The organism is Vibrio sp. LB10LO1, from assembly GCF_010092875.1.
Taxonomy (GTDB): domain Bacteria; phylum Pseudomonadota; class Gammaproteobacteria; order Enterobacterales; family Vibrionaceae; genus Vibrio; species Vibrio campbellii.
In genome coordinates, this window is the sequence record NZ_JAADJW010000013.1 from 1 (window position 1) to 57671 (window position 57671).

Below are 57671 nucleotides of genomic sequence, written 5' to 3' on the forward strand. Positions count from 1 at the left end.
TCAGTTAGGATTCTTAAGTGATCAGATCGCACACACGTGAAAGAGTTCAAAAAAATCCCCAAGCTACAAGCTTGGGGATTTGTGTATAAGAGACAGCCTATAGATAAGGGGTATCACCTCAGCGAAGATTTAGCTCAACAAGCCGTTGCTTGGCTTGAGGATCACCGTTCTTTTTCTCCTGATAAACCATTCTTTATGTACTGGGCACCCGGTGGAGCCCATGGCCCTCATCATGTGTTTAAAGAGTGGGCCGACAAGTATAAAGGGCAATTCAATGAAGGCTGGGACGTTTATCGAGAGCAAGCCTTCAAGCGACAAAAAGATCTGGGCATCATCCCTGAAGATACGATATTGACTAAACGTGATACAACGATGGCTAGCTGGGAAAGCATTCCAGAAACGCAGCGCGAGTTCCAGATCCGGTTGATGGAGTTATACGCAGGCTTTGTGGAACATACCGATGTTCAGGTAGGTAAGGTAATACAAGGCCTTAGCGATCTCGGGATGAAGGACAATACACTGATTATTTATATTTTTGGTGATAACGGTTCGAGCTCTGAGGGACAACAAGGCTCAATAAGTGAACTTCTTGCCCAGAACAACATCTCCAATACGATAGAACAGCAAATTAATGCTCTAGAACGCTTAGGTGGATTAGAAGCTTTAGGAACTTCTGCGACCGATAATATGTATCATGCAGGATGGGCTTGGGCTGGCAGTACACCATTCAAAGGGACCAAATTATTAGGTGCATATTTTGGCGGTACTCGAAATCCGATGGCAATCGCATGGCCCAAGTCGATAAAGCCAGACAACAATGTGCGTAACCAATTTCATCATGTCATTGATGTTGCTCCCACCATCTACGAACTACTTGGTATCACGGCACCAGAAGTAGTCAATGGCTACAAACAAATCGCGTTGGATGGTGTGAGCTTTGCATATACGTTCGACGATGCTAATGCTGAGAGTGTTAAAAAAGAGCAATTCTTTGATAACAATGGTAGTCGTGCGCTATATCAAGATGGCTGGATTGCGAGTACATTCGGCCCATTTATTCCTTGGAATACCCCTTTGTCAGCGAAAACCATCCCTAAATGGGACTCCGCTGAAGATGAATGGGAGCTCTACAATTTAAATGCCGATTACAGCCAAGCCACGAATCTTGCTGACAAGCATCCTGAAAAACTGAAATCGATGAAAGCCCGCTTCCTCGAAGTGGCAAAAGAGAATCAAGCCTATCCAATTGGTGCTGGTAATTGGTTGCGAATACACCCAGAAGACCGAGTTAAGACGGACTATTCAGAGTGGGAATTTACTCAACGAACAGAAAGAATGCCGGAATTTACTGCTCCTGGCATTGGACGCGAAAGTACTGTTGTTAATATCGACGTTGATTTACCCGATAAAGCGAACGGTGTGATATATGCCGTCGGCGGCGCGAGTGGTGGCGTAACACTTTATATGGAAGAAGGGAGGCTAAAGTATCTTTACAATATGATGATCATCGAACAGTACCAAGCCACATCGAAAGAGCCTATACCTCAAGGCAAGCACAAGATTACTGTTTTGACGAACATCTCTGGACCAGGGCAATCCGGCAATGTTCAGCTACTTGTAGACGGTGAAACGGTCGCCGAGGTAAAACTAGAGCGCACAGTTCCTGCTGCATTCTCTGCAACGGAAAGCTTTGATGTGGGTAAAGACCTTGGTTCTACTGTTTCTATGGACTATCACCACAGCAGACCTTTTTCATTTGACGGGACAATAAACCGCTTTAATGTCCGGCTCGGGCTTGAGTAGTATTCGCGATATAGTCCCAAATTTAGTCAAATGAGACGTAAAAACATCACACACTAAAAGCAAACAAGGCGAACCATTTGGCTCGCCTTATTGTAATTTACCGATGTGACTTCTTGAGTTTTTTTACTTTAGAGGGTCGTTGTCTGGCAACGCACTGTGTATCCATACTGCCAGTCTGTGTTTGATGCTTGCACCGTCTAGCTTGCTTTCCGGTAGTGGTGTGATCTGTTTTGCATCGACCAAGAATAGATAAATCGCTTTTACTCTTAGAGGTTGTGGTGACTGAGGAAGGTCAAAGCCTTGTAGTTTCGCCATCTTCCCACCTATCTCTAGTGCCTTCTTAACCAGTTTGTCTTCATTGTGAAGCTTGGAGCTTTTTGACATTGATAAATCCTCTTCTTCGCTTCAATTAAGAATACATTAAGTGTCACGCATGGCATGTTAGTAAGCTCGCATATTGATAAGTTTATGCGTTATTGCCAAGTAACTGGTTGAAAAACAACCTGAGCTTACTGATATCCGGTATACATTCCGTTGTTGAGCAATGTTGTTTCACTTGCCCTATTTCAAGTCCTCTATTTCTGCTTTCGAAATACTCGGTTTTTAACTTCTCTAAGAGTTTCCATCGGCTTTTTCTTTGAATCAACCTCTAACAAATAAACATAAATGATAATTATTATCATGTAATTGCTTACTTTATAAAATCCACCTGATAAGCTCAGCCCTGTTGCTCAATGTTGGAATTGAGGACTTTTAGTCAGATGAGTGACATCTCCCATCTGATTGAATAATAACTAAAAAACATAAATAACAGGCTATTAACTATGAACATTAAAAGAAGCTTCGCCAGTCTGGCAATTCTCGCGGCATTTAACGCTACGGCTTACGAACACTATTCTGTGTTTGAAGATTACATTGACCAAGGTCTGGTCACGGCAAACCAATCTCGCCTAACACAAATAGCGAAATCTAGCCAAGGGCAACTGACCGTAGCTGGTGCGTACTCATATGATCACTTAGGGCGAGTAACACAGCGTGATTATGCTGACAGTACGTTCGACTATATCTATAACGCTGAGGGGTGGTTGGAATCTGCCCGTGCTTTAATGAAACACGATTCAATCAACAGTTACGTAAGGCACACCAAAGAAAACTTCATTTCTCAATACATTTACAACGAACAAGGTCAGGTGGAGGTTGAGAACAAGCAAGTTTTTCAGGATGAGGCGACTGACCTTAATGGTACGCCTATCGCGACGTTTCGAATTCAATATACATACGGTGCCGATGGCAAACTTCTTCAACGTCGCCAAGTACCACAAACTGGCGATGATATGTCGGTTCGAGAGTTTCATTATTCCTACCATGACGATGGTAAGTTAAGAAAGATCCGCGAGGTCAAGCTATCTACGCCAAGAGAAAAGAGTACTCTTTTACTTCAATACTATCCGAATGGCGAAATCAAAAAGGCAACTCAGAAGCTGTTCGGAAAAGGCACCAAAACCTTTGAAATGGAATATGTAGATGATGGCTCACTGATTTATGGCGTTTACTATGTAGACCCGGTCAAAGAGTGGAAAGTCGACTTAGATTTCTTTGGCCTCGCCTTCCACCCAATCAAATCAATGAAACAAACCGCTGGAGCATCGGTTAGCACGTACCGCTATCAATATCAAAACAGCGATGGTGATTCCCTGCCAGACGGCGCACTGTTGGATGTTGCACTACCCGGCTTTAACCAGACGATTCAGTACACTATGACCAATAAATAACGTTCAACCGTTACCAAGACATTTCTAATAGAAACGTAATGAAAAAGGCCGAACTCTTCGGCCTTTATTGTTTATGGTGTAGAAAAATGACAGGGTAACAATAATATTTAGGCCAATTAAACTTACCCTTCTTCAGATTGAATTCTATTGTTGGTCAGCTTTGCGATTAACCCACCTATCCTCCTTCGCATCTCACTTCTCTCGACAATCATATCTAATGCGCCATGCTCCAGAAGGAACTCACTTTGTTGGAAACCATCCGGCAGTTTTTCTCGCACGGTTTGCTCGATTACGCGACGCCCAGCAAACCCAATTCTTGCCTCTGGTTCACCGATATTGATGTCCCCCAGCATTGCGATGCTTGCCGATACGCCACCAAACGTTTGATCGGTCAACACCGAAATATAGGGCAAGCCCGCACGGGATAAACGATCCAACGCCGCACTGGTTTTGGCCATTTGCATCAATGCCATCAAAGACTCTTGCATCCTTGCACCGCCACAGGCAGAAAAGCAGACCAAGCCGCGATTTTCTTCGATGGCAATATCGACGGCCTCAACAAACTTTGCCCCTACTACCGAGCCCATTGAGCCGGCCATAAAAGAAAACTCAAATGCGCAAGCAACGATGGGCAACCCTAATAGCTCGCCTTTCATCGCAACCAGTGCATCTTTCTCTCCTGTGCTTTTTTGAGCAAGGGCGATCCGCTCTTTATAGCGTTTCTTATCTTTAAAATTGAGCACATCTTTCGGCTCATACTCGCAGGCAATCTCGCTTCGCTTCCCTTTATCCAAGAAGCTGTCCAATCGATGGCGCGCAGCCATCCGCATGTGATGGTTGCATTTAGGGCACACTTCCAAGTTTTCTTTTAGCGCTATTCGATACAACACTTGTTCACAAGACGGGCACTTAGTCCAAACGCCTTCAGGGATCGATGTTTTACGCGTGTTAATGATGTTGTTTTTATCTAATAACTTTTCTAACCAACTCATAAGGAACCCTTTATCCAGAAACGACGTTGGTGAGCATTGTATAAACCTGATTTCGGTAATAAAGTGGGTTTTACTGGCTTTATAATCCAACAAAATGGGATTAACTGAGATGCTTGATAAGATCGACCCGCAATGGCTTAAGAGTTTCCACTGTGTTTACGAGAACAACAGCTTTAAACGAGCCGCGGAGTTCTTGTGTTTACCGACATCTAATATCAGCCGCCACATTGCTTTACTCGAAGAGCAACTTGATGTGCGATTATTTGATAGAACCACAAGACGTATTTGCGCTACTGAAGCCGGAGAGCAACTTTACCTTCGCACGCAGCCATTGTTCGACAAACTCAATAACGCGCTTGAAGAGGTCACTCAGCACTCGCGCGAAATTATGGGACAACTCAATATCCTGATGCCTGATTCACCAGAACTGGCTAAAGCTGTTGTCTCGTTTTGTACTCAACATCCTTCGATTACATTGAATTGCGAGACCAACCTGAGCCCGAAAGAGGACTTGCTGGACGGGTTTGACGTGATCTTAAGTTTTCATCGAGGGAAGTTAGAAGACAGCAATTGGGTTGCCAAAGAAATTAAGCGCTGGCCAAGTGTTGTTGTGGCATCACCTAAACTACTACAAACTTGCCAAAAGCCGTTTCAGGTTACCGATTTAAAACACGTCCCTTGCATCAGCAGCTTTACCGCCTTGAAAGGTACACCGTGGGTTTTCAAAACAACAGATGGCTCCTTGATAACTCAAAGAGTGGCGTCATCATTTAGGGTCAACAGCGGACAGTTCGCTAAAACGGGGGCGCTGGCTGGACTTGGGTTCGCAATACTGCCCACTGGCTTTTGCCATCAAGAAATCGATTCTGGTGAGCTAGAAATGATCGAGCTGGAATACGAGCCAGAAGATTTGGTGCTATATGCCTTTTACGCGTCGCGAAAACATTTAGCGAAGAAGGTACCCGTATTTATCGAGCACCTTAGAAAGCAAGCAAATGAATAGCAAGGGTGAGACAATACCAACCTTGGCATTTAAAGATATCGAATAATAAAAATAAGAGAAATAAAAGTATCCCAAATATATTAAACAGCCGACACATTGTGCCGGCTTATATTTCTATTTGACAGAAAAAGGCTATTTAGAAAAAGGTGTAATTGAGCGACAAATATGCGGTCATGCTATCTGTTTCTGAAAGGATTGGGCTTTTTTTCAAATCATCTTCAAGGCTCACGTAGCGAACGCTACCTGAAATACTGATTTTTTTGGTTAAGAACATATAGCCATTCAAGCCAATGAAGTAATCACCCTCATAGTCCATGGAATATTCATCAAATCGAGTACGACTCGCCTCTTCACGAGATACACCGTAAAGATGATTATTAAGATCTGCGCTGTTTATTTGATAACCGATTGAAGGCGTGATACCAAACGCACCCATTCTTATCGGATAGGCCGCTTTGATCTCTCCGTAATGACCATTATGAACTCCACTGATATCGGTTGCGATCGTGCTTTCTAGAAACGCGGAGGTTCCAGGAAAGTTGAATCTCACGCCTGCTCCACCCATGAAGGATGTCTTACGCTTGTCTAGCTTCTGCATGTCTGCATCACTCGAATCCGAAGGTCGCATAATCCTAGGATCGAAGCCCACTTTCGCAAAGTACTCAATCGGTGCGCCTCGGCCATTAAAGCTGTAACTTGCTGTCGTACCCTCAACGCTCACGTGCTTATCTCGATAAACAATCGAAGGTAAAGGTGTAAACTGCGTATCCATTCCAATATATGGAGAAGGAGAATAAAGCGCACCAATACCAAGAGACAAAGAGCTATCGGCGTGAGAATAAGCGCTAAATAATAATGTCGGTACAAGTAATAAGGTTTTATTCATGTTGAGCTCCAATTTTTAATTGGCCGAGATTCTACGAATAATTAAAACCGACTCAACAAACTTTATATAATTTTATCTAAATTGTTAGTTTGTTTTATAAATGCATTTTAGGTTGAAAAATGTCGTTATTTATCAGAGCCCTCCCTATAAAATTCAGAAATAAATCACAGAAACAGAGCCAACAAAACTTGAATAAATACACCAGAGATGATCTCAATCTCGTGCTGAAGTTCGGTTATGTACCTATGCTTTTAAAAATAAAAAAGTCCGACATGGTCGTTGCCATATCGGACTTTTTTCCAATGCACTTTGGCTCCTAATGTACTTTTGTAACTAATGTACCTTTCGTTCCCAAAATGCCTTTGTTCTCAATGTGCTACGAAAAGCGCTACAGGATTATTGCCCTGCCGCCAACTGCATCAATAGACCGCTAATGTAAGCACCGTATGTGCCAAGCGCATAACCTAGCACGGCCATTAGAATACCCACAGGCGCAAGTGCTGGGTGGAATGCCGCCGCAACAACCGGAGCAGATGCCGCACCGCCAACGTTCGCTTGGCTACCTACAGCCATAAAGAACAACGGCGCACGAATAAGTTTCGCAACAGCAATCATCAGTACAGCATGGATAGTTAGCCATACGATGCCGATAAAGAAGTAACCTGGGTTGTCGAAGATTGCAGTCACGTCCATTTGCATACCAATGGTTGCAACAAGGATGTAGATAAAGGTTGAACCGATTTTAGATGCACCGCCATGCTCAAGGCTGCGTGTTGATTTAAAACAAGAAGCAATCAGTGCGAACGTCGTTACCAATACGATCAACCAGAAGAAGCCAGACGTTAGGCTGTATTTCGCCAGTTCCGGGGCATTGGTTGAAATCCAAGGTGCAATCATATCGCTGAAATAATGGGCCAGACCCGTTAAACCAAACGCAATCGCGGCAATTTTAACCAAGTCTGTTGTTGTCGTTGGACGGTCGTTTTCTTCTTGATACTTAGAAACGGTTTCTTTCAGTTCTTCAATAGATGATGTATCTGCTTTTAGCCATGCGTCGACTTTCTTTTGACGACCAACCATGATTAACAAGATTGCCATCCAAACGTTGGCGCAGATAACGTCCACAGTGATCATCGCCGAGAATAGCTGGTCGTTCACTTCGAATACTTCTTTCATCGCCGCTTGGTTAGCACCGCCGCCAATCCAAGAGCCTGCGACTGTGGTTAGACCGCGCCAAACATCACCAGACACAAGATCCGGAGAGACTTGGTCGATAATAAGAATCGCCAATGGACCACCGATGATGATACCCGCAGTGCCGGTTAAGAACATGATGACGGCTTTCGGGCCAAGGCCAATGATTTTGCGAAGGTCAGCAGAAATGATCAGAAGTACCAGTGCACTTGGCAACAAGTAACGACTTGCCACGAAGTACAGCTTGGAGTTTGACGCATCAATAATACCGAAACTGTTTAGTAGTGACGGAACAAAGTAGCAAAGCAAAAGACCAGGAATGATCGAATAGAATTTTTTTAGTGCGCTGTTTTGGCTGCTTTCCGTAATGAAGATACCGCCAAGTATCACCGCTAACATGCCCATGATTACTGCATCATTAGAAATCATTATAGTTCTTCCTTTAATTTGAGCGTGAATGTCTACTTTTTGAGAGGGTGAACCATACAGATAACGCATTAATGTTACAATATGTAACAGCAGAAACACTTTGAAATATCCTTGCAACATCACAACAATTGCTCGCAAACCCTTTATTTATAAAGCGATTGCGTTATTTTTATTTAACTCAAAAAAATTTCCTCATCATCGCCTTACTATGTTTCGTAGTTTATAGCCAAGCATTAATATTTATCAGTGGAACATTCACTGAATAAATACTGATAAGTTTTTGTATGGCAAAATTCCGACTCATTTCCGGCCAAAGCTAGCTTAAATAGAGCCGAAAAGCCGCTCACCGAGTTCGCCCTAACTATCAGCAATGTACTAACTCAAAAGCTAAGGGCATGAACTAAAATCAACGCCAATGCGTAATAAAGAAAGGTCTTAACTAGAGGATTTATGGATGTTTTCTTTTTTCAAAAACAATTCGGTTAAAAAGCTCAAAAAGCGTCACTCTATGCTGTGTGAGCAAGCCATGCAGGCTCAAAGGCGCGGTGATATTAAAACGTACTCGTTGTTAACCGCAGAGGCAGAAGAAATCTTCGAGCAAATCAAAACACTGAATACACCACAGAACTAACGCCTTGCTAAACAGTGGAAATAATAAAGCCCAGCGAGCACGCCGGGCTTTGTAGGTTTAACGCTTTAGACCTTTTATAGTTTGTATAGCGTTTATAGTTTGTATCGCTTTCAAACGTTTTGGCTATAAAGCTTCACGTTGTCGCGGTTGCTTAAAGGTTTATCTATCGCTCTTGTGATTTAACGAACGTTTTCGTGCAATCAATCCACCTAAAAGAACGAGCAACCAATGCCATCCGATTGTGCCGCCCGACGACTCTGAATCTTCCGCTTCTTGAGCTGGGGTAAAATTGAGTTCATTTGTAATCAGCTCATCGGTGTACGTCATATTTTCTATGGTTACCTTACCGTTGTCAGCAGCGCCCAGACCACCTTTATTGTACATAATCATAAAGCTGTTATCTGCATCTCTGATCATCGGTAAATCTACTCTTCCCGAAATCTCCCCCGGAACCTGAACCACTTGGAAACCGTTAATATAGATTTCTAAGATGTCGTGGTCCTCTTCTGCAAACACTGAAAGATCCATCGAGACGGTACCAGTGGGAATGCCTTCAACAATCAAAGCCGTTGACCCGTCGTGCTCTATAACTGGCGATGAAATTGAAGCTTCTATGGTTGTCCACTTTTGAGTGCTGTACACACCACTATTCGGGAAATCGACGAGGTCACTCACCCCCTGATGCGCAGCGTTCGCCCCCAAAACATAAGCTCTTGGCGTAAACGTCGTTAACAACGAGTTGGTATGAACTTGCACGCCAAATTCATGCATACCGACTGAATCTAGGTCGTAACTGACACTTACCTCGCAGCTTTCTCCAACTGAGAGTGTCTGACAGTTGTTATTGGTAATGCTCGCACTCATATTATTAATGGTTGGCGAGTTATGAACAAATGATGGCGAAACCTTTGAGATTTCAATTTCTTGATCTGAATTATTTGTAAGTTCAAAAGTGTGTGAGATTAAACCAAGAGAACGGACGCCAAGTACCTCCTTTGCACGATAATTTAGACCCACTGTTTGCTGTTCGATCCAATCCTCAAAATGGCTCACGTTTGTGTAAACCCCATAGGCGTTGGGCTGCGCGCACCCTTCCCCCCAACTCACAATACCTAGTTGTTCATATTTTCCGTTATTAGGGAGTAGTAAAGGTCCGCCGCTATCGCCACTGCAAGCATCTCGCCCACCTTCTTTATAGCCTGCGCAGAAAGCATCATCGCCGATCTCAGCATAACCATCATGAGGGACTTGAGTACATTGGTCCTGGTCAACAAGAGGTACATTGACTTTATGTAACTCACTGGTCTGGGAGATTTCTTCTTCTGACGGGTTCTGATCTCCCCAGCCCATTACCGTGAGTACCTGACCTACTGCCAGATTTCCGCGAGCGTAACCATCAACAAGCGTCACTTTAGACTCAGACGGAGCCTGAGCAAGTTCAATAATCGCGATATCATTGCTGACAGGCTCTTTGCTGTAACTCTCATGGGCATATATATGTTCGACAGCGTAGCGATGTTTCGCTGTATCTGGGGAGGACAGATCCGATACGCCAATCACCACTTCGACGTCTTCATGACTTTTCGCTTCAATACAATGTGCAGCGGTGAGTACATATCGGTCACCAATAAAACTCGCGCCGCAGAAGTGGCCTTTATAAGCGTCCATATTTTTCGAAACCAGAGCCACCATAAATGGCCAATTACCTTGTGTTACCTCTTCACCGTTTATGATTTTAGTTTTAATGTCCGCCAATACAGACGGAGAAGACAGACTTACTGCGCAGATACCAAGCGGTAACCATTTTGTCTGATTTGTGTTCATGATCTAGCCTTTTATACACATCCAAAAAGTCGTGCAGGCTATTTTATAAAATCCACATATGAAACACGATTAACATCAAAGTGTGACAACGCTCTACTTAATTACAGGTAATTGTCTTCCACGTGGTAGAAACTAAACATTTGCGTTTAGTCCCCCATACATAGTTACTTATCGAATCAATGAATAGTCATGATATTGCATTTCAGTTTCGAGCAATATCATGTTCCGCCAACGAGCGAGGTAGAAAAATCGATGGATTGTATATGTTCATATATGCTTATTCTTGTGAACTGCAATCAATAAGACTTCACACATTCTATAAATAACAACAAAGGACTGTGTTATGCCACAAACGTTAGATCAGGCTGTTCAGGTTTTAGACCGAGATTTAGAGGAATTTCTACTTCGCTTCCCACTGTCCATTACGAGCGCGGGCCAATCAAAAGGTGCCATGAGGTTTTACTTGTATAGTCTTGGGGATACCGCTTTCGGAATAAACCAAGGGGTTAAGATGAAGGAGATGCGTTTCCGCCTTGGCCCAAAATCGTTAGCTAAAAACGCGAAAGCACTTCAATGTATTCATATCCCTGTCTCTCCTTTTGAACAACTTAAACCCGACTCCATTTCTAAAGTCACCCACTATGATGCAGCGGACTACTTGGTCACTACTCAATTGACCGGCTGTACCTTTGCTATCCGTAAGGCAAAAGGAGGCGGGCTTGAGTTTTTGCATGTACAACCAAAGGGGGACTTTAACGGCATGGAAGTACAACGTGCTGTCCAAAAAGAATTTCAAGTCTCTTTTGGCAGAGGAACTGGTAAGGACAACACCACTTACGGTCAAAATACTCGAGTTACGGTTATGGGCGCACGAATAAATGGGCTATGGACCGTCTATGCTCAATATCAAGATTCGAGTGGCAACGTGACAAAAGTAGACTGCATTTACAAAGAACCAAGCTCTGTGGCTTACGTTGATTAACGTCCGTTAGGCTCAAGTTCGTATCAGTCGAAAGCGTAGATAACGTGAGTTGGCCTATCTGGCTAGCTCACTCTGATTACCCACTTTTTTGATAAATTTACAATCACACGACCCTGGTTCTTTTCCGCAAGAGATCGTCTGCCCATTGCCATAGACCTCTGGTCTCCCTCTTAAAAGTCGCTTACTATGCCTGTTACCTATAACGCTTTGTGAGCCACTCATGAGCAGAAAAAATAATAAAAATCTCAGCATTCTTCTAAAACTCAACACCTTCATTTCGCCTCATAAATGGCGAGTTGCCGCTGCTTTGGTTGCCCTGTTCGCAACAGCAAGTCTTACGTTATCCGTGGGTTACGGCGTACGTATGCTGATAGACCAAGGCTTCGCCCAACAATCACAACAAGAACTCACTAACGCGATACAGTTCATCATCGGCGTGACACTGTGTATTGCTGCGGGCACGTTCTTCCGTTTCTATCTGGTTTCCTCGGTAGGCGAACGCGTGAGTGCGGATATTCGTCTTGCGGTGTTTAACCATGTAATGACACTGCACCCTAGTTACTTTGAGACTAATAGCAGCGGCGATATTATGTCTCGGCTCACCACAGACACAACGCTGTTGCAAAGCATTATCGGGTCGTCATTTTCGATGGCCATGCGCAGCGCAATCATGTGTGTTGGTGCCATCATCATGCTGTTTGCGACTAACTTTAAGCTCACTTTGATTGTGCTGGCCTCCGTGCCGTTTGTTTTGGTTCCTATTTTGGTTTTCGGGAGACGAGTACGCGCCCTATCTCGGAAAAGCCAAGACACGATGGCAGATGTAGGCAGCTACGCTGGTGAAGCGATTGAGCATATCAAAACCGTGCAGAGCTTTAGCTCAGAGCAACATGAGCGCGCGGCATTTGCAGTAGAAGTAGAGAAAGCTTATGAGGTTGGCAGACAGCGAGTCAAACAACGCGCGATTCTGATTTCCGGCGTTATCGTGATCGTATTCAGTGCTATTGCCGGGATGCTTTGGGTCGGCGGCAGTGACGTTATTCACGGTAAGATGTCGGGCGGCGATCTAGCAGCATTTGTGTTCTATGCCATTATGGTTGCCTCCTCTACAGCGACGATTTCAGAAGTCATGGGCGAGCTGCAAAGGGCTGCAGGTGCTACAGAGAGGTTGATTGAGATTCTGCAAGTGGAAAGTGACATCACGGCACCAACTAACCACATATCGATCACTGATTCTATGCCTGCGGAAGTAACGTTTGATTCAGTGAACTTCAACTACCCTTCCCGCCCAGACCAGCCCGCAGTGAAAGGATTAAACCTAACGGCTGAACGAGGTAAAGTGTTGGCTCTGGTTGGCCCATCAGGTGCCGGTAAAACGACTCTGTTCGAATTACTGCAGCGCTTTTATGACCCGCAACAAGGGCGAGTCTTATTCGGTGGTGAAGACATTCGTCAGTTCGATCCTAACGATCTTCGTAGTCAAATGGCGTTGGTGCCGCAACAACCGGCTTTGTTTAGTCACGATGTTTTCCATAACATCCGCTACGGTAATCCGGATGCTACTGAAGAGCAGGTCATTGAAGCAGCGAAGAAAGCACACGCTCATGAGTTTATCGAAAAGCTACCGGATGGTTACCACAGCTTTTTGGGCGAGCGTGGTGTGAGATTGTCTGGCGGACAAAAACAGCGCATCGCCATTGCTCGTGCCATTTTGAAAGACCCTAAAATCCTATTGCTTGATGAAGCCACCAGCGCACTAGACAGTGAAAGTGAACATCATGTTCAGCAGGCACTTGAGGCTCTGATGAAAGACCGAACGACACTAATCATTGCCCACCGACTGTCGACTATCCAACATGCGGATAAGATAGCCGTGTTAGATGGTGGAGAGTTGATTGATATCGGTAACCACCAATCGTTGATGCAAAGCTGTGAGTTGTACCAGCGCTTAGTGGCGTTACAGTTTAAGCACTTAGAGTAACCATAATACAAAGCCCGCTATCCTTAGCGGGCTTTGTGTTTCTCTGTCGATAACTATATACCTAGTCGCACTTTGCAAGCTTAGATAAAAGCTGCGCGAAGAACCGACCGATGGCGTCTCAACGCAACGATTTTTCCATCGATAAGTGCACAATTCCAGCCGATAGAAACTCATCACCAAAAGGCGTAAAGCCCAGCTTGGCATAGAAATCAATCGCATGCTTTTGCGCACCAAGATAAACACGCGGGTAACCCTTATTTTCTGCTTCCTGAACCAGAGACAACACAATTTTTGCACCTAAGCCCTGACCTCGGAAATCGCTAAGGATGGCGATACGTCCAATGTGGCCGTCAGTTAAAATTCGTCCGGTGCCTACGGGTTTACCATTACACAGAATCAATGAATGCATTGCCACATTATCGAGTCCATCGAATTCAATTTCCGGGGAGATAGCCTGCTCGTTGATAAAAACACGTTCACGAATGGAACGAATATGTTGTTCATTTTCACCTTCAAAAGTGACGTTTACTACTTCAATCATCATTTACCTTTTTATTGTAATAACGCGGGGAATGCTGAGATAAAAGCAGCTTGTAGCTCCCCGCTTGCCGCCACTATACATAGCCTTTAGGTATTTTATAAGTGCCTAAAAACACAATTTTTGTTGAATGCGTTTGAGCCAGTGTCGCAATGAATGAAACACCCAAGGCTTTGGAGAAATTCAACGTATTTACGTCGCTATTTTCTTAAGAATACTTCCATGTTTTATCCGTTTCACTAACTAGAGGTTGTATGACATTTTTAACTTCGATATCACGCCCTGTAAGCGTGCACAAAACAATTCCAGGCTCTCTTATATCGGCACGATCAATGCGTTCGCCTTGTGGATTCCAGATCGTACTCTTACCACACGTCTCCCAACCACCTGTTTTTGAAATGTGATTACTTAAAAGCACTGGTATTCTTTGTTCCACCGCGATTTCGGATAAAATAGTTGAATCTGGTGCGTAGCCGCCTTCAGAAATAAGAGCACTTGCGATATAGATATCAGCCCCCGACTCTCCAACCCGTTTGGCATGATCCTTATGAACAAAATCCGCACAGATGGCTAATGCTGCTTTGTGTCCATTAATATTAAAAAAGTAATCAGAGGAACCAGACGTGCAATACGTTTGTTCACCTTCATGCAGATATTGCTTGGCGTAAAAGGATACACGGCCATCAGGGAAACAAATCACGGCTCCGATTGCTGGCTTTTTTGTATTGGCGTACTTGAGAGGGCAACCCACAATGACAATGATCTTGTTTTCTACAGCGGCTCTGGATAATTGTTGAAAGTTTTCAGGTTCCGGCGCAAGAGCAAGCTCCTCTGCGAGATCGAGTTCATAACCCGTAAGTGATAGCTCAGGAAATACGACGACATCAGCACCATTACACGACGACAACGCGATCATATTGAGATGACTGGTAAGATTGTACTCAACCTCTCCTCTTTCAACAGGAATTTGAGCCAGACTGATTGTTACTGCGGTTTTCACATTCTTTCCTTAATAGTTTAAGCAGCTGTAAAGTATGGTTCGAGAAAAAAACGGCGGATAGAAGAGACGTATACACTCTCTATCCCAGCAGCAACAAACGTTGCAACCATGATCTCTTTACTCAAAATGCTTACCCTATTTGTTTAACCCAAACCACATTTTCGCTGTCCGTTGGAATCTCGAACCAAGACCAAAATAGGTCCAGCATTTCTGGTGTCATATGATAAGACTTACTGTTTAGGTACGCGTTACGCAGAGAGGCTCTTTGCTTACATGTATCAAAAGGTACGTCGAGATAATGAACTTCACTCTCAATACCAACGTCTGATGCCCATTTGATAAAGCTTTCGCGATCTGATCTACGCCAGAAGCCGAAATCAAAAATAACAGGGACTCCGAGAGAAAACAGTTGTTGCGCTGATTCTTTGAAGAGGCATTGCAGTGTCGCCAATCGTTTATCGAAGACTTCACGCTCCATGTGTTCGCCATACAAAGGAATCATCCATTCATCGATAGAGAAACGAAAAGCACCATGCTTTTCTGCAAGGGCTTTAGAATACGTTGTTTTACCAGAACCAATAAAGCCACATACGAAATAGATTTGGGCCATACATTCCCCTTAATGAACCGAAAAACACCATTCGATACCGATTTAACGCAAAACTAAACAGTTGCTTTATACAAAGTTTTCTAGCGTATTATCTTCTTTAAGTAAGTTAATCAACGGTAGAAACAGTGGCTCTGGTAAATCATCTAGCCGACACCATTTCCACTGCTTACATTTATCCGGCTCAGTGACTTGAGGTTCGCCACTGGCACTCGATGCAACGACAAACAAGGTGACGTAGTGCTTACCTTCTTTCTCAAAGATATCATTCGTAAAAGTGAACTTTTCTATTGAATCAACGATTAGGCCGGTTTCTTCAAGCACTTCTCGCTTCGCACAATCTTCTATACTCTCACCGAGTTCAAGGTGCCCGCCGGGTGTAGCCCAAGTATTCGCACCATGAGCTCCAACTCTCTCACCGAGTAATATTGCCCCATCACGAAGGATGATGGTCGCCACTCCAACTCTTACTTGTTTATTCATGTATCGTCCATTTCAACCCGCTACGTCCACTTTATTAGCTTGTCGAGCGTAGCATTTTAATTCGTTTATTATTGCGCTACCGTTTTAGTGTTAGGCTCTGGCTTGGACCATTTTATGATCGCTCTCAAATTCATCGAGAAGAAAATAACGTTAGCGATGACCATAGCGACACTGCCCGTCAAGTAGCCAACAGCCACCCAACTAGTATTGCCGCACATCATCAATATGAATCCAATTTTGTTTTTATTACCGATCTGCCAAATCGCGAGAAAAGTGAGCACCATTGCTACCCAATCGATGCCATAGTATTGAAAGTATTGCATTTTATATTTTCCCTTTCATGGTATTAGAAACGATATAGATCACATCGGGCCCAGGAATCATATTGATACCAAGGCAAGCGACGGCAAACAGTAAAATTGAGCTCAGATCCATTTTTCTCCATGAGGCTTCATACAACATGTGTTATTTATCGGGGCTATAGTGCCGATCAACTTTAATAAATTCAAGCTATGTATACAAAATATAAACCATTAATATCAGACACTTAAATAACAATAAGCACATTAAGAGATATCTTTTTTGTTCGAGAAAAATAGCTGAAAAACATTGAAGTCACGCTTGCAGCATTGAAATATTATGTTACATTCATACTCAACTTGATCACAACCAAGTGCTGGGAAAAGCCGACCTTGCGTAACACTCCTCTCCATTACGCAACATCCCACCAACAAAACCTAACTCATACTCAATGCCCCTTTTTTTCGGAGCATGTATTTCTTGTTATTAGAATAATCACAGCGGATTAACTATGTTTTTCATATCTCATGAGGGAAAATGGTTTCGATTTTTAATGGTGTTTATCTTCCTTGGTGCCGCAATGGAGACGGATATCTATTTACCAACATTTCCCGATATACTCAGCGATTTCAACACCAATGCTGTTATGGTTCAGCGCATTTTGAGCTACAACTTTATTGGTATCTGTCTCGGCTCTTTATTATACGGTCCTCTATCCGATCATTTTGGCCGCAGAAAGGTGTTAATATTTGGTTTTAGCATTTTTCTTACCGCAAGCATTGGCTGTATCTTTTCGACAAGTATTGAACAGCTGCTGGCATTTCGACTATTGCAAGGCTTTGGAAGCTCAGCATGTGTGATAGTGGGTACGGCAATGATCTTCGATTTATTCGAGGAAGAATCAGCAGCAAAACTCATTTCAGACTTAAACACATTGGTGGTTAGTCTCATGGCTTTTGCTCCACTCATTGGTGGATGGATCAGCTTACATATGGGCTATAAAGCAAACTTCGTTTTTATCGCAGTTCTCGTGCTTATTTCCGCACTCAAATGTTTCCTGTTCTTGCCAGAATCTCTCGCTGTGAACAAAAGAAAGAAACTAGCACCAAAGCGTATTCTCAGTGATTATAAGACGGTCTTATCGTCCACTGAGTTTTGGTACAACACATTAGTCACCAGTTTGATCCTTGGTGCCTACATGATTTACGTGTCAAACATGTCCTTGCTGTATATCGATAAGTTGGGGGTTAGCCCAAAGCAGTTCCCGTTTTACCAAATGGCGACACTCGGCACATTTGTCTTGGTAAGTTTGAACAACTCACGCTTGATAGATAAGTTTGGTGTTGAAAAGCTTAAAGCAACTGGCCTTGGACTGATATTCGCTAATACCCTAATATTTTTCATATCACCGTCGAATTTGCTGGATTCACCAGTATTCTTAACGGCAACCATGTGTTTGTTTTCGATTGGTGCAGGCTTATCGATAGGTTTATTTTTTGCAAAATCAATGCAGGTATTTCCAGAACTCACGGGCATTGCGGCATCTCTAGTGACAGCGATAAGACTGTTTATAGTATCTGCCGCTATCGATATTGGCAGTAATGCTTACAAGGGAACATCGCAGTCAGTTGTCCAAATCATGACGCTTGTCGTTCTCGTTTTGGCTATCCTTTGGCTGGCGAATTATGTGCACATGAAAAAAATGTCAGGTTTATCAGACGCCAGCTAATCACTCGTAAAATAAGGAGAGCATGTCAACGCTCTCCTTTTCACTGTAGGGTACTTTTAGATTCTTAATGATCTACTTGGAACGATGTTGGGAATAAACTCGCTCTAGTTTATCCAAAAACGTATGGAGCTTAAAATATGACGCGGTTATCAGTACTCTCTTGAACTGATAATCGGGGTCTTATATAGACAATCAGATAAAACAAAGGCGAGCTAAACCGCTCGCCTTTGTTATGTTGAATTTGGCAACCCAGATTAATCTTGTGGGTTTTCTTTCGCGTTGATCTCTGCGTATGTGTGAAGAAGCTCTGTCAGAGTTTTCACCCAAGCGAAAACATCTGTTGGTGTGTTTTCTAACAGCTTTTCTACTTGTTCACAATGGGTTTCCAGTGTGATTGCTTCTTCAAGACGGAATGAAATTGCGTAGAAGTGCCAAAGGACTAGACGCGTCATTCGCTCGCTGTTTTGCTTCGCGTTATCCGATTCATCAAACGCTTGTTGAATTTCACTTAGCGCGATTGCTGTCATACGTAACATCGCATCTAGGCGCGCCGACAACATGCGGTCTTCACTGTCTACTTCCTCTTGATCAAAGGTAAACAGCTCGTTCATCACGTCTTCTGGTACCATTTTGCCGATCATGCGCGCACTGAACTCTTCCAGTTCATGGCGTGGCATAGTCACTAGACAATCGAATGTGTAATCACGAAGCATAAAATCACTCTACATTAGTTATCACTTTTAGGGTGCGCATTCTAAAGACTGTGGCTTCAATTACCAGCGTTTATTATCTTTGATGTAAATACAAACGCAGATAACAGAGGTTAATCGGAAGATTTGCTCTTCTGAAAATACTGGAAAACTTTCCAAACAAGGAACCCCGCAACGCCAACAATTAATGCTGAACGAAGCAGAATAGGTGCATCGTGTTCTAGCTGGCTAGCATGAGGGACAATACTTGCAAATAAACGACTGGTAAAAAGCAGCCCCATCACCAACATAATAATTTTGTTCATACGATCTACCCATTCCAATACAAGCACAGCAAACAACGATCAATCTACTTGCCAACAAGGGCAAACCTGCCCTGAGTGAACGTAAAAGAATGCGCGTCTTGGGGTTAGCCGTCAATGCGTGGACGAGTAAGCTAATATTGCAAATGTGAGGGTGCGCTTAGCGATTTTGGCTACATAAATCTTAAGTGCCGCACCTTAACTATCCAAAATACTCATCTCGCCGTTCTTCGAGCCACAAGTCATAGTTTTTCATCACTTTGGAGAACTGAGAGCTCTGAATGTAACCGTTCAACCACGCTTTTAAGTTCGGGTATGGACTTTGACGAAACCATTGCTTGTCGATGCGAGCGTATTTTCGAATGAATGGCAGTATGGCGATATCAACTAAGCTCTCTTGGTTTGAAAGTAGAAAAGCGTGCTCCGTTAAACGTGATTCAAGCTTTATGAGTTCGGCTTCACACACTTTGCGCAGTTCTGTGACGTTGTCTTCATGGTAACGCCTGGCACACCCAAATGCGTTCATTGCGGGAACAAACTGAATCTCAAAAAGTTCGATGGTCTCCAGAATACGAGGCAAAGCATCAGGGTTATCACTTCTCATCAAGTTATCCGGATCATTCTTACCCAATGCCCAAATCATGATATCTAAGCTTTCTTCGAGTACTTGATTAGGAGCCAAACCATCCTTTTGCTCTGATTGAGAAATCACTAGTACAGGCACACTTCCCTTCGGTGAAGCTTCTAACATCTCCGATGGTTTGTTATCGAGCTTAATGGAACGCATTAACACGCGTTGCTGGGCTTTGAACAATGCAAGTCGAGCTCGAATCGCGTAGGGGCAATTGTGCAATGAGTAAAGGATCGGCACAGAATCATTGTTGCTCTTGAGCACCATCTTTAAACGTCCTTCTGAATACTATCCCGCCTTTAGAGTAGCAAAACTTCCCAGCCCTATTCCATATAGAGGCCCAAAACCTTCATTTGAAATCATTGAAACTTCAAAAAGAGGAAATAACACTGCGGAAACTTCACCGCGTTTTGTGCTCATTGCTGTGCTTAAAATAGTAACGAAACCAATGCCGTCACCCCCAATAACACGTGAGTGAGAACGACATGAATAGCGATGCGAAACAACTACTTGAACATTTGTGCCACCAATACGACAAACTGTCACAGGACCTAGAATCTCGCCCTTTCCCTGAGTTCTCAGAGACCATTTCTCACCCATTAGGGAACTGCTTCGTTCATTGCTCAGTAGGCAGCCAACGCTTTTCGATTGTTTCAGTTAACTTCGCTCCCAAGATCAGAGGACAAGGTGTTTTTACATCGTTTCTTAGTTACGTTAGAGATCACCCGTACGAGTATCAAGGCGTTGAAGTCGCTATCATTGAAAACCAACATCTGGCTAAGCGGTTACTGTCGCGGGGATGGGAATATAAATCTCTGTTTAGCCGGCTCTTTTTTTCACACAAACCGACTCTGATTAAAGACTTTCAATACACGTCGTAACTTGTGGTGTCGTTCGGTTAATCGCCTTTCAACATCTCGATAAAAGCTTGCCTTGATTGCTGAGAGCTGTCGCGATGTGTGGTGTATTCTACATGCATACCTTTATCGGCTTTCTCAGATAACTCAATCCCCCACAGAGCGTTGAACTCATTTGGTACGATAGAGTAACGCACGTCAATGACTCGCAATCCCTTGTTTGGGTCTCTGGCGATGAAGTCATCAGAAAACCAACGAAATCGTTCAATGTCTTTGGCTTGCTGCGATGCAGGATCCAACCATGGAAAGTCTGCAGCCACATTCAACTTGGCAATGGACTCTCCGGTATACGTTTTTATTGACCTCCCTGCTCTTATGGCATCAACGTGGTAATGGTGTTCGGTTTCGTAGATGACTTTCCAAACCAAGGTATTGGCGAACGTGGGTTTGGCTTCTAATCGTTGGGGTGTATGCCGCCTTGCTTCAGCTAACGCCCAACCTGCATCTTCTGCTCGGTCTCTTTGATACATGCCAAATGTGAGATAAACAAGCGCCCAAACTACAGCAATACGCGGATACCAAGGGTTACGCTTCATCAGGCCAAGTATCAAAGTGAACAAGATTGGTAACGTAAAAAGAGGGTCAATCACGGAAACCGTACTCCAAGAATAACGGGTATCGGTAAACGGCCATAAGAGCAGGGTCCCGTAGCTGGTACATGCGTCCAATAAGCCATGCGTAGCGTATCCTAATGCGCAGTACCACCAGCTTTGTTTGAAGGATAATCCACCTTTTTTAGCAATAAGTGGATGCAATATCAGGGCACAGATAAAGCTTCCAATAGGGATAAAGAAAAGTGAATGAGTGAACTGTCGGTGAAATTCCAAAAACAACAATGGATCATTGGTTGATCGTATCAATATGTCCAAGTCAGGCGCCATGCCAGCAACTAAGCCAAGTGCACCAGCGGCCGCTAGATGCTGCTTTTTACTCGCTGACAGAGACAAGGATGCCCCAACGAATCCTTGAGTTAATGGATCCACGGTTTGTTCACTCTGCTGTGCTTAAAAACGAGAAGTCTTTGCCCCATAAAATCTCCGTATTTAAATAAAGGGATCGGCTTTAATCAGTCACACCGAAAGCGATTGAAAAATAACGCGTTAGTTTTAGTGTAGATGGATTAGGTTTGTTCGCGAGTTTGTCTTAAATACGACTCAGAGGTAAGGTTTGACGTTTCAACTCATGTCAGTCTCTCTATGAGTCTTCTATTCAGGTATAATCCCGTATCCCATATTTGGAGTATAAACGTCCACATCACTCAACCTGTACCATTGTCGAGGCATCTCTTGCAGCTAACCAGCTTTAAATACAAAACGCGTAAAGGCCCTGATTATCGTCACGGTGACCAAGTGTCGTTCATCGATATCAAAGAGACGTTTGGCATCGGCGGTATTCGTATTGGTAAGTGGGTGAACAAGGAAGAAAAAGATCTCGCCGCGAACTTGATCTTCGATTCTTTAGCAGACTTGGCGTTTATATTGGCACTGCCACCTTCTGCTATTGGTCTTCGTGGCAACCTAAATCTTGCTTTCGGAACTGGAGGACGAAAAGGCGTTCAAGCGCATTACGCCCCGAATCAGCGCGAGTTGGCATTAGCGAAAAACGCAGGAGCCGGAGCACTGGCCCATGAGTTTTGGCACGCATTTGACCATTACATTGCTGAAAAGGCGTTTGATATTGGCGACCGTTCCGGCCCTCAACGTAAGACGATTTTCGCCAGCAATTGTTGGCTCCAAAATGCCGATCATTTTCCGCACCCACTCAATGAGCGATTGCTTAAGATATTTGACGCCACATTGCTCACGCCAGACGGCCAAGATAGACACGATTATGTGTCTCGAAGTGTAAAAGCAGACCAAGCAATGGGATCGAGCTACTTTTCACAGCCTACTGAGATGATGGCAAGAGCCTTTGAGGCCGTCGTAGAGTCATGCTCTGGTATAGAGAACGTTTATCTAGTCTCGGGCACAACCAAGCCAGACACCTTGCCCCTCTATCCCGATATAGCGCACAGACATGTCATTAATGACGCACTGCAAGCGTACTTTCGCCCTTTGGGAGATGCCCTAAGTCGTTGATATGTGAATAGCGACTATTCATCATTATCTCGCGCAGTTTGAGCATAAACCTTTCCCATCAATCTCAAAAAGGTTTATACATAACATTATGTTATTCAAGCTGCTGAATATTTCATGACGTCAAAAGAAATTCTAAAAATTCGCAATGTCCGCTGTTTCCTTATGTTCCGAACCAGCTATTTTGCGCGCTTCTATTATCCCGTATTTACCCTGCTCTATTTGGACTACGGGTTAACACTTTCTCAGTTTGCCATGCTCAATGTCGTGTGGGCGGCGACCATTGTTTTAGCTGAAGTACCGTCTGGCGCCTTCGCTGATACGCTAGGTCGTAAAAGACTGGTGGTTTTATCATCGCTCGTCATGTTCATCGAAATCGCAATGATCGCCTTTGTCCCAACCGGGAACCCCACTTTTGTTTTCATTGTGTTTTTGATTAACCGAGTATTGAGCGGCTTAGCGATGGCGTTGGCCAGCGGCGCCGATGAAGCATTGGCGTACGATACGTTAAAAGAACAAGGCAAAGAGGACCTGTGGCCACGTGTGTTGCAGATTCAACTTCGCCTTTCGTCAAGCGTTGGTATTGTTGTCACACTATTGGGGGCAGCCATGTACGACGTTAACTTTATGGCGTCGGTGTATAACTTCCTTGGACTGGCAGAGCCAGAAACGACCCAAGACATCATGCGCCTCCCTGTTTATGCGACATTGCTTGTTGCGTTGATTGCCATCTACGCGGCGCTGGGCATGAGAGAAGCAAAAAGGGTTATTCCTAGCAACGAGAATAAATTAGCTTCGACCATAGCAAGTATGAAACTGACGCTAAACACAGCGAAATGGGTACTGTCTACGCCTTACGTACTGTTTATCTTGCTTTATTACAGTTTGTTCGAACACACTTCGCGTATGTTTTTAACCATGAACAGTCAGTACTATCGCGCAATTGATATTCCAATTATTTACTTCGGTTTTATTGGGGCTGGCATTAGCTTATTGCAGATCATCTTGGCTGGTCAAAGCCGCCGATTGGCAGAAAGCATGGCGCCGAAGACGTTTATCTTAGTCATGGGAATGGCCACAATGGCAACTTACTATTGGATTAGTATGGGCTGGTCGATTTATGGGGTAATTCCTGCGCTGATTCTGATCTTTATTATTATGACGATGAACATCTTCATCAGTTACCACCTGAACAAAAAGACCGAGTCACATAACCGAGCAACGGTATTGAGCTTCAAAGGTTTGATGTTCAACCTAGGCTACGGGTTGATCGGTATGCTCTATGCCTACTACTACAAGTTGCTATCGCAAAACTACACCAAGGAACAGATAGAACAGCACATTGATTTTATCGCGTCCTTGTCTTCGTTCTTCTATTACTTTACGTTTTTATTTGTCGCAATCAGCGTCTTTTTCTATATCAAAGACAAAAAGCAGGCGATCTTTTAGATCGCCTGTTGGTAGGAAGGTTCAAACTACCACGTTCTATCTAAGTCTTTTGCATACAGAGAGATCGCACGCTGATACGCTTTAATGGCTTCACTGTTCGTGGTTGAAACCAATAACTCTAGTAATAACGACGTCGCTTCTTTATGACGACCGAGGTTGTATAAGCACATCGCGTAAAACGGCTGAACTTCTACCGCATTAGGGTATTCGTTGATGGTTTTCTCGAAGTAACTTAGTGCCTCTTGGTACTCTCCAAGACTACGGTAAGTACTCGCGAGACCAAATAAAGCATCAAACCTTTCATCAGCAGAAAGTATCCCTTCAAGAGACGCCGTATAGTGCTTAATGGCTTCTTGTTCTTTACCTTCATTATCGTAAGACCATGCAATATGCAGGTGAGCTTTCGCCGCGTAATTCTCATCACCTAATAGCGTTGTGAGCAACGATCTAGACTCTTGGTAGTTGGACGCTTTGCGTAGCTCAATGGCCTGCTGGATGACTGATTCCATCATTTTCTTCCTTTGAAATTGCATCTATTTATATCTGTAGCGATTCGCTCTACGTCATTGGCCGCATTAAAACACGCTATCATGCCAACTTTGGCTTTTTGAAGTAATAACGGTAGTAGCCCACAAGGTTGCTGGAGATAAATAGGACTTCCATTAGCACAGCGGTTGGTGAACCAATAAGGTAATTATGAAGCAACCAGAAGGAAGTGCCGACAATCATCAGCTGACGTAAACGACGATCATCCTCTTGAAACGCCGCCATTGTTTGAAAGACAGAGCCGAAGCAACTTACGATGCTCGTTACGCCCGTAAACGTCACACCAGTCGCAATAACCGATGCGCCACAGAATAAATACTTTAGCTTTGAAGAGGTTGAGAAGATGCTGATCAGATAACGCACAGTAGCGATCCCCATTAGAGAGGCACCTGTCCATTGCTCCAATAATGCGAAATGGCTAGATATTAAAACGCCGGCACAGAATAAACTGGCAACAATCTTCTTTCTCTCTTTGAATTGAAACGACAACAAATCGAAGCAAATGGCAATTGCTACGAGTACCTGTGACAAGAAAAACGCATCCATACCTACACCTACTGTTACAAATTCTTACAACTGGCGCAGCGTATGATCGACTTCGAAATGACACCACTATCTTCGTGCCACAGCATAGAAAAATGTGAATGTCGATCACATGTATGGCGTACTACATTCAAGGCAACGAATGGTCAGAAGCCTCTCTCAAGGCTTCAACATTATCTCACTGTCGCGGTAATGAACTTGTCGACCTCGGCATAAAACGTTTCGGGATCATTTTGCACCCAATGGTTGGCACCTTCGAATGCAATATTATTGAGTGAGGAGATAAATTCTATAGCACGGTGACAACCCGCTAAACTCTGTGTACCCCAAAAATACACTTTAGGAATCGACAAACTTTCATAGATTTGTCCCCACTCCACAACGCCTCGTTGGTCCTTTGTGCTGTGCTGAGCATAAATTTCACTGGCCGTCTCACCCAATACCATTGGGTCACAACGCCTTACTGAAGAAAGATATTTGATGCCAGCACTGTGACCCCAAGACATAGAAAAACGCTGAGCGAAACCGCCACCTTTTACCCAAGCGGAGAATGCGTTTTTATCAAGCTTTGAATACTGTTCGGCGATAACTTGGGATAGGATGATACTTTCTTCATGCAATCCACCCTCAGCGTTGATGAATCCACGTATGACGCTTCTATTGTCGAAATGGCAAACTAATGTCGAAGTATCACCACCCCAGGAGTGACCAAGAAGAAAACACGCTTCAATCTCTAATTTCTCGATTGCTCGCAGAATACGCTTCGCCTGCACTTCGGTCGCGTTAGAGGAGCTTGACGCGGGCGAGTAACCATAGCCACATAAATCGAACATGACTATGTTGTAATTGGGTAGCCAATCCAACGCATCGGCAAAGCATAAATGTGACTCCCCTAACCCGTGAATAAGTACCAATGTTTCTTGAGATGTCCTAATTGGCGTAGACAAGCAATATAGCTTGTCACCTTCAATATCTATCCACTGTTCTACTAACACACTGCCCTCGCGCTTTGACTGCTGAACATGGACTCATCATAACCAATTCACTTTGTAACAAAAGAACTCTTTTATAAAAGCTCTAACTTTAAAAGAGACTAACTCGCCTCTATACGCCAAGGTGGATTCTTTCGATTTTCCCCTGCCCAATACAGCTTAATTTCGTTACCCGACGGATCGGTCAGCATCGCCTCTCTCCAAAGATACTCTTTGTCAGTTGGCTCTTGTACAAACTCGATTCCTCTTGTCTTTAACTTTGCGACTAAAACATCAAGCTCTTTGTGCTCAAAATAGATAACGCTGTTATTTTTAGACTGTGGCTCACCGAGATAAAGTGAAAAGGTCGCGTCTCCTTCAGGGCATTCAAAACGCGCATAATGGTCTGCTTCCACGATCAATTTAAACCCCAGCTTTTGATAAAACTGGATGGATAGTTCGATGTCTTTTACGGTTAACAATACTTGATTTAGATTCATAGAAATTCCTTTTCCTAGTTCTTACTTAAAGATTTGTGGTTCGTGTTCTGAAAGTATTCGAAGGTAAGACCTCAAGTTAACCTGAGGTCAAGAAGGAATTTCACGCTTTGTTGAAGACTCAAGATAAATGAGAATTAAAAGTCACAACGCTATTAGATCATACTTCCGCTCGGACACCCTTGGGACAAAACACTTCCGTAGCTCGTCGTCGGAGTAAATAACATGACTAAATCTGCTGGCAAGAACACAACATCAGTAACCAGAGACAGAGGCATATCCACAAATGAAATAGGATATAAAGCATATGACACTGCAGAGCCATCCAAGAAGCATGTCTGGCGCGCAACTGACAACGCCGTACCGGAGAATGGTTTACCGTAACCACCTCTAGCATGGGCATCCATAGATGAACATCCCACCGTCAAAGAAGCCATTGCTATAACGGTAAGCACTTGAAGTTTTTTAAGAAGATTGTTTTTCATGTTCGATAGGTTCCAACTGATTGTTATTGATATACATTATTATTCGGCGACATTAACGCCTTATGTATTTATAAAACAACCTACCTAGCTAATTTAATGGGTAATAAATCAATTTTCGTGATGAATGCATTGTTTCTTTTCATCAAGGTATTCATGTTTGCCACCCCATTTATAAGCAAACATAAAGACGCGTCCCCAAAGCTCAACTTGAGGAAATAATAAAGATGTTTAGCGGAGCGTTATAGCAAGTTGACACCAAACTGTTTAGCTATCAAGTTGGTTATAGCAAAGCAAACGACAGACACGATGCAACTGATCAGTAAAGTGGTCCAAAAGGAATACTTACTGAGTAGGTAAGGGAAAAGAAGAAACATTGGCAGTGTTGGCACAACAAACCAAAAAGTATAAAACGCATGATTAGACAGTTTCTCCGTTCCCTGCCCTTCGATATACATCCAAACCAACGCCAATATGGTCACGGTAGGCAATGCGGCAACTAATGCGCCTAATCTATCGCTTCGCTTTGCGACTTCAGATATTAGTACCACAATAGCAGCGGTTGTCAGGTACTTGGTTACAATCCATAGCATGTCAATCCTCCTGATCGATGATGCACTCGTCCAAAATCACTCAATCCCATACGCAGTTTATTACTGGTCATGTATGAGCTATCAAATCCACTATTTGCTCTGGCGTCATTGTCTAGCGCTGACACATTCACCTTTATGAGTGCGTGATTAACGCCCTCGTCTTGCCAAGTAGCCGTACAAACTACACCGGATACGTACCTGATTTACAAGGCGATAAAGCCATATCTGTGAGTGCGACACTAAATCACAATGAAACTCTGTCACCCGGAGGCATTCGAACTTCGACAATAAGCCCACGCCACTACACGGAAAATCCCTCTTATTTTCATAACCTTACAATAACAATAAAAACAATAAATTTTTATAAAGATGAACTTTGAGCTTTTTTCCGTAGCTTTCCGCGCAATTCGTTTCTCTTTTTGTTGATAAATCTCTAGCTTGACCACCACTTTCACAACGACGTGAAAGGCAACGATGATGACCGCTAATACGAGTTATCAATCAGCAGCTATAACACTGGGAAACACATAATGAAAAATAAAACTGCAGCACTTTTCGCTCTAACAGCATTAACAGCAGCAACAACGTTCAACGTTAACGCAGCGGCAAAATACGAGTCGTTTGTTGGTATTGATGCTGGTACACGCTTAAGTGGGCAAGCTGAATCCAAATATAACGGAAAAGAAGATGATCTAGACCTAAAATCATCAATGGTATTTGGCGTGGAAGGTGGTGTAATCCTTAACCAAGCGCATCAGTTCAGCATCGGTTACGACTACCGTGGAGTGAGTGTTGACGACACTGATGACGATCTTGAAGTTGGCACACTATACACACAGTACGATTACCTTGTACCTATCACGCAAAAGCTGGCGTGGACCATTGGTGGCAAGCTTGGATACGAGATGTATAACTCAGATTTTGATGGTGCAGACGAGCTAAACGGTGTCGTATTGGGCGCACAAACAGGCCTAAACTACCGCTTTAACGCTTGGAGCGTAGGTACTGAGGTGAGCTACCTGCACCACACACATGAATTGGAATTTTCAGAGACCTACAACGGTCAAACTGAAACTTCATCATATAAGATCGGTGACGAAGTTCTGCTAACAGCAAACGTGAAATACCACTTCTAATAACAACAATCTTAGTTGGCTTGTCTCCCGGGAAACCGGGAGTTTTTTCGTTTTAAAAGAAGATAATTACCAAACTCGGCTTAGCATTAAGTGGTTTCGCTCTCTCGCGATCACATCAAGGTTTTCATCGTGATAGATGAGTTGGTTCTTAGACGTGCCAGAAAGAAACAATGAACTGTAACTCGCTGCTTGGTAACCATCTAGCACTTTGGTGGTTTGAATGGGCTCAGTGGTATAAGAAAACTCAAACTCCCCATTAAATGAATTGTTAATTTTCCCCGTCACCGCAAAAAGCGCAACACCCTCTAACCCATTTCCCTCTATGGATACCGTTGATTCGAGGTTCTCGTTATTTAAATCAACCTCAATGCGCTCTTTCCACACACCGCCGTCCGCTGAGTATTGCTGTACTGTGGTGGTGTATCTACCACTGAGCAAAAGCTTCTTTTCACTCACATACACAGAAACGCCGTAAAGGGTAAGCGAAAGTAGGAACAGCCCAATCCAAGGTCTCAAGCTACGTTTCATCCGAGCTCCTTAATCAGCTTTGGTAACGTGTCCATTTCGAACAGATAGTTTTCACTGCGTTGGTGTGCGTTCTCATAAACCGACAGAGTATAAATTCCTTCGGTTTCCGCCACAAAATAGAAGCAATCACATTCGGAGCGATGAATCATAGACTCAAGCTCTGGCGCTATTGTCGTCGCTTTTTGTTTTAGAACTTTATGATGATTAATCTCGATGAACTCATAGTCTTCGTGGAGGTAGGAAACCAAATGTGTGTTGGTTACCCTAGAAAAATTGAAGAAAGACAACAGCACGAGCACAAGAGAAAAGAATGCCAGAGAGGCTTTCGCTAACGTAAGTGAGTTAAAAGCGCGACGATTTGGCGTTGATACCTTGGCTCCCGCACAGCTGCAATAGAGCATGTACCCGACACCCGCAATGGTTCGTAGCTCTACGCAATCAGAGATGGCAATGGCAAGCCTCAGCTTTTGTACCGACTTTTGCAGAGAAGAATCCGTTACGATCGTATCCGGCCACCCTGCTTGTTTGAGCGTCTCTTTATCAATAACTTGGTTTGCATTGTCCAGAAACGCTTTGAATAAAAGACATTCGTTGTAATTCAATGAACGTTCTAAGCGGCCTGTGCTGACGCTCATCTTTTCGATGTCGAATATCAAATCGTCACAAGTGTACTGCTTACTCACTTTTTACTTTGCCCGTGAACGTTTTGCTTAAAAGGCCGAGCATTGTAGTTGAAATAGCAACCACACATCTAGGACACAAGCACTCATCAGACCAGTTTGAAGTAATATAAGAAATACGGTATCAAGCTTTGACGTAATATAAGAAATACGGTATCAAGCTTTGACGTAAACGCGGTTTCTACCGGTTTGCTTAGCTTTGTATAGCGCTTCGTCGGCCTCTGCTAGGGCGATCCTTACATCATCAGCAGAATGAAAATGGGCAACGCCGATACTCACCGAAATTTCTATATTCAAATCATTAATAAGAATTGGAGTTGCAGCGACTTCTTGTCGAAGCGCTTCACAGAACAACACTGCTTCTGCTCTCGTAGCACCTGGCATAAGGAGAACAAATTCCTCGCCACCAGTACGTGACAAAGTAAAATTCAAATCGGTCTTCGCCCCACACAGCAAAGCAAACTGAACCAGAACCACATCGCCAATTTCATGGCCGTAGGTATCGTTGATGGCTTTAAAGAAATCGATATCAAAAACAGCAATAGAGCCAGAAACCTGTTGTTCTTTTAAAGCGTAAAGTCGATTTTCCAAACCTCGTCTATTTAGTAATCCTGTAAGAAAGTCTGTGTATGCTTCGTTTTGTAAATCGAAACGTTGTTTCTCAGACCGGCGATATTGATTAAAAAACTTTACGGGGGACATTATCAAAAGCAAGGTGACAAGCAGCGTCGAGAAAATAAGAACTCTGGCCAGTACCCCTGAATCACTCGGTGAAATAGATACCTGCCAGTTGGTGTTAAATATTGTCACGATGCTAGTGTCAGCATCGCAATCAACCTCACCCTTACTACTGATCACTTTTTCATGAAAGTTGCGATTATCTGGATCGAATCCAACGATCGAATAATTAGAGATATTTTTATCTTCGAGAATATTCTCTAGCGATTGCAAAATCGTTTCTAAATAGATAACCGAAGAGGAAAAGCCCACGAATCCAGATTCATTGGTAATTCCTTTACGCAGGATAAAAGCTTGCTTGCCATTTTGAACCAGCGTTACCGGCCCAATTACCATGTTTTTACGGCAATTAATCGACTGCTCTGCTCCTAGCCTTCTGCTTTGATCTTGAAGCACATTGTGACCTATCGCCCGTTTATTTTCTTCATATGGGTAGACGAGCGTCACAACGCCCTTCGGCAAATATAGCAAGGAATCAACGTTACTATAGGTAAACAACAAAGTTCGGCTCAGTTTGTTAAACGCTTCAAGTGAGATGTGGCTATCTTCAGAAAGTACTACGACTTCCTTCAATACTTCTGCGGTAATCAAGGCATCGTTGAACACCTTCTTCATCTCTTTGTTTATCGCATTGATGACATTAACTGACTCTTTTTGGTTATTGATTCTACTCAGTTGAGTCGCTAGTAATTCGGTTAATATCAGTACCGAAATGACTAATGCTACTTTGATGCTTTTGTTCATGGTAACAATCCCAGTTCGTTTGGTTCTCCATATCCATTACTTGGTTCTAAAAATTCCATCTATATTTCAGTAATTTTTTTTCTTATCGACGTTATTATGCTTGAGAAATTCAAGAAGCAGGGATTATACGCATAATTGAATAACGGTCGATGCCCAATGGGTATCGTTAAGGCAAAACTTTTTTATCAAGATTGATTAATTTTCTATCGATCGACGGCGTTGATCGACACGATCGATTATCTTGATTAAAAAGATTGATCTAGACGGAAAATATTTTCGCGCAAACTTGTTCAATGGGTAACCAAACAATCAGTATTGCCAATAAAAAGACTAAGACGGAAATAAAAAAGACGGTCAGAGAAACCGTCTTTTAGTTAGCTTTTGATAGAGGTCAGTCTTTAGGTTGTTCTAACTCTTTTTTAGGCGGGTCGGTATTCTCTAATTCTGCTGCCACATCTTGGGTTTCGGCGTCTACCCACTTCATAAATACCTGATAACCTGCCGCTAAGAATGCAGCACCAATAAACATGCCCAAGATACCGCCAGACATCATACCGCCAACCGCACCTATAAGAACAATAGGCATGGGTACTTCTAACCCTCGTCCAAGAATAAGCGGCTTTAAAAAGTTGTCGATCAAGCTTGCCGCAATCAGCAATACAGTAAAGATAGAATTATGGATGGTTCCTGTGTCACCTGACCACAAGATGGCCACAGCGACGATAGCAATAATGGTGACAGGTAGCTGCACGATTGCAAAGACGAGTGCAATCAAGGTAAAAAGCGCTGCTGCGGGAACACCAGATAACGCAACAACACCACCAAAAGCCATCGCGGTTAAGAATGCTATACCAATAATACCGATGGCGACTTGCCTGATGGTTGCAGTGGTAAGTTCATGAAGCTCTGGGCCCCTCTCTTCATCGGTAAAGCTAATGAAGATCTTTCGTATCGACCTAGCAGCAGGTTGAGCCCACGCAAGCATAATACCCGCGATAATAATGGCACCAATCAGCATAAATACACTCTTCGCTGCGCCCGTCGCACTGTTGATGAACCAACTGAACACGCCTTTTATTTGCGGTTGACGTTTTTCGATAAAGTTCGGTAAATCTTCTGCGGCTTCATCCCAAACTTTATGCAACTTTCTACCGACTAAGGGCCACTCTTTTACACTGTCGGCAGGTTTGCTGACAACGAGAGTCCCATCACGATAGGATTCAAATACCCCCAAGGTCTTAGAAGCAAACGAGTTACCAACCATCGCGGTTGGCGTACCTAGGATAAGTACGCCAACAATGGCAATTAGAGTCGCAGATCGTGCAGAACTTAAACCCATCTTTCGCTCTATCATGAGCTTTACTGGGTAGAGAGCAATGGCCAGCACTAACGCCCAAAGTAGTATTGGTAAGAATGGTAAGAACGCCCACCAGCAAACAATCACGATAAATGACGTCACTGAGAAGCGTATCAAAGACGTGGTGAACGCCTTAGACAGGACTTTCTCTAGGTTTTCATTTGAATTACTCACTGTTTTTCCCTTTGATTAAGTTTCTGAGCAGACACCAACGCGTAGTGGCCCCTGTTTGGTGTGTAGATGTCCGTTACACACCCATTCTTTTTGATCAAACCAGCTTTTATATAAAACCCTAGTACATACCGCCATGCACCGCATGGTTTAGTCAGGAATCTTAGGTGCAGCTGAACTGGAAAGCGAAGGGAAGGGAAGGATGAGTGACAAGAGGCGTGGGTTAAGGGAAAGAAAAAGACGGCAGCGAGGCACCGTCTTTTAGTTAGTTTTAACTACGATATATGACTAGCGAGTCTCTATGGCAATAAAACCGTGTCAATAACATGAACCATACCATCTGATAGTCGGTTATCAATATCAAGCAATCCAGCTTCTGAGTTGGTCGCGATTATCAACCCTCCTTCAAAGCTGATCGTATTGCCGTCGAGCATGGTAATCGTTTTCGCTCGTGTCACTGAGCGCGAATTGCGAACATCAGGCGTGACATGGTAAGCCAATACTGCCGCGATCTCTTCTTCGCTTAACAGTGAAAGTACAGCATTGAAGGCATCTGTATCGTTATCTGTGCCGGTGAGCATGTAGAATGCGTTATCGTTCGGCGCAAATACCGTTAAGTCAGTGCCATCAAAAGCCTCGACAACGCCTGTGGCGATCAGAGCGGCAACCAAAATATCGAAGTCTCCACCGTTGTCATCAAAATCAAACGGTTCACCGGAAGCACCAACGGCAAATTCCACAATCGAGGCGTCAATCTGGTTTGCCCATTTTGGTGCCTCGGAATAGCTTACTGCACTAAAAGTAAGTGCGAAGGTAGCTACCAGTGTGGTGAGTGAACGTAGTAAAAGTCCCATTTTCAGTCTCCCTTTCATGAGCGTGTTTAAAACACTTTCAATCGCTCTGATGCCTACGCACCAAATTATTCAATCGATCAATTTATTTGGAAGTTTGACTGGAATTCTTTTACACATCAGACCGGAAGCTAAGAGTGATTTTTCTGCTCCGCATCCGCGATTGTTTTAGATATCAACAACTCAAAGTGCTCCAACTGGCCAGCAGGTATCAACTGGTTTTGAATTTCGCGTCGCTTATCAGAATCAAACAGACGTTCTGCTAGCCAACCAATGAGATACATGAGTGATAAGCAACCACCTGCTGTTGCAATATTGCCTTCTACAACGAGAGGAACATCTTGAACATCCCCTCCCATGCTTTCCAATACTGGTTTCGCATCTGGGTTTGTTGTGAGCTGTTTACCATCAAGTAAACCCAATTCATGCAAGATAAAAGAGCCGGCGCAAATCGAGCCAATCAGTTGCTTTTCAGGGGCAAGCTTCATTGCCGACATAAACTCTCTATCTTGGAGTGCTGCTGGGATCCCTTTCTTGCCACTTGCGATTAGCACAACGTCTTGTGTAGCAACTTCAGAGATATGGCCATCCGTTTTTACCGCCATACCTAGGTGAGAAATATGTTCTGACTTGGTTCCTAACACTTTGACGGTCCAACTGTCTTGGGTTCTTCCCAACAGGTCATACATCAAGAAAAAGTCTACGTCAGTGAAATCATCAAACAACACAATGCCAACGGTATACATAAGCCAACTAACCTAACCAATTATTAAACTGTGCGAAGAGTGTAACGACAAACCAAGTAAGTCGCGAATTGTTCATTAGAAATAAGCTCACACATTCGTACATACTTAATAAGCCCTTGCTAATTAGCGTATTTTTGACATTCAGAGCAGACGTAACATCAGTTGTATTGATATCTACTTATGATAATTGCGCGGTCAATCACATCGAAAAAATCATTGAAATCAATCGATTTAATTCCTTATTAACTTTTATAAATCCGAACTACTATCATGTAGAACCATCGCTCAACATAAATAAGGTTAACAATAATGAAAAAGGCTTTCTCTACTCTAAGCATCGCAGTCGCACTGTTTTCTAGTGCCGCATTTGCTGCAGACAACTACACGCTTGATTCCGATCTCTCTTCCCTAAGCTTCGCAACAATCAAAAAGCAGTATATTGTCGAGCCCGCGACCATTGATGCCCTATCCGGAACACTCAACAGTGATGGGCAATTCGATGTCGCTATCGACCTAAACAGCATCAATACAGGGATTCCAATCCGAAATACACGCCTGAACGAGATCTTCTTTGAATCTGCAAAACACGCACCAGTAAAAGTGGCTGGCAAAGTGGATTGGGCCGCTCTGGGTGAAGGCTCACACAAGGTAAAAGTACCGGCAGAAGTGACGTTGTTTGGTAAGACAAAATCCGTAGAATTCCCTGTTGTGGTACTCAATGCAGGTAATACCGTAATGGTAAGTTCAAGTGCCCCTGTCATCATCGGTGCTAGTGATTTCGGTATCCCAACGGAAAACTTGACCAACTTGGCGGCAACGGTTGGTGGAATTAAGATTTCGGATAGAGTTCCGCTTACTCTGAACCTAACCTTTAAAAAGTAGTTTAGTAGCCCAAAAGCGGCTTGCTAACTGGCAACAAAGGCTTGGATAGGCTCACCAAGCCTTTTTTTATGCGCCATCAAACAAAACCTTTCTTTAAGGTTTATGACCGACTTAGCTTGGACAAGTTAAACGCCATACTTCTTAAGACATCATTCTTATTCACGAAATGATGTTTCAGAGCGGCCAGTGCGTGTAGCAAAACCAAGCTTGCCAAAGTCGCGCAACCAAAACGATGAACCATAAAAAAGAACGCATTCACTTCAGCATTTGAAATTGGGTTTGGAATAGTAAACAGCCAAAAGAATGGGTACTCGTGCTTAAGCATTAAAAAACCGCTAACAAACACAACGAACATCACTAGATAGAGAGTGCCATGTGCAAGTTTGGCCATGCTTTTCTGAGTGTTTGGAATTGTGTCTGGTAGCTCTGGTGTCTCACGAAAAAATGACCACCCCCACCTCACAATTAATAGTACCGAAGCGATCGTTGCAAACGACATATTAAGCGTCGATAAAACGTGGAACAGTTGCGGCATATCCATAACGAATAACATGCCGTAGCCTGCAATCGTTGCATAGATAATAATCACTGCCATAATCCAGTGTAGCCATTTGCTGAACGCGTCGTATTGTTGAGTGGATGTATTTTGGACGTGCGGAATCGCTTTCTGGTTCTGACCAGAATCTAATTTCGACATATTGTCACCACTGACTTTTATTTGAGATTGGCATGGGAATACGGCGAGCAAGAGCGTTCCCATGATGAAGATTGAAGAAATAACGGAAGGCATAAGAGCCTTCCGTCGTTCAAGTAGATTACAAGATGAGGTGAGTACTACTTGCTTACGCCGATCATGTCGTTAAAGTAGTCCACTTGCTCTGCCATGCTCAAACCTTGGTTGTTTGAACCCAACGTCCACATAAAGAAGCCACCATAACCGTTATCTTTCTGCCATTTAGCACGATCTAGGTTGTTCTGGCGTGTTTCGACAAAGTTACCACCTGGTGCCCACTGACTGTTGATCGTATTACCTAAAACAATCTTCGACTTGTCTCCAATGTATTCAGCATAGTTTGCCACCGCCACTTCGTATAGGAAGTTTCGACCCGCGTCGTATGTCATCACGTTGAAGAAATCAAAGTCGTTCTTGGTCGCTTTCAACAAATCAATCACTTCACCGTGGTGAGATGAGCGGCCAGACTCTTCAATGTAAGAACAGTTTTCAAATACGCTCGCGTCCATACATTCAACTGGATCCGCGCCTACGTGGTAAGTCGTCAGAGACAGAACCTTCGTATTGCCCACTTTCTCACGGATCAGTTTGATCAAAGCCGTCAGGTCCTGATTCTCTTTGTCCGTGATTCGTGCCGCTTTCTCGAAATCGAAATCTAGACCATCAATGTGCACGTAACCCGCTAATTGGTACTTACTGTAGTCACAGCTACCGTCTGAATTTGTTGCAAGACACTCGCCTTCCACCTCTTCAGGTTTTAGGTTCTTTTTGTACACAGGGAATGGCGTATGCACCAAATCAACCAAACCTGTCGCAACCGATTCACGGCTTTCAGGCGTACTGATAGCCGACCAAATGCTTTCGTAAGTTTGACCACCAAACGCGACCATCATAGTGACATTTTCATTGTCATGCTTGAGCGTTGACCATGCTAGGTACTGTGTTGGCATCCAGTCCGGGTTGTAATCCGGTGGCGTAAGCATGCTATCAGAGATCGTGATATTACCGCTTGCGTCCCACTTACCAAATGACAATAGGTAACCATCACCTTCTGAGTTGAATAACTCTTGGTAGTCATTCAAACCCCAAGACGTTAGGTAACTGATAGAGCGGTCAGGGTTATCGACTAAGCCGCCACCACCTGTGCTTTCTTTCACCGTAATGTTAGACGTTGCAGACGTTTGCTCTTGGTTGGCCGTATTCACCGCTTTTGCTGTGATAGCGTATGTACCCTTTTGAGCACCTAGCCATTCATATTCATAAGGTGCTTCAGTGTCTTTAAACAGCTCGCTGCCATTCGCAATGAAGCTAACCGAGGAAATATCGCCTTCGTAGCTCTTCGCGTCTGCTTTGATCGAAATCGCACGACCTTCGAAGTAGCTTGAACCATCGACAGGAGATGCTAAAGAAACAACCAAGTCTTTATCAGTAATCGCTAAAGAAATTGGCGCCGCCTCTGCACTCGCACCTTGATCATCGTAAGCAACTACCGTCAATGTGTATTGGCCTTCGACTTGGGCAGGCACCGTGATGGTGTAAGTATCTCCTTGTGAAGGCGTGTTTGATGTCGCAACCACTTGACCATTCAATTGAACATCAACGCGGGCAACTTCATTGTCATCCGTAGCATCGACAACCACGTCGAATGCTTGGTTAGGTGCGATTTTCTGTCCATCTTGCGGCGATTGAACGTCCACCACTGGTACTGGGTTTGGATCACACTCACCAACTTCATTCCATGCATCTTTCCACGCATCCGGGTAATCAGGGTGACCTGTTCCCGGTGTCCATACTGGGTTGCCACACCAACCAGCCACCGTACACGAGTAGATATTGCCAATGTTAGTGACTTCATCACCGACTTGATAAGCCACACCATCTTCGTACTGAGGTATGTCACCACAGCTTGTGCTTGTATCTGTCACCGTGATGGTTAAGTTCTTACTAGAGACATGTTGCTCGTCATCTTTTGCTTCCGCACGAAGCGTTGTAGAGCCTGCCGTTTGCGTTGTCCAGTCACAAGAGAAATCTTGCGTCGCTTTCGCATCAAGAGAACACACTTCTGCATCGTTAGCGAAGAACTTAACGGTCGCTAAGTCATCATCTGCATCCGTCACATGCGCTGAAATTGTGATGCTGTCACCTTTTTGGTGAGAAGAGCCTGCGTCTGGCGAGATAAACTCAATTACAGGTGGATTTGGCGCCGTCGATTCTGACTCTACCGTCACTTGAATCGCTTTCTCTGTGAGTTTGTCACCATTGTCATTGAACGCCATTACAGTGATCGACGCAGCACCAACTTCTGTTGGAAGCCAAGCTTGCTGGTATTCTGTTGTGCCTTCTACAACGTTTTGCTCGCCCAATTTGGTACTGTTTGCCCAGAATTCTAGTTTGCTTGCACCGTCACCTTCGACACCCGTGATGATGTCAACATTCGTACCTGTGTAAACCACTGAGTTTTGAGCAGGCGCTAAGATATCCAGTGAAAACTCTGGTGGCGGAACAACTTCGCCATCCACTTTCACCACAACAGAATTCTCAAACGCGTTCAGGTCATTCAATTCGCCACCGAAAGAGATAGTCAATGCCGCAGATTCACCTGAGGCTAGCTCACTATCAACCCAAGAGCCCTCTGGGAACGTCAATGTCACCGAGTTCAATACACCATCCGCTTGCGTCGTATGTGAGATTTCCCATGATGGGTAAGAAAGATGGTTTGACGCCCAATTGATTTCGTTAATCGCTACCGGCAATAAAAATTCGATCACAGCTTCACGCATGTCTGCGCTATCTGAGCCTGTGTTTGTGATATCTAGCTTATAGGTGCTCCAGTATTCACTTTCTGACTGAGCTACCGCATCGGTGCTGAACTCTGCGGCCATGGCTTGTGAAATTGGATTCAACAATAAGCCAGAACAAAGCATTGTTAGCCCTAACGTACGATAACCAATGGAATTGGTCTGATTAGCACTGCCCTTTCTTAGATACATATTTAAGTCCTTAGTCTTATATTAATTATTTAGGTACTGTACAAAAACCTGCAATTAGCAATTCAACGATTCCTTGCAAGCACACTTAATTTATAAATAAAAATAACCAAGGCAAAAATTCATTTTCACTTCTGGGATAAATATCAAAATTTATCTATTTATGGGAATAAAACCACAATTTTATAAACCATATGATTATATAAGAGCCAATTAAATACTATTTATAGAATAAACTTAATTAGCCACCTTTAATTTAGCGAAACGAAAGCTATTGAATTTAGCTGGAAAGGAGATGTTTCAACGACATAAAAAGAGACTATAACAAGCCGGTCAAAAAAAGAATAAAAATCCAATATAACAACAATTTAAATGAGACAACTCAATAAAAAATCATATTTAAAAGAATAAACCACATGATTGCCATGTAGTAAATTTCGCACAATAAATAAGTCACATGAATGGTTATTTCATTTCAATACCACTTTGGAATATGAAGTAAAGATGCAAAATTAATAAAAAATCGAAGTCAACATTTGCTTTTATTTGGAATTAACGTCACACATTTTTCATGAGCTACAGAAATAATAATTATCCTACAACATCTAGAGTATTAATTCTATTTTCAACTTAATAGTTCAATTAACAATCTAACTATCATTCTAATCCTTTCACTTTTTCTAATATAGCTCGACCTTGACAATAATGTATTTACGCTTGTTTTGTGTTTATTTTACCCACTATTTCTCCAAGTATTACAATCAAAAAAGGCAAGCCGAAGCCTGCCTTTCACTGCGTATTGCACTTTTTATCTGAGATTAGGCTCAAGAAGTCCGTTTTTCCTCTTTCGCGTCCACATTGCTCGCGTTTTGCTCTATGGAAACCATGTCATCAAACTGAGAAATTCTTGCCAAGAATGCAGGCTTGTCTTTACTTGGGATCGAGCTTGCAAGTGGCAAGTCTGCTTTCATTGAATCGACCGCTCGATTTCGTACCAGTACTTCGAAGTGCAGGTGTGGGCCTGTTAGACGACCTGTCGCTCCGGAAAGCGCAATCTTCTGCCCACGCTTAACATGGTCTCCTTTCTTAACTAAGAAACGGCTCAAATGCAGATAACGCGTTTTGTAGACACTGTTATGCTCTATTACCAAGTATTTCCCCGCATAAGGATGGTTACGAATCGCAATCACTTTACCATCGCCAGTAGAGTAGACTGGAGAGCCAACAGGCGTCGCGAAATCCGTGCCATTATGTGGTGAGATACGTCCTGTCACTGGGTGTTTCCGATAAGGGTTGAAAGGTGAGGTAATACGACGGAACTGTTTGTCGACAGGGTAACGATTGAATGCTTGCTCAAGGCTGTTTCCATCTCGGTCATAAAAACGTCCATCTTCCGCCAAAAACGCCTCCACATCTTTGCCGCGCATCTTGATTGCAATGCCTTGTACTTCTGTATTGCCAGTTAAATGATCATCAACATATTGGCGACGAACCAACACATGAAAACTATCACCAGCACGAAGTTCGCGAGCAAAATTCACTTTATCGCGCAATACACGTGTGATGTTGGCAATCTGGGTCGTAGTTAAGCCTTGTCGATGAGCAGACGATGAGAAGCTACCGTTGATCGTCCCTGAGTGCATTTCCTCACGCCATTCACCCGGCTCTTCCACAAAGTCATACGCAAAAGTACCATCGCTGTTTTGCGTGTAGATCGCGCGTTCAACGAGACTCTCATGGAAAATCACTTGCTGTAAGGTTTTAGTGTCTCTATCCACCACAAACTCGAGGTGGTCGCCTGGTTTAATGGTATCGAGCTTAAGTGAGATTAAGTCAGCTTCAAGAAGCTTCTGCGTCGTTTCGTACGGCACACCCCATGAAGAAAAAATCGTGCTAAGCGTATCGCCGACTTTGACGAAGTAATGAATACGAGCAATGTTGTCATGACCTTCAGCGGAGCGGTCATTCTTTTGTGTCGCCTCCGTTGATTGAGTGCCAGACTTTGGAGCGCTCTCTAACTGAGAATAAGGCGTCACCTTAATAGTGATTTCTTCAGGTTTCGTTTCTGCTTGATAGGTGAGGTATGCTGCGAGAGAGAATGCGGTAGCAGCGACAGCAATGAGTGAATAACGAACAAACTTCATAATACTTGGATTGACTGAAAACAATAGTTGTTATGTTATAACATCATGCAGTCACAATGAAAACATTACGTATTTGAGAACTTTGTTTCTAAGCTTTATTGGGTTCTATAAGCCGCTCTTTTGATCAGGAAAGCTTATAGAAAAAAAGACCAAGTCAACCTTGCCCTTCTCTATGATTACCAAATCGTGTTTTAGTTCATCGGACTGACAAAACTTCTGCAAATTCGTCTTAACGGCCCCTCTATGCACGGAAATACTAGCCTATCATGGGACCGCCTTTTAGGCTTTCGAGTATAAATTGCACTCGTTGCTCGACGTTGAGTGTTGGAACTTCAATCAGCGTGTATCCGAATCGTTCGTATGCTGCAACCATCACCTGATAAGTTCTCACGGCTTCCGAAAAGTTTTGCTTTCTCTCTTCATCGTTGACAAAAATGGCCTCCCAAGGTGGGAAGATGAAAATGTGTTTGGCGTATTGTTGTTCCTCACAGGCATTCGTTAACGCTTGCGGGATAGGTAAACTTTCGAGTTGGCTATAGCCGTATGAATCCACAATACCGCGGTCAAAGAAGACGAACTCATTATGATACTTGTGGGCTTCATAATTGTTTTGCTCTTCGCGCACCATTTCATCACGAAAAGCGATTTTGTTTTTCCAAGGTAAAGCCTCACCACCAAGTGCCACTTGATGTTGGATCACCTTACGCCCGGTTTCTGCTGCGCAAACGTAACCAAGCTTAGTAAGATGCTCAATCACTGAGGTTTTGCCCGAACCCGGACCACCAGTAAATACGATTAGGTTATTCATTTAGACCTCAATGGTTAAAAATAGAAGGTTTAAAGGTAAAGGGTTATCTTATCGCCGCTTATTCCGACTTAAGGGCGTTAGTGGCATTAACGTAGAAACAACGCGAAAGAATGGATGTCATGACGCAAAGTTGGTCTTAGACGACATTACGCGGGAAAGATTAGGATAACGCTTCGAGAGGAAATCAATAGAAGTGCACAAAAAGGCGCTAGAAACTGCCTCTGCATTATAAACGTACTGACGTAAAATGCACGGCTGTAAATTACATTACCCTCCCCTAAATCTGTGACCAAGCATGGCAATCCTCTGAATAACAGACGAAATGAATCGGCTTTTTGAGTATAACCATTGAGCATCAGTTGTTAGTCGCAACTTACTCAGTAAGAAACACCACGTTTACGTTGCCAAAGAACTTAAGACATACGAAGGATCTTATGACTCGTTTCGCTCCGCTAAAAGCCGCTAACCACCAGCTCAAAAACCGTCTAGTTGTGCAACCATGGCTTCCCAAACCGCGACGACCGATGGCATTGCTACACAAACCACCATTCAACACTATGACAAACTGGCGCAATCTGGTGCGGGTCTTGTGATGGTGGAATACAGCTTTGTCGACTTTACTGGTCGAAGTGAGCCAAACCAATTAGGGGCATACAGCGATAATTGTATCGAGGGAATGCAAGCGATCGCAGCAGTCATTCATGCTCGCGGAGCAAAAGCAGGCTTCCAAATTACCCACTGTGGCGGTAAAGCCCAGTTAGATGTTTGCCCAGAATTAATGGGACCTTCCGGCATAACCGTGCCCGCTTTCGATCGCGTGTTACCACAACCAAAAGCAATGACACAGGAAGACATGCTTGTTTGGCGTCAGAACTTTATTGATGCAGCCCTGCGTGCCGACAAGGCTGGGTTTGATTTTGTCGAACTGCACTGTGCCCACGGTTATGGTTTAAACCAAGTTCTTTCTCCGGTCACAAACCAGCGTAATGACCAATACGGCGGGTCATTAGAAAACCGCGCTCGTTTGGTGGTCGAGATCATCGAAGCCATCAAAGCTCAGAGCCATATTGGCGTGATGGTTCGCATCCCCGGGCAAGACCTCTACCCAGAAGGGTTAACGCAAAACGACATGGTGAAAGTGTGTCAGTTACTCATCAAAGCGGGTTTAGATGTTATCGACGTTTCATCGGGTATTGGGGGCTGGAATCGTCCCAAAGACCGCCGTGGCGAAGGCTATCTTGTATCAGAGTCAACCTTCTTAAAACAAACAGACTTGGGTGTTCCAATCATCGGTGTGGGTGGAATTGAAAGTGCAGAATACATCGACCAAGCGGTAAACAACGGCTGGCTCGATTTGGCAGCCGTCGGCCGTGCCATATTGAAAGACCCTCTCGCCTTTAATAAGCAGATCATGCAACAAGAAGTCAGTGCATAACCCCCTATTCAAAAACAACAAATGCCGAAGCAACCTACATCACTTCGGCATTTTTGTTATCACTCTTGGTTCTGTTTTCGCACTTATTTCTGTCTTTCCACTTGGTTTGACTTTCGCGGTTAAGGCAAGATACGAATTACCACTTAACGATTCCCAGCGTCACTTTGACACCGCCAACTAACGTTGAACCGCCATAGTCTTTTGCTAGGCGCAGCAAGGTGTCATGAAAGCCTAAGTTTGGAAAAGCCGCTTCAACTTCTGCGATGGTTTCTTTACTCAACCCTTTGCGAACACTGCCTTTGGTCGCATCAATCCAGTCTGCTTTCCGACACGCTTCTATCACTTTTTGGTGCGGACCTTTATACGGAGAAATCTTATGATGCCAATGAATCGCTCCACGCAAAGCATCAGGATCTAAACCCCATTCAAAGTGTTCATTGTCAGCTAACGCTGCAGCTTCAGAGGGTTCGAGATAAGCCAACTCATAGTCAGTCCACAAGCCAATGTCGTGATAAACAAATGCCGTTTCAACTAACTGCTCGTACCGCTCATCATTGCCTAAAAAATGCATCGCATATGTAATGGTCCGATATACATGATTTCTATAACCGGGAAAATCGTCACCGATCTGCTCTTTGTATTTAGCAAACAACAATTCGACACGTGGCCGGTCCCGTTTAATTTCTATTCTCGACATATCACAGTGCTCCTTGGCGCGTGCATCTGTGTTGTACAAAGTTAAAGCATAGCACCTGAATGATTTGTTCAATTCACTGTCGCGAAATGGCAATTCAGCTCAAGCCTATTTTCCTAAGATAGCCTCAGTTCCCAAATTCAGTTTGAAATTCAACGAGGTTTTTATGCTTAAGAAAACACTTATCGCTACTTCTCTTGCTGTTGTTGCTGGCTCACTGATGGCGGCACCAGTGGTTACCACGACTCAAACCGAAACGGTTGCCGAGCAACCCCAGGTTACCGTGTTCACTAACGTGAATATCTTTAACGGCACCGATAACAAGCTGTTTAAGAATCAATCGGTTGTTGTCACTGGCAATAAGATCACCGCGATCACCGAAGGTAATCCCGACGTACCTAGCGATGCTAAGGTCATTGATGGTGAAGGCAGAACCTTGATGCCGGGCTTGGTGGAATCACACATGCACCTTGCATTGCCAAAAGGCTTATTGGGCACAAACGATATGCGTTGGTCGGAAATCGCGGTTCATGCTCAAGGCTTTGGTGAGATGTACCTAAATATGGGCTTCTCAACAATTCGTGATGTGGGCGGTGCAGAAGGCTCATGGACAGATATGGAACGCGATGGTCGCTTAAACGCCTTCCCTCGTACTTTTGTTTCTGGTGCTCCTATCGCCCCTGTCGGTGGTCACTCTGACGTTGGTCTGCAATCTCGTCGCCTAACGGATTCACCTCAAAACCTTGAGATCCTGAATATCATGTCGACACCTGCTGGTGTGGATGCGATTCATGAACAAGGTCGATACAACTTCCGTCAGGGCGCGCAGTTTTTAAAGGTATTCCAATCTGGTGGAGTGTCGTCTAAGTTCGACCCGTGGCAGTACCAGTCATTGCTAGATTCGGAACTGAAAGCGGCCGTTGATATCGCAAATTCATATGGCTCTTACGTATCGACACACGCTTATTCAGAAAAAGCGATTAACCAAGCGCTAGATACAGGAGTGAAGACCATTGAGCACGGCTTTATGTATTCACCTGAGCACCACAAACGCTTTAAAGAAGAAGGTGCATTCTTAGTGACAAACCTAACTGCGTTTTCTCCAGAACTTGCGAAGACGCCTGTAGTGCAAGATCCAATGATCCAAGCGAAGCTGCATTCGGCGCAAAAAGCATTCGACTCTTACGTTGATAACGTCAATGAGGTGAACCCAGACTACCGCGCGTTTAATACCGACTGTGTTGGCGTTGCGTCGACCTGTGCAAAGCAAATTGCGCATGAGATTTACCTAAACGCGAAGTTCTTTGGAAACTACAATGCACTTAAAGCAATGACTTCGGTCGGCGGTCGAATCCCAGCAGAGTTGATGGAAGATTGGATCAACCCATATTCAGACGGCAAAATCGGTGTGATTGAGGTTGGTGCTTATGCAGATATCTTGCTTATTGATGGTAACCCGCTAGAAGACATTACCTTAGTCGGCGGACGTGAGACTTGGTTTACCAACGATGCGAAGCCAGACGGTTCTCACCTAACAGAAATGGATCTCATCATGAAAGATGGTCAGATCTTTAAAAACACACTGTAATTAAATACAACTCACCTCGCCTTTGCGGGGTGAGTTTTATCGAACTAAGACGATTTAATTACCGTAAACTCGTTCCTTCCAGCTTGGCTGCACACCGAAAACGCATCCGTCATCTGGGCAATGAGCATCAAACCTCGTCCTGAAGGCATCCAACTCTCTTCATCGAATAGATTTGGCGTCTCAATTTGCTTTGAGGTGTAACTTTGGAAGGTTTCATCAGAAATGCGATTGCCATAATCAAATACACGCACTTCTATGTTGTGCTGCTCACCTTGTGTTAGTTCGCATTCTAACTCAACCGTTTTTCCGGTTTGTTCTTGATAGGCATGGATGAAAGCATTGTTCATCAACTCAACCACACACAGCTCAAGGGTTTGCGTGACATGAGAAGAAACCGAATGTTGTTGAAGGAATTCAACCAATTCGAGACTCGCTTGGCGTGAAACTTCTAAAGACGCTTGATAGGATTTCTGGAATAGCGAACTTGTCGACTTAACAGCTTGCGATTGTGCACAGCCCAACCATTGCACTTTCAACAAGCTCACATCATCGTCGATTTCTGGTTTTCCTTGCCAGTTTTGCACTCGCTCCAAAACGGCATTGGTTTGTGCTTTTTCTGGCATCGCTTTACTCCCTTCGATGTTTGATAGCAGTCGATCAATGCCGTAAAGCTCCTCACCTTGCTTGGCTTCCAATAAGCCATCGGAGAAGAACCAAAGCGCATCATTAGGCTTGAGTTGGATACTGCCACCTTGGTACATCATCGGCTCCAATGCCCCGACAATGAAGTTGTTGTCACCAACAAGTTCCAAGCGGTTTTGTTCCGTCTGTTGCCAAACGAATTTAGGGTGGCCTGCAGTGCAATATTTCAGTTCACCAGATTCGGTGTTCAACACGGCGTATTCAATAGTGAAATAGAGCTTGCTGTTTTGCGTTTGCTGATAGCGTCGATTAAGCCTTTCAATCACAGCGGCAGGCTCACTGATACGGTATTCATTATTGCTCCAGTCTAACGTTATCGACTCCGACTTGTTACGTTGTGACAAAGTTTGTTGAATCGAGAACGCCATCAACGCCGAAGAAATACCGTGCCCGGAAACATCAAAGACATAAAACGCAACGTGCGATTCATCAAGCTCCACATAGCCCAACATATCCCCACCGATCTTGGTACAAGGGACATAAGTGAAGCTAAATTGTGCCGTGTGAATCTCTTCTTCCACGGGTAACAACTGCTCCATTAGTTCCCCAGCAGAATCCAAGTCTTGTTGAATAGTTTGATAAGCCAAGTTGAGTTCTTGGTTTTTCGTGGTGAGCGTATTGTGCAGCTCTAACGTACGAAAGCCCGCTCGAATGCGCGCTTGCAGCTCAGCGACAGAAGTCTTCTTATCAACAAAGTCATCGGCGCCTGCATCCATACCTTTGATGATGGATTCTTGATCGTTACGCGAAGAGAGAAGCACAAAGAAGATGTAACGTGAAAACGCCGACGACTTAAGCGCACGACAAAGCTCAATGCCACTAATACCCGGCATCATCAAATCGCTGAGTACAAACTGAAGATCAGTTCGGTGAGTCAGCACCTCTAAAGCAGACTCACCATCTTCAACGGCAATGACTTCATATCCTTGCTTTTGCAGTGCGCTGGTCATGTAAAGCAGAACCGTTTTACTGTCGTCAACCAACAATATGGACTTCATGCGTCTCCTTGCTTTTTTGCGTTATTGCAGCACGCTACTTATGGATTGTTCATCTCTAAAGCGGTTGTAATCTTCTGCTAAAAGTTGGTGTTGATAACGGGTGTAAGATAACGCCTCATTCGAGATGACAATTTGGTTTTCTTTTTCCATCAATTGCCCGCGCAGCAACTCAATTTGCTGATGTTGCTGAGTGTGACTTTGATACATTGCAACGAGTCCGCATACAGACGCTACGAGCAGTGTACAAAGCACGCCATTAAGGGTTTTACTTCGAACACGCATAACCTCTCCTTGTCGCTTGGTGTCCTTCATTACTTGATGAATTCCAATAATGATTGGGACGTCTACAAACTAAGAACGTAACGTTCCAAAACGCCGTGAGAGCCAATTGAGGTTGTTTTATTATCAAAGTTAATTATAGGAGAAAGGCAGAAAAAGAAGAGAAAACCTGAGCAAATTGAAGATCTTTGCGCTTAAAACGACAAAAAGCAGCGAACTTGTACAAGCTTCACTGCTTTGTTGATGAGGACTCAGCCTCAGTCTTGGAATGCCTCACGCACCGAGACTTGCTCAAACCAACGCGCAATATTTGGGTAAGTTTCGAACACTTCAATACTCAAACCATTTACAGCAAAACCAACAAAAATGTAGCCAGTAATGTCCACGATGGTGAAGTTGTCCGTCGCGAGGTGCTCACTTTCTGACAAGCGCTTATCTAGCGTAGGTAGGAACTCCAACACGCGAGATTTCGATTCGTCACCCCACGCAGCAACACAGTTTTCACGATCTTGGTAAATTGCTGTGATATTGCGAAACGCCTGAAAAGCCGTGTACAAGCCTTGGAATTCGACAACGCGATGCCACATTTCCACCTGAGCACGTTCGAGCTGGTTAGCGCCAAACAGAGCCAGATCATTTTCAAACGCTTCATCTAGGTAGCGACAAATCGCCACGCTTTCACAGATCGTCGTGCCATCATCCAATTCCAGTAGAGGCACTTTGCCGTTCACACTTTTCGATTTAAACGCTTCAGATAGGTTATCGCCCTCTCGAACGTTCAGCGCAATTCGCTCAACCTCGCCACCGATTTCCTTCAGAAAAATGCTAACTCGCTTACAACTTGGAGTCATTGCGGTTTCATAGAGCTTCATTTCACATCCTTTTATCTTTTTCTAACCGATTGGTTAGGATATACTGTAGCCAGTTTATAAACGATCAGTCAAGAACTTCACTATCTAAAATTTTCAAACAGTTGTGGGTCTGTTTGCTGAGCGAAATTTTTGATGCCGTTTGTGAGTTCACATGAATTTGGGGGCTGATACCCAAGAATAGATGGGTATTCATCATATTGGTTCAGTTCGAACGCTAGAGGTTCTCTGTACCATCCCTCCAAAGCAATTCAATTACCCGATAAGCAGACCCAGGCAGGTAATTTATGGCAAGAAAAGCCAACTTCGACCGAGATGAAAAGCTTCTCGTGGCTATGGATGTGTTTTGGCGCAAGGGCTTTGCGAACACGTCTATCTCGGATCTCACCGACGAGTTGAATATCAACCGCTTCAGTCTTTACAACACCTATGGTGACAAGCAACAGCTCTACTACGAAGCGCTCGATACTTACTTGAAAAAGGTCTCGCTACCGTCATTGAATGATTTGGAAAAAGACAACGCGTCTTTACCTGAGTTGGAATCGTTCCTTAAATCTTTTGCTGAGCTGCAACGCAAACGCAACTGTGGATGCTTTATTCAAAATGCGTTGATTGAGCATGCAGGTGAAGACGATGACGTACTGCGCAAAGGGCATTTTTTGTTTGACCATCTTATCGACATCATTGCGGATGCGCTGACCAACGCGCAAAAGGAAACCTTAGTGCCAAAAACGCTGAAACCAGAAGAGCTTGCTCGTTTTGTTCTCAACAACATGCAAGGTATGCGTGTACTTGGCAAAGCCAAACGTTATGCCGACTTGGATACGGCGCTTTCCTGCTTGCTGGTTTTGATTAGGAAGTGACATGTCGATTGAAGTGATAGCAGTACGTCTTACCAAAGGCATGGACTTAAAGCTGAGCCTAGCGAAATTGGTCGAGCAGCACGGTATCAAAGCGGGTTCAATTGCTTCATGCGTTGGCTGTATCTCTGACCTCAACCTTCGTTTGGCAGGTGCAGAGAGTACGTTAACCAAACAAGAGCCATTTGAAATCGTCTCTGTGATGGGAACCCTAACGCCTGAACATCAACACGTTCATATCTCGGTGTCTGATCGTGAAGGACGAGTTTGGGGTGGGCATTTGCTGGAAGGCACTGTGATTGATACTACCGCAGAATTGATCATCCATTCGTACTCAGAACTTGAGTTCACTAGAGCGATGGACGACTCGACTGGCTATACCGAACTACAAGTGAATCCTTCTAAATAACAAAAAGCTCCAGAGCCATACTGTGCTGTCTCTGGAGCTTTATTCGCTTATCGCTTACGCTAAGAATTTACTCATATCGAGCAAGCTAATTTCGAGGATCATTCTTCGACTAAGTAACAAACCTGATTATCGTCGACCGTTATTTGCCACGTTTTTAGACAGTGCGCTTCGTCTTCCAAACACTGTCCGCTCTTTAAGCTGAAATGCTGTTTGTATAAAGGCGATGCAACACACATCTCACCATCAATATCACCTACAATCCCTCGACTCATCACATAAGCCTTACCAATTGGGTCCCAATCCTGAACAGCGTAAACACCGTTATCAGGAATGTAGAATAACGCGACATGCTCGCCTTCAATCAATACAGTGGCACCGATAAACGGCATTAAGTCATCAAGCTGACACAATTTCACTTTGGTTAAAGCTGCCATTTACACCTCCTGTTTCACTGGAATACGCTGACCGCGCACACGTTGGTACGGCAAGACTTTGCTGCCCGACGTGCTGTTCAAGAAAGGACGGAAGCGTTGCAATTTTTGAGGATTATCCAGCGTACTCTTCCACTCACATTGATAGGTATCTACGACGCGCGCCATTTGTTCATCCAAAGAGTCACATAGATTCAGAGAGTCATCCAGAATCACTTGCTTAAGGTAATCTAAGCCCCCTTCCATGTTCTCCATCCACACAGACGTACGCTGCAAGCGATCTGCGGTGCTGACGTAGAACATCAAAACTCGGTCAATCATGGTGATCAACTCTGATTTGGATAAGTCGGATGCAAACAAATCCGCGTGTCTTGGTCTCATGCCACCATTACCACAAACGTATAGATTCCAACCGTTTTCAGTGGCGATCACCCCAATGTCTTTACTTTGCGCTTCTGCACACTCGCGAGTACAGCCCGATACGGCAAACTTAAGCTTATGGGGCGCTCGCAATCCTTTGTAGCGGTTCTCTAACTCAATGGCTAATCCAACTGAATCATCAACACCATAACGACACCAAGTAGAACCCACGCAAGATTTCACGGTGCGCACCGATTTACCGTAGGCGTGCCCTGTTTCAAAACCAGCATCAATTAAGGTTTGCCAGATTTCAGGAAGCTGTTCTAACTGCGCACCAAATAAATCCACGCGCTGACCGCCAGTTATCTTGGTGTACAGATCGTATTGCTGAGCGACTTCACCTAGCACGATAAGTTTGTCTGGTGTGATTTCGCCGCCTGGAACACGAGGCACAATCGAGTAAGAGCCATCTTTTTGGAGGTTTGCCATAAAGGCATCGTTAGAATCTTGCAGAGATTGATGCTGTGGCTCCATGATGTGTTCATTCCACAAAGAAGCAAACACAGATGCCGCTGTCGGCTTACAGATATCACACCCATGCCCTTTGCCATGCAGTGCAATTAAGGTGTCGAAGTCTTTGATTTGTTCCACTTGGCAAATATGGAACATCTCTTGGCGACTGAGCTCAAAGTGCTCACAAAGGTGGTTGTTAACCTCTACTCCCATGGCTGCTAATTGAGTATCCAATACCGACTTCACCATATTGCTACACCCACCACAGCCAGTACCGGCTTTGGTGTTGGCTTTAAGGTCCGTTAGGTTGGTGGTTCCGGCTTGAATCTCGGCAACTAAGTCGCCTTTTGTGACGTTGTGACAAGAACAGATGATGGCGCTGTCTGGCATCTCTCCGTCCAACATTCCGGTATCAAACAGCAGGTTCGCAGCGTGGTCTGGCAGGAGCGTTTTGTTCAAATAACACTGCAAAAGCGCATCGTAGTCGCTGTTGTCACCAACGAGAATCGCACCAAGCAATTGAGTGCCACTCGCATCAACCACCAACTTTTTGTAGATGCCTGCAACCGCATCTTGCAGCACCATTTCTTGAGCGCCTTCGGTTTGCATTTGTGCATCGCCGATAGACGCCACATCCACCCCAAGCAGCTTGAGTTTGGTGCTCATGTCTGCACCTTTAAAACCTTCGCTCGGCATCCCAGTCAAGACATCGGCGGTGGTTCTCGCCATAGTGTAACCGGGTGCGACTAAACCAAAGATCTTCTGCTCCCAAAGGGCACATTCGCCAATCGCATATATGCTCTCATCGCTAGTTTTGCATTGGTTATTAATCACAATACCGCCTCGCTCGCCTACTTCTAGCTCAGCCAACCTTGCCAACTCATCCTGAGGGCGAATGCCTGCGGAGAAAACTATGACATCCACTTCGAGAGGATCTTTGTCTTTAAAAACCATACGATGCTTAGCCGTTTCACCATCGCAGATTCGTTCCGTACCCGTTGAGGTGTGAACGGTTAGCCCTAGCGCTTCAATCTTCTCTTTTAGCACTAAGCCAGCACCATCATCTAACTGCACGGGCATCAGGCGAGGAGCAAATTCAATCACGTGAGTTTCTAACCCCAATAGTTTGAGTGCGTTTGCCGCTTCTAAACCCAATAAGCCGCCGCCAATCACTGCCCCTGTTCTTGCGCCTTCACATGCCTTTTTGATTTGTGAAAGGTCATCAAGTGTGCGGTAGACAAACACGTTGGCGCGGTCTTTACCTTCAATTGGCGGCACAAATGGGTATGAACCGGTTGCGAGCACGAGTTGGTCGTAACCCAGCACATCTTCACCATCAAGCAGAATGCGCTTTTGCTCTCTGTCGATGCCTGTTACTTGGCTGCCAAGTACGAGTTGGATGCCATGCATGTCGTACCATTCTTGGGTACTCAGCATCAAATCATCATGAGAGTTACCCGCAAACAAAGAGGACAACTGTACACGGTCATACGCGATAAAACGCTCTGCACCAATCACGGTAATTCGGTGCTCCAAATGCGCGTTTTTCTGCACTAATTGCTCGACGAGGTGTTGCCCGACCATACCGTTGCCTACCACAACGATGTGGCTCAATGCGTTCTTTACTGGAATCGTTAAAGGACTGTTCATCGCTGCCTCCTTATGCAGTTTGCGCTGCGGTTTTGGGTTTGTCTTCTTTCGAAGCAGGAATCTCGACTTTGGATTGCTTCTCGTAAAGGAACTTCAACACCGCTTGTCGACACTTCTGATACTGCGCATCATTTGCCAGTGCTACACGCTCACGAGGGCGAGGTAGATTTACTTCTAACACTTCTCCAATGGTTGCTGCCGGTCCATTAGTCATCATCACGATTTTGTCAGATAGCAACACGGCTTCATCCACGTCGTGGGTAATCATGATGACAGTGTTGTTTAGCTCGGCTTGAATCTTCATCAGTGCATCCTGCAAATGCGCACGTGTTAACGCATCCAACGCACCAAATGGCTCATCCATCAGCAGAACCTTCGGTTGAAGTGCCAGTGCTCTCGCAATGCCGACTCGCTGCTTCATACCACCAGAGATTTCATCCGGTTTTTTGTGCGCGGCATGCTGCATTTGAATCAACTCCAAGTAGTGATTCACTTGTTCCTGAATCCACGCTTTGCCCTTTTTGCCGGCAATTTGTTTTACTGCAAGCTCAACGTTTTGATACACGGTTAACCAAGGCAATAATGAATGGTTTTGGAACACCACTGCGCGGTCAGGTCCCGGTCCAGCTACTTCTCGTCCATCGACGATCACACCGCCGTCTGTTGGCATGTGCAGCCCTGCAACTAAGTTCAATACCGTTGATTTACCACAGCCAGAGTGACCAATTAGGGATACAAACTCGCCTTTATTTATTTGTAAATCGACGTTCTTAAGCGCGATGAACTCGCCATCTGGCGTTGGGAATCGCATCCCTAATCGCGTTAGATCTAATAATGCTTTTTCCATGATCGTTTCCCTTATCTCAACGCTTGTTGTTTATTCCAAGACAACCACTTTTGAAGTTGCAGCATGCCTCTATCGAGCATCAAACCGATAAAGCCGATGGTGATGACAGCCACCATGATGCGCCCCAATGATGCCGAGCTGCCGTTCTGGAATTCATCCCAAACGAACTTGCCTAACCCTGGGTTCTGAGCGAGCATTTCTGCCGCAATCAACACCATCCATGCGATACCTAAAGAGAGACGTAAACCTGTGAAGATCATTGGAATGGCAGAAGGTAAAACGATGGTGCGGATGTGCTGCCACCACGAAAGTTGAAGCACTTTGCTCACGTTGATTAAGTCTTTATCAACGCTCGTTACACCCACAGCGGTATTAATCAGCGTCGGCCACAAGCTACACAGCGCCACTGTGATCAGTGAGTTGATGAACGACTTAGCAAACATCGGGTCATCACTCACATAAGTGGCACTCACCACCATAGTAACGATAGGCAGCCATGCCAAAGGTGATACAGGCTTGAGCAATTGAATGATTGGGTTGAACGCTTGATACAGCCCTTGATTAAGACCAAGCACGATGCCAAGCGGAATCGCGATAACCGTCGCCAGCAAAAAGCCCGCAGTCACAGTCACTAAGCTTGTTATGATTTGATCGAAGAACGTCGGCTTACCTGTGTAAGGACGAATCTTCACTTCCGCGTCTGGATTCTTGGCTAACTTCGCAGCATTTCGTTTTTCCTGACGTTCGATAAACGCTTGTTCCTTTTCTCGCTCTTGCCAATGGTCATCGACAAGGTTGCTGAACTGCTGAAAAGTTTGCACAGGTCCCGGTAGCGTACCTAATGAGGTTTGCACTTCTCTCGCTGCTAAGTGCCACATTGCCAAAAAGATAAGCAAACCAATGACGGGCAAAAGCACCAACCGACTTCGGTTCACTACCTGCTTAGCAGGAAACAGGGAAATGACATTACTAGACATACTCACTCCTAAGAAATTTACATCCTTGTTATTGCGGGCAGACTCACCTGCCCGCTGTATTTTTTGTAGGACTGCTCATCCTAAACTTTGTCTTTTCCTTTAAGCCCGATAGAGAACTTCTCTAGATATTTATTTGGCTCGCGACCGTCATAAACGATGTTGTCGATAAAGTGTGTTTGTGGCGCGCGAAAACCATCTTCAGCACTGAAATCTGGGAAGTCTTTTTTGCTCAACACACCATCTTCAATCAGTGCTTGAGCTGCTTGTTGGTAGATATCTGGACGGTAAACCTCTTTTGCCACATCCATGTACCAATCATCGGATTTCTCGCTTGAGATTTGTCCCCAGCGGCGCATTTGAGTCAGATACCAAATCGCATCGCTGTAATACGGATATGTGGCGTTATGACGGAAGAACACGTTGAAGTCTGGCACGTCTCGTTTGTCGCCTTTCTCGTATTCAAATGTTCCGGTCATTGAGTTGGCGATAACTTCGGCATCGGCTCCGACGTACTCGCTCTTCGCCAACATCTTCACAGCTTCTTGGCGGTTGGCATTGACGTTTTCATCCAACCAATGTGCCGCTCGAATCAAGGCTTTCACTACGCGAATGTGCGTGTTTGGATACTTCTCAGCCCAAGCTTTAGAAACACCAAACACTTTCTCTGGGTTGTTCTTCCAGATCTCGTAATCGGTCACGACTGGTGTGCCTATGCCTTTGAATACGGCTTGTTGGTTCCATGGTTCGCCTACGCAGTACCCTTTGATCGTACCCGCTTCCATCGTTGCTGGCATTTGTGGTGGCGGTGTAACACTCAAAAGAACGTCAGCATCCAACTGACCACTGTTGTCACCGGATTCTGGTGCGTAAAAACCTGGATGAATCCCGCCTGCCGCTAACCAGTAACGCAACTCATAGTTGTGCGTCGATACAGGAAACACCATGCCCATGTTGAACGGTTTGCCTTTATCCAGATAGCTGTCGACCACAGGCTTCAATGCATCCGCTTTGATTGGGTGAACTGGTTTACCATCCGGTTGCTTTGGAATGTACTGCTTCATCTGCTCCCAAGTATCATTGGAAACCGTGATTGCGTTACCGTTCAAATCCATACTGAACGCGGTTATCACTTCTGCTTTTGTGCCGACACCAATCGTCGCGCCCAATGGCTGACCAGCAAGCATGTGTGCACCAGCAAGCTCACCATCGATGACTCGGTCTAATAGCACCTTCCAGTTTGCTTGCGCTTCTAAAGTGACGTACAAGCCTTCATCTTCAAAAAAGCCTTTCTCATAAGCAACCGCCAGCGGTGCCATATCGGTTAACTTAATAAAACCAAACTTCAGGTCTTCAATTTCTGGCTCACCCAACTCTGCCTTTACGCTGACCGTGGTGAATACCGATAACGAAATTGCTGACACTTTCAGCATCGAACTCCATTTCATTGGTTTGCTCCCATAAAAAAAGCGCCACTACTCCGAAGAGCAGTAGCGCCGTTGCTAAGTCTACAATTACCGCCGTTGATAATTGAGATAAGCGATTCAACAATAAACCCAAATCTACTAATCCAATTACTGTGCCAACTTATTTTTCATTGTAAATACAATAAATTAGCGTATCTTGCTGTTTGTTATTCCCTGTTATTGCTTGCTGATAGTGCAACACGCACCACGTTAGAAAACGCACCCCAACCCCAAAGTGGTAGAACAACTAATCCAACACTTCCAAAGTTGTTATCAAATTCTTGGCAACTTGTGCGAGCGTTTGGCTGGATTGCATAGCTGAATTTCTAAGCGCTTTGTAAGCCTGTTCTTCATCAACGCTGTGCATCTTCATCAGCAGACCTTTGGCTTTTTCCACCAGCTTGCGCTCTTCAATCTTGTGGGTCAGCGATGCAATTTCCGATTGCATACTTTCGAATTTCGCTCTCACTAATGTTGCATGCTCAATCCAAGGTTGAAGTGCAAACTCACTATCGTGCGGCATAAGAACATAGCCCATTTTTTCCGATAAACGATTGATATCATTGGATGACAATTGCTTTAAGACGATAAGAAGTGGTGCCGATTTTCTGCGACAGAAATCGATAATTAGACGCAGCTCTGCGGTTGGTTGCTGCCATCCAACCACAACGCTTGCTGACGGTTCTCGTTGCATTAACGTTTCTAGCTGTGCCAATTGGCAACCGATGATGTCGTCGTAATCTTTGCTCAATAAGCCCGATAATCGAGCCTGCTCTTGGAGGCTATCACAGCATACTATGATGGGTGTTTTTGACGTTGATTGAGTCATGCACATTCCTTGTTTATATCTCACTCACTAAGAGAGACATAACAAGGACTGTGCCAACTAAAGTAGAAGCCTTTAACTAGAGGCGAGATGTTCTTTGAAGAAGCCGAGTGTGCGCTCCCAAGCGAGTGCGGCTTCTTCCGGTGCGTAGCGTGCTGTTGAGTCGTTATGGAAACCATGGTTGACGTTCTCATACATTAGCGCTTGATACTGTGCGTCGGTTGCAATCAATTGCTGTTCATAAGCGGGCCATGTGTCGTTAACACGCTTATCGAGTCCTGCAAAGTGAATCATCAACGGCCCTTTGACTTGCTTTTGGATCTCTTGTGCCGCTGGTGTTCCATAGAAAGGCACACCTGCATCGAGCTCATCGGGCATCACTGCTGCAAGCATAT

At 44.3% G+C, this 57671-nt stretch carries 58 protein-coding genes and 1 pseudogene (1 of these 59 running past the window's edge); 16 read left to right on the forward strand and 43 right to left on the reverse strand.

What is annotated here, in order from left to right; all coding sequences use genetic code 11:
* Positions 1-36: 36 nt before the first annotated feature.
* Entirely contained in the window at positions 37-1803 is a 1767-nt protein-coding gene (locus GXP65_RS11355) for a sulfatase-like hydrolase/transferase (protein ID WP_162092829.1), read from the forward strand.
* A gap of 123 nt (positions 1804-1926) precedes the next feature.
* On the opposite strand, the gene GXP65_RS11360 is transcribed toward GXP65_RS11355, so the two are convergent.
* Entirely contained in the window at positions 1927-2187 is a 261-nt protein-coding gene (locus tag GXP65_RS11360) for a DUF5062 family protein (protein WP_005376453.1), read from the reverse strand.
* Positions 2188-2627: 440 nt separating this feature from the next.
* On the opposite strand from GXP65_RS11360, the gene GXP65_RS11365 reads away from it, so the two are divergent.
* The gene (locus tag GXP65_RS11365) at positions 2628-3575 is read left to right on the forward strand and encodes a hypothetical protein (protein WP_162092830.1); all 948 of its coding nucleotides are present in this window, start codon (positions 2628-2630) and stop codon (positions 3573-3575) included.
* Between the two features lie 122 nt (positions 3576-3697).
* Here GXP65_RS11365 and accD read toward each other — a convergent pair whose 3' ends face one another.
* Complete coding sequence (gene accD, locus GXP65_RS11370; RefSeq protein ID WP_162092831.1) at positions 3698-4567, reverse strand: acetyl-CoA carboxylase, carboxyltransferase subunit beta; 870 nt, start codon at positions 4565-4567, stop codon at positions 3698-3700.
* 109 nt (positions 4568-4676) lie between these two features.
* On the opposite strand from accD, the gene GXP65_RS11375 reads away from it, so the two are divergent.
* Positions 4677-5570: a LysR family transcriptional regulator gene (locus tag GXP65_RS11375; RefSeq protein WP_162092832.1), complete on the forward strand. Its 894-nt coding sequence runs from the start codon at positions 4677-4679 to the stop codon at positions 5568-5570.
* Positions 5571-5706: 136 nt separating this feature from the next.
* Here GXP65_RS11375 and GXP65_RS11380 read toward each other — a convergent pair whose 3' ends face one another.
* On the reverse strand, positions 5707-6456 hold the full coding sequence (locus tag GXP65_RS11380; RefSeq protein ID WP_162092833.1) for a MipA/OmpV family protein: 750 nt from the start codon (positions 6454-6456) through the stop codon (positions 5707-5709).
* Between the two features lie 396 nt (positions 6457-6852).
* Positions 6853-8079: a DUF819 family protein gene (locus GXP65_RS11385; RefSeq protein ID WP_005431261.1), complete on the reverse strand. Its 1227-nt coding sequence runs from the start codon at positions 8077-8079 to the stop codon at positions 6853-6855.
* 454 nt (positions 8080-8533) lie between these two features.
* Here GXP65_RS11385 and GXP65_RS11390 point away from each other — a divergent pair, with 454 nt between their 5' ends.
* On the forward strand, positions 8534-8710 hold the full coding sequence (locus GXP65_RS11390) for a DUF6435 family protein (protein WP_005431313.1): 177 nt from the start codon (positions 8534-8536) through the stop codon (positions 8708-8710).
* Between the two features lie 159 nt (positions 8711-8869).
* Here the strand turns inward: GXP65_RS11390 and GXP65_RS11395 are convergent, their stop codons facing one another.
* Positions 8870-10534 (reverse strand): serine protease, encoded by a 1665-nt coding sequence (locus GXP65_RS11395; RefSeq protein ID WP_162092834.1) that lies wholly within the window; start codon positions 10532-10534, stop codon positions 8870-8872.
* A 343-nt stretch (positions 10535-10877) separates the two neighbouring features.
* Between GXP65_RS11395 and GXP65_RS11400 the strand changes: the two genes are divergently transcribed.
* Together GXP65_RS11400 and GXP65_RS11405 are read left to right on the forward strand one after the other, a co-directional pair.
* A complete protein-coding gene (locus GXP65_RS11400) occupies positions 10878-11516 on the forward strand; it encodes a hypothetical protein (protein WP_162092835.1) in 639 nt (212 codons plus the stop codon).
* Positions 11517-11736: 220 nt separating this feature from the next.
* Positions 11737-13497: an ABC transporter ATP-binding protein/permease gene (locus tag GXP65_RS11405; protein ID WP_162092836.1), complete on the forward strand. Its 1761-nt coding sequence runs from the start codon at positions 11737-11739 to the stop codon at positions 13495-13497.
* A 118-nt stretch (positions 13498-13615) separates the two neighbouring features.
* Here GXP65_RS11405 and GXP65_RS11410 read toward each other — a convergent pair whose 3' ends face one another.
* The 6 genes and pseudogenes from GXP65_RS11410 to GXP65_RS11435 all read right to left on the reverse strand — a co-directional run.
* Complete coding sequence (locus GXP65_RS11410; protein WP_162092913.1) at positions 13616-14038, reverse strand: GNAT family N-acetyltransferase; 423 nt, start codon at positions 14036-14038, stop codon at positions 13616-13618.
* A 205-nt stretch (positions 14039-14243) separates the two neighbouring features.
* Complete coding sequence (locus GXP65_RS11415) at positions 14244-15035, reverse strand: carbon-nitrogen hydrolase family protein (protein ID WP_162092837.1); 792 nt, start codon at positions 15033-15035, stop codon at positions 14244-14246.
* Positions 15036-15165: 130 nt separating this feature from the next.
* On the reverse strand, positions 15166-15645 hold the full coding sequence (locus tag GXP65_RS11420) for an ATP-binding protein (RefSeq protein ID WP_162092838.1): 480 nt from the start codon (positions 15643-15645) through the stop codon (positions 15166-15168).
* 66 nt (positions 15646-15711) lie between these two features.
* A complete protein-coding gene (locus GXP65_RS11425) occupies positions 15712-16125 on the reverse strand; it encodes an NUDIX hydrolase (protein ID WP_162092839.1) in 414 nt (137 codons plus the stop codon).
* A 68-nt stretch (positions 16126-16193) separates the two neighbouring features.
* Complete coding sequence (locus GXP65_RS11430) at positions 16194-16448, reverse strand: nicotinamide mononucleotide transporter (protein WP_162092840.1); 255 nt, start codon at positions 16446-16448, stop codon at positions 16194-16196.
* Positions 16449-16452: 4 nt separating this feature from the next.
* Positions 16453-16560 (reverse strand): annotated as a pseudogene (locus GXP65_RS11435) (LysE family translocator); the annotation flags it as partial.
* Positions 16561-16936: 376 nt separating this feature from the next.
* On the opposite strand from GXP65_RS11435, the gene GXP65_RS11440 reads away from it, so the two are divergent.
* On the forward strand, positions 16937-18154 hold the full coding sequence (locus tag GXP65_RS11440) for a multidrug effflux MFS transporter (RefSeq protein WP_162092841.1): 1218 nt from the start codon (positions 16937-16939) through the stop codon (positions 18152-18154).
* Between the two features lie 254 nt (positions 18155-18408).
* Here the strand turns inward: GXP65_RS11440 and GXP65_RS11445 are convergent, their stop codons facing one another.
* From GXP65_RS11445 to GXP65_RS11460, 4 genes are all read right to left on the reverse strand, one after another.
* Entirely contained in the window at positions 18409-18867 is a 459-nt protein-coding gene (locus tag GXP65_RS11445; protein WP_005431386.1) for a hypothetical protein, read from the reverse strand.
* A gap of 110 nt (positions 18868-18977) precedes the next feature.
* Entirely contained in the window at positions 18978-19169 is a 192-nt protein-coding gene (locus GXP65_RS11450; RefSeq protein WP_038889301.1) for a hypothetical protein, read from the reverse strand.
* A gap of 199 nt (positions 19170-19368) precedes the next feature.
* Positions 19369-20064: a glutathione S-transferase gene (locus GXP65_RS11455; protein ID WP_162092842.1), complete on the reverse strand. Its 696-nt coding sequence runs from the start codon at positions 20062-20064 to the stop codon at positions 19369-19371.
* Between the two features lie 21 nt (positions 20065-20085).
* On the reverse strand, positions 20086-20397 hold the full coding sequence (locus tag GXP65_RS11460; protein WP_162092843.1) for a hypothetical protein: 312 nt from the start codon (positions 20395-20397) through the stop codon (positions 20086-20088).
* Between GXP65_RS11460 and GXP65_RS25260 the strand changes: the two genes are divergently transcribed.
* Positions 20283-20678, forward strand: coding sequence for a hypothetical protein (locus GXP65_RS25260; protein ID WP_103414124.1), 396 nt, complete (start codon positions 20283-20285; stop codon positions 20676-20678). The genes GXP65_RS11460 and GXP65_RS25260 overlap by 115 nt on opposite strands.
* Before the next feature lie 17 nt (positions 20679-20695).
* On the opposite strand, the gene GXP65_RS11465 is transcribed toward GXP65_RS25260, so the two are convergent.
* Positions 20696-21697, reverse strand: a complete 1002-nt coding sequence (locus tag GXP65_RS11465) for a metal-dependent hydrolase (RefSeq protein WP_162092844.1) — start codon at positions 21695-21697, stop codon at positions 20696-20698.
* A 303-nt stretch (positions 21698-22000) separates the two neighbouring features.
* Between GXP65_RS11465 and GXP65_RS11470 the strand changes: the two genes are divergently transcribed.
* Both GXP65_RS11470 and GXP65_RS11475 read left to right on the forward strand, forming a co-directional pair.
* Positions 22001-22792 carry a CLCA_X family protein gene (locus tag GXP65_RS11470; protein ID WP_162092845.1) on the forward strand — a complete coding sequence of 264 codons (792 nt, stop codon included), beginning with the start codon at positions 22001-22003 and terminating at the stop codon, positions 22790-22792.
* 114 nt (positions 22793-22906) lie between these two features.
* On the forward strand, positions 22907-24238 hold the full coding sequence (locus GXP65_RS11475; RefSeq protein WP_162092846.1) for an MFS transporter: 1332 nt from the start codon (positions 22907-22909) through the stop codon (positions 24236-24238).
* A gap of 26 nt (positions 24239-24264) precedes the next feature.
* On the opposite strand, the gene GXP65_RS11480 is transcribed toward GXP65_RS11475, so the two are convergent.
* From GXP65_RS11480 to GXP65_RS11505, 6 genes are all read right to left on the reverse strand, one after another.
* Positions 24265-24747: a tetratricopeptide repeat protein gene (locus tag GXP65_RS11480; protein WP_162092914.1), complete on the reverse strand. Its 483-nt coding sequence runs from the start codon at positions 24745-24747 to the stop codon at positions 24265-24267.
* 79 nt (positions 24748-24826) lie between these two features.
* Positions 24827-25330 carry a YgjV family protein gene (locus GXP65_RS11485; protein ID WP_005431266.1) on the reverse strand — a complete coding sequence of 168 codons (504 nt, stop codon included), beginning with the start codon at positions 25328-25330 and terminating at the stop codon, positions 24827-24829.
* A gap of 170 nt (positions 25331-25500) precedes the next feature.
* A complete protein-coding gene (locus GXP65_RS11490; protein ID WP_162092847.1) occupies positions 25501-26322 on the reverse strand; it encodes an alpha/beta fold hydrolase in 822 nt (273 codons plus the stop codon).
* 98 nt (positions 26323-26420) lie between these two features.
* On the reverse strand, positions 26421-26798 hold the full coding sequence (locus GXP65_RS11495; protein ID WP_103411454.1) for a VOC family protein: 378 nt from the start codon (positions 26796-26798) through the stop codon (positions 26421-26423).
* A 152-nt stretch (positions 26799-26950) separates the two neighbouring features.
* A complete protein-coding gene (locus GXP65_RS11500) occupies positions 26951-27280 on the reverse strand; it encodes a YceK/YidQ family lipoprotein (protein WP_162092848.1) in 330 nt (109 codons plus the stop codon).
* Between the two features lie 239 nt (positions 27281-27519).
* Positions 27520-27870 carry a DUF3147 family protein gene (locus GXP65_RS11505; RefSeq protein ID WP_162092849.1) on the reverse strand — a complete coding sequence of 117 codons (351 nt, stop codon included), beginning with the start codon at positions 27868-27870 and terminating at the stop codon, positions 27520-27522.
* A 530-nt stretch (positions 27871-28400) separates the two neighbouring features.
* Between GXP65_RS11505 and GXP65_RS11510 the strand changes: the two genes are divergently transcribed.
* The gene (locus tag GXP65_RS11510) at positions 28401-29006 is read left to right on the forward strand and encodes an outer membrane beta-barrel protein (protein ID WP_162092850.1); all 606 of its coding nucleotides are present in this window, start codon (positions 28401-28403) and stop codon (positions 29004-29006) included.
* A gap of 66 nt (positions 29007-29072) precedes the next feature.
* Here the strand turns inward: GXP65_RS11510 and GXP65_RS11515 are convergent, their stop codons facing one another.
* The 6 genes from GXP65_RS11515 to GXP65_RS11540 form a co-directional block, all read right to left on the reverse strand.
* A complete protein-coding gene (locus tag GXP65_RS11515; protein WP_005431351.1) occupies positions 29073-29534 on the reverse strand; it encodes a hypothetical protein in 462 nt (153 codons plus the stop codon).
* Complete coding sequence (locus tag GXP65_RS11520; RefSeq protein ID WP_162092851.1) at positions 29531-30217, reverse strand: winged helix-turn-helix domain-containing protein; 687 nt, start codon at positions 30215-30217, stop codon at positions 29531-29533. Before GXP65_RS11520 ends, GXP65_RS11515 begins: the two co-directional genes overlap by 4 nt.
* A gap of 153 nt (positions 30218-30370) precedes the next feature.
* Positions 30371-31696 carry a diguanylate cyclase gene (locus GXP65_RS11525; protein ID WP_162092852.1) on the reverse strand — a complete coding sequence of 442 codons (1326 nt, stop codon included), beginning with the start codon at positions 31694-31696 and terminating at the stop codon, positions 30371-30373.
* A 391-nt stretch (positions 31697-32087) separates the two neighbouring features.
* Positions 32088-33227, reverse strand: coding sequence for an AI-2E family transporter (locus tag GXP65_RS11530; RefSeq protein WP_162092853.1), 1140 nt, complete (start codon positions 33225-33227; stop codon positions 32088-32090).
* A 296-nt stretch (positions 33228-33523) separates the two neighbouring features.
* Positions 33524-34078, reverse strand: coding sequence for a fasciclin domain-containing protein (locus tag GXP65_RS11535; protein ID WP_162092854.1), 555 nt, complete (start codon positions 34076-34078; stop codon positions 33524-33526).
* Positions 34079-34206: 128 nt separating this feature from the next.
* The gene (locus GXP65_RS11540) at positions 34207-34821 is read right to left on the reverse strand and encodes a DJ-1/PfpI family protein (protein WP_162092855.1); all 615 of its coding nucleotides are present in this window, start codon (positions 34819-34821) and stop codon (positions 34207-34209) included.
* Positions 34822-35130: 309 nt separating this feature from the next.
* Between GXP65_RS11540 and GXP65_RS11545 the strand changes: the two genes are divergently transcribed.
* The gene (locus GXP65_RS11545; RefSeq protein WP_005431348.1) at positions 35131-35703 is read left to right on the forward strand and encodes a YceI family protein; all 573 of its coding nucleotides are present in this window, start codon (positions 35131-35133) and stop codon (positions 35701-35703) included.
* 100 nt (positions 35704-35803) lie between these two features.
* On the opposite strand, the gene GXP65_RS11550 is transcribed toward GXP65_RS11545, so the two are convergent.
* From GXP65_RS11550 to GXP65_RS11565, 4 genes are all read right to left on the reverse strand, one after another.
* Positions 35804-36400: a cytochrome b/b6 domain-containing protein gene (locus GXP65_RS11550; protein WP_086370711.1), complete on the reverse strand. Its 597-nt coding sequence runs from the start codon at positions 36398-36400 to the stop codon at positions 35804-35806.
* 137 nt (positions 36401-36537) lie between these two features.
* On the reverse strand, positions 36538-39426 hold the full coding sequence (locus tag GXP65_RS11555; RefSeq protein ID WP_162092856.1) for an Ig-like domain-containing protein: 2889 nt from the start codon (positions 39424-39426) through the stop codon (positions 36538-36540).
* A gap of 821 nt (positions 39427-40247) precedes the next feature.
* Positions 40248-41567 (reverse strand): peptidoglycan DD-metalloendopeptidase family protein, encoded by a 1320-nt coding sequence (locus GXP65_RS11560; protein ID WP_162092857.1) that lies wholly within the window; start codon positions 41565-41567, stop codon positions 40248-40250.
* 256 nt (positions 41568-41823) lie between these two features.
* Positions 41824-42375 (reverse strand): ATP-binding protein, encoded by a 552-nt coding sequence (locus GXP65_RS11565; RefSeq protein WP_162092858.1) that lies wholly within the window; start codon positions 42373-42375, stop codon positions 41824-41826.
* A gap of 499 nt (positions 42376-42874) precedes the next feature.
* Here GXP65_RS11565 and GXP65_RS11570 point away from each other — a divergent pair, with 499 nt between their 5' ends.
* Positions 42875-43810 (forward strand): NADH:flavin oxidoreductase, encoded by a 936-nt coding sequence (locus GXP65_RS11570; RefSeq protein WP_240334992.1) that lies wholly within the window; start codon positions 42875-42877, stop codon positions 43808-43810.
* A gap of 136 nt (positions 43811-43946) precedes the next feature.
* On the opposite strand, the gene GXP65_RS11575 is transcribed toward GXP65_RS11570, so the two are convergent.
* Entirely contained in the window at positions 43947-44507 is a 561-nt protein-coding gene (locus GXP65_RS11575; protein ID WP_045454520.1) for a hypothetical protein, read from the reverse strand.
* 163 nt (positions 44508-44670) lie between these two features.
* On the opposite strand from GXP65_RS11575, the gene GXP65_RS11580 reads away from it, so the two are divergent.
* Positions 44671-46092: an amidohydrolase family protein gene (locus GXP65_RS11580; RefSeq protein WP_162092859.1), complete on the forward strand. Its 1422-nt coding sequence runs from the start codon at positions 44671-44673 to the stop codon at positions 46090-46092.
* 44 nt (positions 46093-46136) lie between these two features.
* Here GXP65_RS11580 and GXP65_RS11585 read toward each other — a convergent pair whose 3' ends face one another.
* From GXP65_RS11585 to GXP65_RS11595, 3 genes are all read right to left on the reverse strand, one after another.
* Positions 46137-47792 carry a SpoIIE family protein phosphatase gene (locus tag GXP65_RS11585; protein ID WP_162092860.1) on the reverse strand — a complete coding sequence of 552 codons (1656 nt, stop codon included), beginning with the start codon at positions 47790-47792 and terminating at the stop codon, positions 46137-46139.
* Positions 47793-47813: 21 nt separating this feature from the next.
* Positions 47814-48074: a hypothetical protein gene (locus tag GXP65_RS11590; protein WP_071235930.1), complete on the reverse strand. Its 261-nt coding sequence runs from the start codon at positions 48072-48074 to the stop codon at positions 47814-47816.
* 254 nt (positions 48075-48328) lie between these two features.
* Entirely contained in the window at positions 48329-48943 is a 615-nt protein-coding gene (locus tag GXP65_RS11595; RefSeq protein WP_162092861.1) for a glutathione S-transferase, read from the reverse strand.
* 284 nt (positions 48944-49227) lie between these two features.
* On the opposite strand from GXP65_RS11595, the gene GXP65_RS11600 reads away from it, so the two are divergent.
* Positions 49228-49803: a TetR/AcrR family transcriptional regulator gene (locus GXP65_RS11600; protein ID WP_162092862.1), complete on the forward strand. Its 576-nt coding sequence runs from the start codon at positions 49228-49230 to the stop codon at positions 49801-49803.
* Between the two features lies 1 nt (position 49804).
* On the forward strand, positions 49805-50209 hold the full coding sequence (locus GXP65_RS11605; RefSeq protein WP_009704592.1) for a PPC domain-containing DNA-binding protein: 405 nt from the start codon (positions 49805-49807) through the stop codon (positions 50207-50209).
* 98 nt (positions 50210-50307) lie between these two features.
* Here GXP65_RS11605 and nirD read toward each other — a convergent pair whose 3' ends face one another.
* The 7 genes from nirD to GXP65_RS11640 all read right to left on the reverse strand — a co-directional run.
* Positions 50308-50643, reverse strand: a complete 336-nt coding sequence (nirD, locus tag GXP65_RS11610; RefSeq protein ID WP_162092863.1) for a nitrite reductase small subunit NirD — start codon at positions 50641-50643, stop codon at positions 50308-50310.
* On the reverse strand, positions 50644-53163 hold the full coding sequence (gene nirB, locus GXP65_RS11615) for a nitrite reductase large subunit NirB (protein ID WP_162092864.1): 2520 nt from the start codon (positions 53161-53163) through the stop codon (positions 50644-50646). It abuts the gene before it with no gap.
* A 10-nt stretch (positions 53164-53173) separates the two neighbouring features.
* A complete protein-coding gene (locus GXP65_RS11620) occupies positions 53174-54010 on the reverse strand; it encodes an ABC transporter ATP-binding protein (RefSeq protein WP_162092865.1) in 837 nt (278 codons plus the stop codon).
* 11 nt (positions 54011-54021) lie between these two features.
* Positions 54022-54987, reverse strand: coding sequence for an ABC transporter permease (locus tag GXP65_RS11625; protein ID WP_005375889.1), 966 nt, complete (start codon positions 54985-54987; stop codon positions 54022-54024).
* An 80-nt stretch (positions 54988-55067) separates the two neighbouring features.
* On the reverse strand, positions 55068-56432 hold the full coding sequence (locus tag GXP65_RS11630) for a CmpA/NrtA family ABC transporter substrate-binding protein (RefSeq protein ID WP_162092866.1): 1365 nt from the start codon (positions 56430-56432) through the stop codon (positions 55068-55070).
* A 265-nt stretch (positions 56433-56697) separates the two neighbouring features.
* Complete coding sequence (locus tag GXP65_RS11635; RefSeq protein ID WP_162092867.1) at positions 56698-57279, reverse strand: ANTAR domain-containing protein; 582 nt, start codon at positions 57277-57279, stop codon at positions 56698-56700.
* A 72-nt stretch (positions 57280-57351) separates the two neighbouring features.
* Positions 57352-57671, reverse strand: the 3' end of a protein-coding gene (locus tag GXP65_RS11640; RefSeq protein ID WP_162092868.1) for a dienelactone hydrolase family protein. Its footprint extends 598 nt past the window's final position; 320 of the gene's 918 nt are visible here — the last part of the coding sequence; its start codon lies beyond the right edge, outside the window — the gene reads right to left on this strand; its stop codon occupies positions 57352-57354.

What these genes read in the sequence shown, in the direction of transcription:
- GXP65_RS11445 (WP_005431386.1), bottom strand. Translation starts at nt 18,867, where the DNA reads ATGCTTCGTGATTACACATTCGATTGTCTAGTGACTATGCCACGCCAT.
- GXP65_RS11395 (WP_162092834.1), bottom strand. Translation starts at nt 10,534, where the DNA reads ATGAACACAAATCAGACAAAATGGTTACCGCTTGGTATCTGCGCAGTA.
- GXP65_RS25260 (WP_103414124.1), top strand. Translation starts at nt 20,283, where the DNA reads ATGAATAGCGATGCGAAACAACTACTTGAACATTTGTGCCACCAATAC.
- GXP65_RS11365 (WP_162092830.1), top strand. Translation starts at nt 2,628, where the DNA reads ATGAACATTAAAAGAAGCTTCGCCAGTCTGGCAATTCTCGCGGCATTT.
- GXP65_RS11535 (WP_162092854.1), bottom strand. Translation starts at nt 34,078, where the DNA reads ATGGGACTTTTACTACGTTCACTCACCACACTGGTAGCTACCTTCGCA.
- GXP65_RS11505 (WP_162092849.1), bottom strand. Translation starts at nt 27,870, where the DNA reads ATGCTATGGATTGTAACCAAGTACCTGACAACCGCTGCTATTGTGGTA.
- GXP65_RS11565 (WP_162092858.1), bottom strand. Translation starts at nt 42,375, where the DNA reads ATGAATAACCTAATCGTATTTACTGGTGGTCCGGGTTCGGGCAAAACC.
- GXP65_RS11360 (WP_005376453.1), bottom strand. Translation starts at nt 2,187, where the DNA reads ATGTCAAAAAGCTCCAAGCTTCACAATGAAGACAAACTGGTTAAGAAG.
- GXP65_RS11440 (WP_162092841.1), top strand. Translation starts at nt 16,937, where the DNA reads ATGTTTTTCATATCTCATGAGGGAAAATGGTTTCGATTTTTAATGGTG.
- GXP65_RS11555 (WP_162092856.1), bottom strand. Translation starts at nt 39,426, where the DNA reads ATGTATCTAAGAAAGGGCAGTGCTAATCAGACCAATTCCATTGGTTAT.
- GXP65_RS11575 (WP_045454520.1), bottom strand. Translation starts at nt 44,507, where the DNA reads ATGTCGAGAATAGAAATTAAACGGGACCGGCCACGTGTCGAATTGTTG.
- GXP65_RS11460 (WP_162092843.1), bottom strand. Translation starts at nt 20,397, where the DNA reads ATGGGTGAGAAATGGTCTCTGAGAACTCAGGGAAAGGGCGAGATTCTA.
- GXP65_RS11515 (WP_005431351.1), bottom strand. Translation starts at nt 29,534, where the DNA reads ATGAAACGTAGCTTGAGACCTTGGATTGGGCTGTTCCTACTTTCGCTT.
- GXP65_RS11595 (WP_162092861.1), bottom strand. Translation starts at nt 48,943, where the DNA reads ATGAAGCTCTATGAAACCGCAATGACTCCAAGTTGTAAGCGAGTTAGC.
- GXP65_RS11525 (WP_162092852.1), bottom strand. Translation starts at nt 31,696, where the DNA reads ATGAACAAAAGCATCAAAGTAGCATTAGTCATTTCGGTACTGATATTA.
- GXP65_RS11475 (WP_162092846.1), top strand. Translation starts at nt 22,907, where the DNA reads ATGACGTCAAAAGAAATTCTAAAAATTCGCAATGTCCGCTGTTTCCTT.
- GXP65_RS11600 (WP_162092862.1), top strand. Translation starts at nt 49,228, where the DNA reads ATGGCAAGAAAAGCCAACTTCGACCGAGATGAAAAGCTTCTCGTGGCT.
- GXP65_RS11625 (WP_005375889.1), bottom strand. Translation starts at nt 54,987, where the DNA reads ATGTCTAGTAATGTCATTTCCCTGTTTCCTGCTAAGCAGGTAGTGAAC.
- GXP65_RS11580 (WP_162092859.1), top strand. Translation starts at nt 44,671, where the DNA reads ATGCTTAAGAAAACACTTATCGCTACTTCTCTTGCTGTTGTTGCTGGC.
- GXP65_RS11540 (WP_162092855.1), bottom strand. Translation starts at nt 34,821, where the DNA reads ATGTATACCGTTGGCATTGTGTTGTTTGATGATTTCACTGACGTAGAC.
- GXP65_RS11570 (WP_240334992.1), top strand. Translation starts at nt 42,875, where the DNA reads ATGGCTTCCCAAACCGCGACGACCGATGGCATTGCTACACAAACCACC.
- GXP65_RS11510 (WP_162092850.1), top strand. Translation starts at nt 28,401, where the DNA reads ATGAAAAATAAAACTGCAGCACTTTTCGCTCTAACAGCATTAACAGCA.
- GXP65_RS11635 (WP_162092867.1), bottom strand. Translation starts at nt 57,279, where the DNA reads ATGACTCAATCAACGTCAAAAACACCCATCATAGTATGCTGTGATAGC.
- accD (WP_162092831.1), bottom strand. Translation starts at nt 4,567, where the DNA reads ATGAGTTGGTTAGAAAAGTTATTAGATAAAAACAACATCATTAACACG.
- GXP65_RS11455 (WP_162092842.1), bottom strand. Translation starts at nt 20,064, where the DNA reads ATGGTGCTCAAGAGCAACAATGATTCTGTGCCGATCCTTTACTCATTG.
- GXP65_RS11560 (WP_162092857.1), bottom strand. Translation starts at nt 41,567, where the DNA reads ATGAAGTTTGTTCGTTATTCACTCATTGCTGTCGCTGCTACCGCATTC.
- nirD (WP_162092863.1), bottom strand. Translation starts at nt 50,643, where the DNA reads ATGGCAGCTTTAACCAAAGTGAAATTGTGTCAGCTTGATGACTTAATG.
- GXP65_RS11485 (WP_005431266.1), bottom strand. Translation starts at nt 25,330, where the DNA reads ATGGATGCGTTTTTCTTGTCACAGGTACTCGTAGCAATTGCCATTTGC.
- GXP65_RS11380 (WP_162092833.1), bottom strand. Translation starts at nt 6,456, where the DNA reads ATGAATAAAACCTTATTACTTGTACCGACATTATTATTTAGCGCTTAT.
- GXP65_RS11550 (WP_086370711.1), bottom strand. Translation starts at nt 36,400, where the DNA reads ATGTCGAAATTAGATTCTGGTCAGAACCAGAAAGCGATTCCGCACGTC.
- GXP65_RS11585 (WP_162092860.1), bottom strand. Translation starts at nt 47,792, where the DNA reads ATGAAGTCCATATTGTTGGTTGACGACAGTAAAACGGTTCTGCTTTAC.
- GXP65_RS11605 (WP_009704592.1), top strand. Translation starts at nt 49,805, where the DNA reads ATGTCGATTGAAGTGATAGCAGTACGTCTTACCAAAGGCATGGACTTA.
- GXP65_RS11405 (WP_162092836.1), top strand. Translation starts at nt 11,737, where the DNA reads ATGAGCAGAAAAAATAATAAAAATCTCAGCATTCTTCTAAAACTCAAC.
- GXP65_RS11375 (WP_162092832.1), top strand. Translation starts at nt 4,677, where the DNA reads ATGCTTGATAAGATCGACCCGCAATGGCTTAAGAGTTTCCACTGTGTT.
- GXP65_RS11630 (WP_162092866.1), bottom strand. Translation starts at nt 56,432, where the DNA reads ATGAAATGGAGTTCGATGCTGAAAGTGTCAGCAATTTCGTTATCGGTA.
- GXP65_RS11390 (WP_005431313.1), top strand. Translation starts at nt 8,534, where the DNA reads ATGTTTTCTTTTTTCAAAAACAATTCGGTTAAAAAGCTCAAAAAGCGT.
- GXP65_RS11425 (WP_162092839.1), bottom strand. Translation starts at nt 16,125, where the DNA reads ATGAATAAACAAGTAAGAGTTGGAGTGGCGACCATCATCCTTCGTGAT.
- GXP65_RS11495 (WP_103411454.1), bottom strand. Translation starts at nt 26,798, where the DNA reads ATGAATCTAAATCAAGTATTGTTAACCGTAAAAGACATCGAACTATCC.
- GXP65_RS11420 (WP_162092838.1), bottom strand. Translation starts at nt 15,645, where the DNA reads ATGGCCCAAATCTATTTCGTATGTGGCTTTATTGGTTCTGGTAAAACA.
- nirB (WP_162092864.1), bottom strand. Translation starts at nt 53,163, where the DNA reads ATGAACAGTCCTTTAACGATTCCAGTAAAGAACGCATTGAGCCACATC.
- GXP65_RS11500 (WP_162092848.1), bottom strand. Translation starts at nt 27,280, where the DNA reads ATGAAAAACAATCTTCTTAAAAAACTTCAAGTGCTTACCGTTATAGCA.
- GXP65_RS11430 (WP_162092840.1), bottom strand. Translation starts at nt 16,448, where the DNA reads ATGCAATACTTTCAATACTATGGCATCGATTGGGTAGCAATGGTGCTC.
- GXP65_RS11385 (WP_005431261.1), bottom strand. Translation starts at nt 8,079, where the DNA reads ATGATTTCTAATGATGCAGTAATCATGGGCATGTTAGCGGTGATACTT.
- GXP65_RS11450 (WP_038889301.1), bottom strand. Translation starts at nt 19,169, where the DNA reads ATGAACAAAATTATTATGTTGGTGATGGGGCTGCTTTTTACCAGTCGT.
- GXP65_RS11480 (WP_162092914.1), bottom strand. Translation starts at nt 24,747, where the DNA reads ATGGAATCAGTCATCCAGCAGGCCATTGAGCTACGCAAAGCGTCCAAC.
- GXP65_RS11590 (WP_071235930.1), bottom strand. Translation starts at nt 48,074, where the DNA reads ATGCGTGTTCGAAGTAAAACCCTTAATGGCGTGCTTTGTACACTGCTC.
- GXP65_RS11400 (WP_162092835.1), top strand. Translation starts at nt 10,878, where the DNA reads ATGCCACAAACGTTAGATCAGGCTGTTCAGGTTTTAGACCGAGATTTA.
- GXP65_RS11545 (WP_005431348.1), top strand. Translation starts at nt 35,131, where the DNA reads ATGAAAAAGGCTTTCTCTACTCTAAGCATCGCAGTCGCACTGTTTTCT.
- GXP65_RS11620 (WP_162092865.1), bottom strand. Translation starts at nt 54,010, where the DNA reads ATGGAAAAAGCATTATTAGATCTAACGCGATTAGGGATGCGATTCCCA.
- GXP65_RS11410 (WP_162092913.1), bottom strand. Translation starts at nt 14,038, where the DNA reads ATGATTGAAGTAGTAAACGTCACTTTTGAAGGTGAAAATGAACAACAT.